Raw genomic sequence first — 55634 nt, 5'->3', positions numbered from 1 at the left:
TCAGGCTGCCAGACAGGCAGGCGGGAAACGATGGAAAGAACGGGGATGACACCAATGGAAAACAGGCGACACCAAAAACATCGTAACCATTGCCCGGGTGAGTGGTGGAGCTCGATACTGCTGGTCATGACGGGAATTTATGCGTTTGCATATTTCATGGCCGGCAACATCTTTCACTATTCATTCATTAATGGATTCAGGGCTATCCTTCCGGCCTGTATATGGGAAGGATCATTCATACTTACAGGGACGCTGCAGCTTGTTTCATTGATGTGCGGAAGTTTCAGGGGAAGGGGTGTGGCCTCTTTTTTTGCCGCATCCCTTTTCATATGGGGGGTGCTGAACATGCTTGTCTACGAGAGGCACTGGCATTTTGGCATTGTTGCCTGGGGAACATTCGCTCTCGTGAACCTTTACACCCTGGCAAGGATACTGGCGGGGGTCATAAGGGATTATGAATACAGTCTATGAGTTTTGCAAATGGTGGTGGCTGAACAATTGTGAGTGGATCAAGATCCATGATCCCTGGGTCATTCCTGTCATAGCGATCTGCATACCGTTAAGCATGGTCATTCACGCCATCTGTGCCATTGTCAGGATTTGGCGGGGTAAGTAGATGGCAAGAAAACATATCAGTAGTTTCCTTGCCTTAGATTATATTTTAATGATAACTAAATACAAATAGTTCCATTTTGAGGATTATAGTATAATACCCCATGATGAATTGTATTGGTTATTCTATCTCTATGGCAGACAAGATTTCTGACGATTTGGGAAAAATGAGAATCATTTCTGTTTTTAAGAATGCGTCGCCAATATTCATTGGGCTGATATGCTTCTGTTAATTGATGAATTAGTTCAGAAGTTTGCATACATCCGCCATTTGCTGTTATGATAAAGATAGCGTAAGGAAGTATTTTTTTTTCCATACTTATATTCCTTATGAAATTGACTACATAATAAATATATTGTATAATCAAAGATTCATACCGTTTTGATAACTAATTATTTTACTATGTAATCTGTTATTAAAAAATCTTTATATAAAGGAACGGGAATTCCTTTATATAAAGTATCAATTTATTAGGAATTTAGTTTTTAACTAAAATTCTAAATGCTCGTTTGCCATAGTTTTTGGCATAACGGACTTCTCCAGTTTTGGTATCTGTTACATATGCGACAAATATGTAATGATATCCTTCTGGAGCAGGAGTATAATTTGACATTAGTCAAATTCCTTTGCTACTGCTCTTAACAAACGTATTTACAAGTTTGTTAAAAAGTTGTAGGTCAACATTTATAAGGTGCTAATAAAGATGTGTATTCTAAACTTACAATCTTTATTAGGCTATCCCCGATCAGGTCGTTAACCTTTAACCTGACGGTTCATTTAGCCTCAATTGATTACCGATTAGTGTTGGCGCACCTGGTAATCTTTTGAGGTTAAAACTCTTTTGAAATATTTATTTGCAATAACATTTTCTTCAACAGTTCTTTTTGTGAGGGCATGAAGCCATGAAGCCATGTTTAGCATAGTTATCTAAAGTAAGTTCTGCAGCCTTGTGCGATATCCCACATTTTTCTACGCAATTATGTGGAAATAAAAGTTTATTAGCATGATCTGGTGGTAGTAATAGAGCAGCAGCAGCTACATTGGCTTGCCATTCAGAGTCACAGTATGTTTTATGGTTTTGTGATGGACGGCTAAAAGCCATTTGTTCATTACTATGTAACAAAGCATGCCCTATTTCATGGGCAATAGTGAAACGTGATCTTGTATCACCATTACAAGCGGCTTCGTATACGTCATTTCTTATTGTTATTTTTATAACCTTGTTGGTATTATACGGAGCAGTTTTTCCATATTCATTAGGCATTTCGTTAATCTCAGCATAATTTACAGAGAATCTTACGGAGCCTTCCCCTAAATCTGCTTCAATATTACCAAGTTCTTCTAGAAAATAGTCAATTTCTAGATATTCGGGATTATTAGGGCACATAAAGTCCCTAAAATTTATAATTTCTTTTATGATTTGTTTAAATGATCTTGGCGCTACTTTATATCCCATTTGGCGTTTTCTCCTTTATTGTCAGATGCTTGTTTAAGTTGGGTTTCTATTTCATTTAATTGCTTATCTGACATGTCAGGTATTAAGCGTGCAAAAGTAGCTACAAATTCTTTTTGCCTTAAGTTTAGGTGGTTTGTAGGAACTTTTTGCATCGTTACAGTATAAGCATTATGAAGTTTGATTTGCTCTTCACTTGATAACTTATATTTTTCAATAATCTTTTCTACTAAGCCATCAGGAATGGGACGATGTCCATTTTCAACAGACGATAAAAAAGCTGAAGAGTAACCTGATGCTTTTGCCATATCATACATACGTATCCTTAACTGTATTCTTAATTGCCTGATGGCAATACCAAATGGGGTTAGATCATTCATGATTACAATCCTTTCCAAACTTATTAATTTATTAATGCATTATTTTTTACAAATCGCAATAGTTTTTTTAAAAAAAATAATCATTTGATTAAATAAATTTTTATAAAGAAAATCCAATTCTTATTTAATGAATATTAATATCTAGTTATTTATCTATTACACTGTGTTTTTATTTAAAAGAAAATGGGATATTTCTATGTAGGCGTTAATGTTTAAGGCTTGGAGTTTAGGAAAAATCACGGATATGATGTTAAAATATTATCAGATTGAAATGTCCAGGCGTGGATATAGAAAAAATGAGCCTGTGGAATTGAATAATTTTAAAGAAATTCCTTCATCCTTAAGTCAATTAATCAAGGTGCATTTGGAACAGCTTGGATACTCAATGGAAGATTTGTGCCAAATAACGAATATAAATGAAGACGAATTAAGAATAATGTATGGATTAACTGAAAAACCAAAAATTAAATTGAAACTGGTTGTAAATAATTAAGCTAATTGTTTATTTTTACATTTGAATCATAAATAGAATAATTTATTTTTAATCAATTTTAAATACAAATAAAGAAAAAAATAAGATAACTTTATTTGTATTTAATCAAATTTATTTATTTTTTTTCGTTGATTTTGTCAACCAAAGGTTTATCAGGAATCAGCTTATCATTTTTATTATTGTTGGGCATGTTGTCGGTTTTTTTTGAGGGGGGAATTTTATCTACTTTAGGTTTTTTATTTTTGGTCATGATTTGAACTTTCCCAACGAATTAATAGATCAAGAGTTTATTTCTGAACTAATGGATGTGTTTTAAAATCAATATCAAAGGACCAGCCATTCTCCTTTTGTGACAATGTAATTGTGGCCTTGCCCAGTCGGTAAACCAATAGAACAAATAAAGTAAATAAAATAAGTTTTTCCAGTTTTCTTAGCATAATTGAATTCCTTATATTATGATGCAGTTACATTATAATGCTATTTCGTTAAATTAATAAGTGTTTTATCATTTATATCAAATGAATTACGGTTTTTAATGTGACCAATCAGATTTCTGGATTTATCAGTTTGTTGAATGAAAAATTAACATATAGCTCAAGAAAAACATAAGCAATGCAATAAATCCCTCAAGCAATTTCCAGGTTAGGGGATTTTGAAAAAAGGGTTGTAAAAACTTTGCGCCATATCCTAGCAATGTAAACCAGGTGACACTTGCCATACAGGCCCCCATGCCAAAGAACCATTTGCCAATACCTGCAAAACGTGTTGAAATGCTGCCGATCAGAATCATTGTATCTAAATAAACATGCGGATTTAAAAAGGTAAACGCCAAACAGGTCAATATTATTTTATTTCTGCTTGCTGTTTTTTCTTTTGTCGGATTTAGGGTTTCAACGGTTGACAGAGCTCTTTTGGCCGCCATTAAACCATAGGCAGCCAAAAACAATGCCCCTCCATAACGGAAGAATTGAAGCAGTTGAGGACAGGTTTGAACAATCTTGCTTATTCCTGCAATGCCTGATGAAATCAGTAAAATATCGGACAGGGAACAGATAATGATGATTAAGCCAATAAAATTCTGTTGTAATCCCTGTCGCAGTATAAAGGCATTTTGCGCACCAATTGCCATAATCAGACTGGCGGTTGTAAGGAAACCAGATATGACAGCTGATAAATTCATGAACGGTCTCTTAAGGATAATAATCAATAGATATAAGATATATAAAATGAGGTTGGATCTGGCCAGGATTATATATATTTGGAAAATTTTATCCATGTGTCTAGGTCAAATGAATGAATAAATTTTCAATATTTAGTCGCTTTGGCAGAGGTTTCAAATAGATCAGATGGATAGGATAAAATGAAATTCAACAGTCAAGCAAAAATAGATAATTTAATAAAAAATATCTATAAATAGTTCTTTAAAAATTTTTACATACAATATATAGTATTAAAGAAAGGTTTCGAAAATATTTATATAAAAGGGTTCAATTGTTTTTTGAGTTATTTTTCAAGTGAATTCGATAGACTTGAATATGCAAAATAAGCCTGTTTGAATTTTTAGTTTCGATCCCACAAAATAGGAATTGATTAACTGTAGAGTAAAATAAATACCAGGGAGTTGTTTGGAATATGTTAACACGTGATGAAGGTGTCAAAATTGCGATGAAGCCTGTTCTAAGCATTCAGAAACCTGATCCGGTGTTCTCAAATGAAACTGGATTGATGGATATTTACAAGAAATTGACTTTTACAGCGGCCCAGGATGAAGATATTAAGCGGGAAAATGCGAATATTGATGGGGATACCGCTATGGGCACAATGTTGAAATACGGTTCCGAAGGATCAAAATTCTTTATAGATCAATACATATTGCCTGAAGAAATTGCACATGCCCATCAGAATGGTGACATTCATATTCATGACAAGGATTTTTACATGTTGACCGAAACATGTTGTCAGATTGATTTGATTAAATTGTTCAAAAAAGGTTTTTCAACGGGGCATGGTTATTTAAGAGAACCTAATTCAATCGAGAGTTATTCAGCGCTTGCCTGTATTGCCATTCAGGCCAATCAAAATGAAATGCATGGAGGGCAAAGTGTTCCCAACTTTGATTATGCAATGGCGGATGGAGTTAAAAAAACATTCAGACAAGAATTTTGGAAGGTTTTTTCAATTTTTTTGCAAATTGAAACACAATTGGGAAGTGTGGAAATTGATGTTTTTCAAGATCAGGTTGAGCATCGGATAGGTGTTATTGGCCTTCAATTTTTAGAATCTTATGGAGAAAAATTATATCAACTTGGGAATTTGGGTGTTGATTTAGAAACAATAAAGAAAGCTTATAACTTTGCATGTAAAAAAGCGCTCGGTACAACAGAGAGACGCACTTATCAGGCGATGGAAGCGTTTATACATAATCTGAACACAATGAATTCACGTGCTGGGGCACAGGTTCCCTTTAGTTCAATTAATTATGGAACGGATACTTCTGAAGAAGGTCGCATGGCTATTCGAAATCTTCTGCTGGCAACAAAAGCGGGGCTCGGTAATGGTGAGACGCCTATTTTCCCTGTCCAGATTTTTAAAGTAAAGGAAGGAATCAATTTTAATCCAATAGATAAAAACTATGATCTATTCAAATTGGCGATGGAAACGTCCGCTTTACGTCTTTTTCCAAATTTCAGTTTTATCGATGCTCCCTTTAATAAAGTGTTTTATAAACAGGGTGATTATAAAACGGAAGTTGCATATATGGGATGTCGTACACGTGTTTTGGGAAATGTTTATGATCCGGACAGACAAACAATATGTGGCCGCGGAAATTTAAGCTTTACGTCAATCAATTTGCCCCGGCTAGCCCTGAAGGCAAAAGGTAATACAGATTTATTTTTTCAGTTGCTCGATGAAATGATTCATCTATCTTTTCGTCAACTTTTACATCGTTTTCAAATTCAGTGTCGTAAGAAAGTGAAAAATTACCCTTTTTTAATGGGACAAGGGATATGGATCGATTCAGAAAATTTATCAGAAAATGATGAAGTTGCTGAAGTTCTAAAGCATGGCACTTTAACGGTTGGTTTTATTGGTTTGGCTGAAACCCTGAAAGCTTTGGTGGGTTTTCATCACGGGGAAAGCGAGGTTGCGCAGGAGTTGGGGCTAAAAATTGTCAGTCATATGCGTAAAAAAACAGATGAGGCGGCAAAAAGAACAAAACTTAATTTTTCATTGATTGCCACGCCTGCCGAGGGTCTAAGTGGCCGTTTTGTCCTTATGGATCGTGAAAAATATGGTGTCATATCTGGAGTGACAGATCGGGATTATTATACAAATTCTTTTCATGTTCCTGTTTATTATCCAGTAAAAGCGCATGAAAAAATTGGACTTGAAGCACCCTATCATGAATTAACCAATGGTGGTCACATAACCTATATCGAACTTGATGGTGATATATGTAAAAATTTGGATGCGTTTGAAATAATTATCCGTTACATGAAACAATCTGGAATTGGTTATGGGGCGATTAATCATCCTTTAGATAGAGATCCTGTCTGTGGGTATGTTGGTGTTATTGATAATGAATGTCCACGTTGCGGGCGTAAAGATGGTGAGGCGGTCAGTATCGCGAAACTGAACGAATTAAGACAGATTTATTCGAATGTTCCAGATTATAATTAGAAAGGGTTAATAATGGGCAAATGCAATATGGTTAAACCTATAGAACATGTTCAAAAAAATTTAAAAATGATGGGAAAAGATATAAGTTTTGCCAGGACACGCCGTATAACGGGATATTTGGTTGGTACATTGGATCGTTTTAATAATGCCAAACGTGCCGAAGAAAAAGATCGTGTCAAGCATGGCTGTAGCTAAACTGCGTATCAGTGGTATAGAAGCAGAATCTATCGTGGATGGGCCTGGGTTGAGGTATGTTGTTTTCACTCAGGGTTGCCCTCATCAATGTTTCGGATGCCATAATCCTGAAACACATGCACTAAACAGTGGTTATGAAATTTCTATTCAAGAAATTATCAATGACTTTTTGAATAATCCACTTTTATCGGGTATGACGTTTTCGGGTGGGGAACCGTTTTTGCAGGCGGAAAGTCTTGTTTTACTTGCCAATATTGTAAAGAAAACAGGAAAAACGCTGGTTACTTATACGGGTTATACGTATGAACGATTATTGGAACTGGGAAAATGCAATCCTTTAATTATCCATCTATTGGAATTGACTGATATTTTGATTGACGGTCCATTTCAGATCAGTCAACGGGATTTGCAATTGTCTTTTCGAGGCAGTACCAATCAAAGAATTCTATATAGAATGGATCGGCAACGAATAAAAGATCAATTAAAATATTGATTAAATTAATGAAAAATGATCCTCGATAGATGGATAAAGGATCATTTATAGAACAATACTGATATTTTTGAAAAATCTAGTATTTTTTATAAGGTAAAAATTTACCGCTAAGTTGAATATTAACACGATCTCCATTGGGATTAGGTTCTCTGGTTATATTCATTGAAAAATCAATGGCGCTCATTATACCATCTCCAAATTCTTCGTGAATAAGTTCCTTGATGGCTGATCCATATACATTAATTAATTCATAAAAACGATATATTGTTGGATCAGAAGGAATGGCAGTTGGAAGACTTCCTCTATTGGGTGGAACGGTCAACCAATTGGTTTCCTCCTCTGTCAGATCAAAAATAGAAGCGATCAGAACGGCCTGTTCTTTATTTAAAGGCATTTGGCCGAGACAAGCGGCTGTAACATATTCCTTACTTAATCCTAAGGTTTCGGCAACAAAAGACCATTTAATGTCTTTACTAATTTTGGTTTGAATTATTTTTTCTGTGATTTGTAGACGGTTCATGATAATTTCCAAATAAAAAATGTTGCATTGAGTTGAATATTCTTAAATTTGATAATCTAATGACATGTGATATTTGGATATTTTATTTTTACTATCAATAGTTTTAAAGTATATATTTTGTTTTTTGTTATAATTATGTGTTATAATTTTCAATCTATAATTATATAATTAATATTATTATTTTATAAAAATTTAATAATATTTAATAATAATAAAATTTTTTTAATTATTGTTCATATTCACTTTCTTGTTCCTTTTCTATTTATCCATTTCATATGATAATCAGTTGAATATTGATTATGAGATCAATTTATATAAGGTAGGATAAATGGCTTGGTCTATTCTTGGTAGTGGTGTTACAGGATTGTGTATTGCAACAGCTTTATGTGAAAAGGGTGAAAAACTAGAGGTTGTTGAAAATCCAAATATTCAGGCCGCATCATATTTTGCTGGCGGTATGTTGGCACCATTTTGTGAAGGGGAAAGTGCGCCAGATATTGTCGTAAAAAATGGACAATTATCTGTTGAGTGGTGGGATAATCATGTCAGTAATGTAAAAAAAACCGGAACCATTGTCATTGCGCCGCCTCGAGATATGTCTGAATTAAGACGGTTTGCCAATATGACCATTTGTCATGAATGGGTTGATCCAGGTAAGATAGAAAAAGATTTGAAGGGTCGTTTTTCTGAGGGACTGTTTTTTCCTTCTGAGGCCTTTATCGATCCTCGCTTGGCCTTGCAGGAACTAAAAGAAAATTTAAAAAATAAGGGTGTTAGTTTTCATACGGGTTCGCCCAAAGGAAAGATCATTGACTGCACTGGTATGGCGGCAACCAGTTCATTAAAAAATTTACGGGCTGTTCGTGGTGAAATGCTGATTTTTGAATGCCACGAAGTTAATTTTTTACGTCCAATTCGTTTATTGCATCCGCGGTTTCCCTGTTATCTTGTACCTCGGGCAAATGGCCGATTTATGGTAGGGGCAACAATGGTGGAAAGCAATGATGATAGTCCCATAAGTGCTAGGGCCCTGATAGAAATGCTGAGTTCAGTATATGCAATTCATCCAGCCTTTGCTGAAGCAAGGATTATAGAAACAGGAACAGGATGCAGACCCTCCTTTCCTGATAATATTCCACAGATTATTGAACAGGATGGTAAATTTTATATTAATGGCATGTATCGACATGGCTTTTTACTTGCTCCGGTTCTGGCATTAGATTTTGTGAAGAAAATTTTGGGATAATGAAAATGAAGTTATATTTAAATGGCGAATTCATTACAACACAGGTAAAGACTTTGGCAGATTTGCTGAAGGAAAAAAATATGGATGTATCTTGTGTTGCCAGTGCGATCGACGGAAATTTTATTCCTCGGGCACGTTATGAGGAGACCCTGCTGCAGGAAAATATGAAAATCGAAGTTGTATCACCAATGCAGGGAGGTTAGTTGTGCAATTTTATAATCAAAATCTTCATTCAAGATTGTTATTGGGTACTGCCGGTTACCCTTCGCCAGATATCTTGATACAAGCCATTCATGCTTCAGAGGCAGAAATTATAACTGTCAGTTTACGCAGGGAAGGGGTGGGAGGTTCTGAATTTCGTCAGTTAATAGCAAAAACAAAAAAAAGGTTTCTGCCAAACACGGCAGGATGCCATACCGTGAAAGAGGCCGTGACAACAGCGCAGATGGCATGTGAAGTTTTTGAAACAAACTGGATTAAGCTGGAAATTATCGGTCATGCGGATACTTTACAACCAGATCCTTTTGCAACAGTTGAAGCTGCCAGGATTTTGTCAAAAGAAGGGTTTGAGGTTTTTCCTTATACGACCGAGGATTTAATTGTTGGTGAAAAGTTATTAGAGGCAGGTTGTCAACTTTTGATGCCATGGGGGGCACCGATTGGATCTGGACAAGGTTTGCGTAATATTGAAGGATTAAAAACAATGCGTCAATATTTTAAAAATATTCCCCTTATTATTGATGCGGGGATTGGAGCGCCAAGTCAAGCAATCCAAGCGATGGAAATAGGTTTTGATGCAATTTTACTAAATACGGCAATTGCGAAGTCAAAAGATCCTATTCTAATGGCGGATGCTTTTAACAAAGCTATTTTAGCGGGACGGATAGCATATAAAGCGGGATTAATGGAAAAGCGTAATATGGCCTACGCCTCAACACCAGCATATGGATTGGCGGATCTATCATTATAATGGAAAAATTTTATTTAGTTACAGAGTCTGTTTCATTAATTAAAAAATTATTGCCTGTTGGGGTTAAATTGATTCAATTGCGAATTAAAAATATGTCTCAACCGGATTTGAGGCAAAATATTATGGAAGCAAAAATCTGTTGTGAACGTTATGGTGCGCAATTGATTTTGAACGATTACTGGGAATTGGCTTTAGAATTGGGTATAAATTTTGTTCATTTAGGACAAGAAGATTTATTAAAAACAGATTTTAACAGAATACGAAATGCAGGAATTCAATATGGGATTTCCACACATGATAGATCAGAGTTGGAAATTGCGTTGAAGCTTTACCCTGACTATATTGCATTGGGACCAATTTATCCGACTGTATTGAAGAAAATGAAATGGCACCCGCAAGGGTTATCAAAACTGAACAGATGGAAACAGAGAATAAGAAATATTCCTTTGGTTGCTATCGGGGGATTAACAGTTGAACGGATTCCTTATGTTTTGAAAGCGGGTGCAGATAGTTTGGCAGTAGTAACAGATATTAAGACTGCGTCAGATCCAATCAATCGTTATAATGCTTGGCAAAGACAGATTAAAAAGGTCATCAATCAATGAAAAAACGGTTTAAAAAACAGATAATGTTATCTGAGGTTGGTATCGAAGGTCAGGAGAGATTAAGAAAAGCCCGTCTATTAGTTGTAGGATGTGGTGGATTGGGTAATACGGTTTTACCATTACTTAGTGCAGCGGGGATAGGTTTTATAAGGGTTTATGACCATGATATTGTAGAGGAATCTAATTTACATCGACAATATATGTACTCTAAATCTGATCTTGGCAAACATAAAGCTTTGGTAATGCAGAATATTTTATATCGTCAAAATCCAGAGTGTCATATTGAGGCTTATGCTCAAAAATTAAGTTTTTCATATATTTCTGATGCAATGCGTGAAATTGATCTGGTTATAGATGCGGCTGATAATTTTATGGTGACGTATCTTCTTTCTGATAAATGTTATGAAATGAATATTCCCTTTATAAGTGCTTCTGTTCTGGAATTTGAGGGATATGTAGGGGCTTTTTGTGGTGGTGGGCCAAGCTATCGCTCGGTTTTTCCAAAACCTTCGTTTTCGAACAATAATTGTAATAATATTGGAGTAATGGGACCTGTTGTTGCGATTATGGGATCAATTCAGGCAGAAATGGCTATAAATATAATATTAAAGCTTTCCAAACCGACATTAGGAAACTTGTTCCATATAGATTGCATTAACTGGAGAGTTGGTCAGATTTGTTTTGATGATGCGGAAGAACCTGAACAAAAAACAATTATTTCATTATTGGATAGGGAAAGTCTCAAAGTTGATGATTATTTGGTTGAATTACGGGATGAAATTGAAGCGCCAATCAGTGTTAATTCCCATGTTATTCGGGTGAAACCTGAAAATATAGAAAATAGTAATTTTCCGACCGATCGACGAATAATATTTATTTGTAAAACCGGGATAAGAGCTATTAAAGCAGCATATCAGTTACAATTTAAGGGTTATACAAATTTGGGCATCATAGCGGATTAACTTTTTTAAAATATTATTTATATTAAATTCTAATAAATTGTAATTTAATAATACAAAAAACGTTATATTTTAATTCAATCAACAAAAAATTTCAGCAAATTTAACGATTATTGTTTTTAAATATAATTGTAATGATATTCTTGAATATATCGAATGTTTTTAATAATAATAATAATAATAATAATAATAATAATAATAATAATAATAATAATATATCATTTTCAGTTAAATATAAGATTTAATTAATTAAATATTAAGATTTAAATATGCGTTTTTAAAATATTTTATTTAAAAATAAAGGGGAAATATTTTACGGTAATGTATTTTTTTATAAGAGATAAAGAAGATGCGTTTAAAATTATATAGTTTAATGTTTAAGGATTAACAGGCATGATATATAGAATAAGGTATAGTTTGAATTTGTTGAATATAATTCTGACCAATTAATGTTGATGAAACGATTACTTTACGTCCATCTTGTGTATCTGGTTTACGTTTAACGAGTTTTAATTCTTCTAAACGGTTAATTGCCTTGGTTACAGCAGGTTTAGAAAGATTTAATGTTTTAGAATAATAATCGACACTCGCTTCAATCGCTTCGTTATAAACCAAGGATAAGATTGCAAGTTGACGAACGGTAAGTGCAAAATGACTACTGGCAGAATTTTTAATAATTTGAAAAGAAAGATTCATTTTAATTAATATCCTTTTTGAAAACAAATAAATAAGGTTTTTCAATTAAGTATTGATATAACAATGATTTTTTGTGTTATGCTTTTATTTTATAGGGAAAAAACCCGTCGTCAACAATTTTTGGTAAAAATCCCGCAAATGCAATGAAACGAATCGTTAACAATAATAAATCTTTTAATTCTGTAATTTTATTCTTCGTATAGTGTTATGATAACAACCAATAACAAGACTTCGAATTGTTACAGATGGTGTAACATTATTTTTTGAGTGAAAAGGATTTGAACGTGGTAAAATTATAGGGTGTGTAAAATTAGGATTGTTACTATAAGGCCATAGGAAAATTTTTCCATTTTCTTTTATTTCAACTATTTTAAGGGTTTGCTCATAACAATTTGTTAATTTATCATAACGAATGATAACAACACATTCACCATCTTTAGGAGCTCTTTCTAAATCAGAAAAGTTGACAGCAATGATTATAGACCCTTTAGGGTATAACAAATTCATTGATTCATCCATGATATTCAGGGCAAAGCTTTTTGTATTTTTAAATTCAGGATTCTCAGGAATGGGAAAAATAATCCATTCGGATCGTGGCCATTCTATTTTCTGAATCCATTGACAGGCTTCTATGTTTCCTTTGATATAGATTATTTTTAGAGAAATAAAAGGGTTTTTTAAAGTTAAAGATGGAGGGAAAGATTGTGGATTCAGGGCGTTCAGAAAATAGTCAATACTGACATTTAATGAATTTGCTAACTTGATTAACTTGTCAACTTTGGGAAAATTACCATTTCTCCGCATATCTCTAATGAAATCTGGACTTATACCAGCATTAATACATGCCTTGCGTTCACTAATATTTTTTTCTTTTATGATGTTTTCAATGTTAAATAACAGTTTTTTTATGTTCATTTTTAAAGAATAATACCATACTAATTAATTAATTATATGTGGTATTTTAACCGGAATATAAATTATAAAGGTTAAAATACCGTACGTTTATTCATTATTGCAATTTAAATTGATGAAGGATAGCAATTTTTTATAGAGAGATTTTAATTATTCAAATTATAGGATATGATCTACATAACTTATTGATATTAAATATTTTTAATGAATGAATCAAATAAAAGCTAAATTATGATCTTTCATGATATTAATATAATTTATTTTATATCTAATATTTTTGAAGTTGAGCAAAAATTTCTATCATAATAAACGAGATTATCGTTTTTATCGTTTTTATTGTTGATATTAATTATATTAATATTCGTGAAAAAAAGTGAATGTGTACCGTATTCTTTAATTTCATTTATTTGACCTTTCAAATAAACCAATGCACTTTTAAGATATGGTGGGTTTTTGTTAGTTTTTTGCCATTCATCTTGTAAAAATCTTTCTTCCATATTAATTTTTGTAATTCCGGCGAAATGTTTTGCTGCATCCAGATGTTTGGAAGAAAGAATATTGATACAAATATTTTGATTATTTTTAAATATTTGATTTACTTTACTTTTTTTATTGATACAGACTAATATTGTTGGAGGGGTGTCGGTTATGGAACAAACTGATGTTGCGGTAATCCCGTGTGGACCAGTATTTCCATTAGTAGTTATAATGCAAACACCTGCAGCTAATTGCGACATAGCATCACGGAAATTTTTCTGTTCTTGATTTAAAATAGATAAGTTCATTTAATATCCTTTATATAAAATAATAATTAATTATTTCATTTATAAAAAATTAATAAAATATCTATTTAAAGGCAAATTAAATTATATATGCATTTAAAATTTTAGTTAGTGTAATGAATATAATTGCATAAAAAATTTTAAAAAATAGATTGTTAATAGATTAAAAAATTAATAATTTATCAAAATATTATTTTTGCTTGATTTTTTTTTTAACAGTGTTAATTGATTGAAAAGATAAGGAAGGTGCTGTTTTAAATAATGAATATTAATAAAAATTTATGAATATGGAAAAGCAGTTATTTCTTAAAAGATGGTTTAGTATTATATATCTAAAATAATTTTAATATATAATAACAATTAACATTTTATTTGAATTAGTTATTATTAGAATAAAGGAACAGTAGTAGAATTAATAAAAGGTTTAATTACAATATATAGCCATTCATTAATTTAAATAAAATTTATGAGAATATGTCATTAATTGCAGAATTAATATGAATAGGAACTGAAATGAGTGGCTTTATAAATAAAGTTGTTTTGATTGGTATTTTAGCCAAAGATCCAGAAATAAAAATGATCCAATCTGGTGATAATATAGCGACTTTAGTCCTAATGGTAAATGATAGCTGGGAAAATCGACGTACAGCTCAACAAATTAACAAAGTTGAGTATTTTAAAGTTGTCGTTTTTAGTAAAAATTTGATTAAACAAATTGAAACTGTCATTAAAAAAGGGGATCAGCTATACATTGAAGGACAATTAAGAGTTCGGAAATGGTACGATGAACAGAAAAATAATCATTATAGCGCAGAAATTGTTCTTTTCTCTCACAACGGAATATTAGTATTGTTGAATGATAATAATATAAAAGAAGAATTATTAATTAATCAAGAGGCTTCATCATAATTAAAGAAGGCCTTTTATGAAAAAAAGTATAAAAAAACGGATTAATAAAAAAAAATTACCCTTTATTGTACGTAAACATCATCTGGAAGCACAATATAATTCAGGAAAACTAATAATTGATGTTGGTATTGATCCTCAAAATATAAATGAAAAAGTTACACGATTACGACGTAAATGTGTTTATGATGAGATGATGAATCGTGGTAGTATAAGTGTTACCCAACGTAATTGTGCTGAACGATATGCCATTTTGTGTGAAAAGGCTTTCGGACAGAGTAGTTCAATTTACGCACGTATAAGTCATTGGTTGAAAGAAGGAAAAATAAGTGGTGGAAATTGGGAACCAATACCTTCCCAACATGATGCATACAGTAAATTATTATCTATATGGCAAGAAATTGGGCGTTATCATCTTGATATTTTGAATATGATTATTTTGGGAAATATGAAATGTAAAGAAATATCCCAATTACTTAAATTGAATTTGAACTATACTATGGGTCAGGTTCTATCAGCTTTTATTTTATTAGAAGAAGCTTTGGAAAAAAAATAATATTACGATAAAATTATAACGTATATAATTAATAGTTTAATCAGATGGAAAAGTTTTAATAATTTTTTATTGGGCAGCCTTTAGGCTGCTTTTTTATGCCCAGGTATAATGATATGTGTCACAAGTTATATAATTATCATACGTGGAATAAGCTCTAATTCAATTTCTTGTCAAGGTGTATTTTTATATATTTTCGAAATGATATTGAGCTCATCTTGATTGTGTAGGAAAAACATCTGGTGTTTATAAATTGTCCAGGATGAATGTAACCTTCATGGAAAGGATGGGCTGAAATAAAATGTTCTTTTCAAATTGATGGCTGGACATCAACTGGATCTGATAGTTAGTAATGATAGTTTGTATCCGGATGGAAGAAATTCTTGTTTAAGTCAGGATATTAATACGGAAGATGCCTTTAATTAAAATTTAAAAAAAACTATTCGTAAAAATTTCATTTTATTTATTTTGTAAAGAAATTTTGAATGAAATTATGATATCATACAAGTAATCTTAAAATTTCTGTTACGGAATTATCGATTTATGGATGGATCTTGTTAGATCGTCTATTTAACTAAATAATATTGGCATTCATATTTTGAATGGAAATCATTATGAGATCTTTAAGTTCAGCTGATAATTTTGTTAAAGAAGCGATGAAGAAAAGGGGTGATAATTATTACCCAAAATTTCATATTGCCGCTCAATATGGTTGGATTAATGATCCAAATGGTTTAATTTATATTAACGGGAAATATCATTTTTTCTTTCAACATTATCCTTATAAACCTATATGGGGGCCTATGCATTGGGGGCACGTTGTCAGTGATAATATGGTTCATTGGGAGCATATGCCAATTGCTCTATATCCTGATCAGGAATATGATCGGGATGGTTGTTATTCAGGTTCAGCTGTAAATAATAATGGTATACTAACCTTATTTTATACAGGTCATAGATTTTTTGAGAAAACCGGTGAAGATTCACGAATTTGTCAAGTCCAATGCATGGCGACCAGTATAGATGGAATTCATTTTACCAAACATGGACCTGTTTTATATCCTCCAGAAGGAATAGTTGATTTTCGGGATCCCAAAGTATGGCGAGCTCGGGAAAAATGGTGGATGGTTGTGGGGGCAAAAGTAAATGATTTGGGTCAAGTGAGGTTATATCAATCGGATAATTTAAAAGAATGGCAATTTAGATGTATCCTACATCAGGCAAAAGATAGCGTAGATGGTTATATGTGGGAATGTCCTGATTTTTTTAGTGTTAATAATAAAGATGTGTTAATTACTTCACCTCAAGGTATGCCTGCTCAGGAATATGATTACCGTAATTTACATCAAAGTGGTTATTGTATAGGTCAATGGGAAAAGAATGGAACTTTTTCTATTGAAACTTCATTTAGAGAAATTGATCATGGTCATGATTTTTATGCCCCCCAGACATTTGAAGCTGCTGATGGGCGTAGAATTATGGTCGGATGGATGGAGATGTGGGATGCGCCTCTTCCTAATCAATCCGAGGGTTGGAACGGCGCGTTAACCTTGCCTAGAGAAGTTTCATGTAATGAGATTGGTAAATTATATTGTAAACCAATTGTAGAATTGGAATTACTTAGAACAGATTACAAAAAATTCGAATTGATTGCTTTAAATAATGAGGTTTATTCATTGGATGAAACATATCAAGAGCTGAAGCTATCGATTGATTTGACTGCTAGTTCAGGTAGGTGTTATGGTTTAAATATTGAAAGTGCTGGAAGAATTAGTGTTGATTCAGCTTTGAAGCGGTTAATATTTGAGCGACATAGTTCTGATTATGAATTACAATCCTGTCGAAGTATTTCTTTAAAGAGAATGTTACGAATAGACTTGCATATTTTTATTGATGCCTCTTCTATAGAAATTTTTGTTAATGAAGGTGAATATAGTTTAACTAGCAAGATTTATCCGATTTCTGACCAAAAAAAGTTAACGTTATTTGCTGAGAAAGGGACCGCAATTTTTAAAAATATAGAAGAATGGAAATTGGATTCAATTTTTAAATAATCTGAAAGTTATGATTTTGATGATGAGAATAATTTTTCAAACTATTTTCTCATCATCATGTTAAATAAAATTTATCAAAAAACTATTATCTAATATTTTAATTTGGGTCCTGCTTGATAGATAGTTTCAGAGACGTTAAATTTCTTGAAATTATCAATAAATTGTTGCGCTAAATTTTGTGCGGCTTGATCATAAGCTTGTGGATCTTTCCAACAGTTGCGTGGATTTAGAATTTTATTTTCAACATTAGGTATTGCAGTGGGAATATCCAGATTCATAATTTCAAGATGCTCTGTTTTTGTTTCGTTAATAAGGCCATTTTGTATCGCATGGATAATTGCTCTCGTTGTTGGAATTTTGAACCTTTTACCTACACCATAACCACCTCCTGTCCATCCTGTATTAACCAAATAAACATGCGAATGAAAATTCTTAATTCGTTTGATTAAAAGTTCTGCATAGACTTGTGGTGGACGTGGAAAAAAAGGTGCACCAAAACATGTTGAGAATGTGGATTTGATTCCTGAACCGGATCCTATTTCCGTTGATCCAATCAATGCGGTGTATCCAGAAAGAAAATGGTATGCAGCTTGTTCATGATTTAGAATGGCAACAGGTGGCAAGACGCCTGTTAAATCACAAGTCAAAAAGATAATTGCATTAGGTTCGCCCCCTTTGTTATTTTTTGCCCGTTTCACAATGAAATCACGAGGATAGCAAGCTCTTGTATTCTGAGTGAATTGTTCATCATTGTAATCAGGCTCACGTGTCACTTTATCTAATACGACATTTTCAAGAACACTTCCAAAACGGATAGCTCGCCAGATAACGGGCTCATTTTTTTCACTAAGATGAATACATTTTGCATAGCATCCTCCTTCAATATTAAAAACTGTTCCTGCACCCCAACCATGTTCATCATCTCCAATCAGGTAACGGTGTTCATCGGCTGAAAGTGTTGTTTTACCTGTTCCTGACAATCCAAAAAACAAGGTTACATCACCTTTTTCGCCAATATTTGCTGCACAATGCATGGGTAAAACGTCTTGCTCAGGCAAAAGAAAATTTTGCACAGAGAACATGGCTTTTTTCATTTCCCCGGCATAAGGCATTCCTGCAAGTAAAACTTTTTTTTGAGAAATGTTAATGATGACAGTTCCCTCAGAATTGGTACCGTCTCGTTCAGGATTGCACTTGAAACCGGGAGCGTTGATAATTTGCCATTCAGATAGTTGTTTTGGATTATAAATATCAGGATTGATGAAAAGACATCTTCCAAACACGTTATGCCAGGCGGTTTCGGTAATCATTTTGACGGGTAGATAATAATTTTGGTCAGATCCGACATGAACATGAGAAATGAAACATGCTTGTCGATTGATATAATCCTCGACATGTTTCCATAAGGTGTCAAATTTATTTTCGGAATAAGGTTGGTTAATTTTACCCCAATTAATCGCATTTTCTGTTATGGCTTCTTTAACGATAAAACGATCAGTCGGGGACCGTCCGGTTCGTTTGCCCGTTTTTACTGTTAACGCACCATTAGCGGCCAATTTTCCCTCATTGCGTTGAATGGCTAACTCAACAAGTTCTGCGATGCTAATATCTGTATAATGTTTAACGTGATTCATTCAATAATTTCCAACGGCATTATCAGGTTTAAAGATAAAATTATGAATTATATGCAGTCGGTTGTTTAATCACATATATGCTATTATTTATCTATTTAAATTATCAAAAAGGGTTTGTCATGATTATAATTGTTAAAATTCTTGATCAGGATCGTTATTTTTGGAAAAAGCATATGAATGTATTCAAGGGTTATTGAAGAACGATACAAATAGATCCTTTTATCTGTTTAAATCAATTTTTATTTAAAAAAATATTATTCTGATTTTACTATCACTTAAATTTGAATATAATTACGAAATTATATCGATTTTTTTTAAAAAAATTTTCGATTATTCGATTCGATATTTAATAATGATTGTTGATATTTTTGAATTGTATTACATTTATTTCGTAATTTTCGATAAATAGATAATTTAACGAAAAACAAATCATCATAAATGATGATTTGGCATCATTTTTCATTTTTATATCGGATCATAAATAATGAGTAAAAACACCAATTTTGAAACCTTGGCTATTCATGCGGGGGCAACACCTGATCCAGTAACAGGGGCAAGAATAACACCGATTTATCAGACTACAGCTTATGTTTTTAAAGATGTTGATCAGGCAGCCAATCGCTTTGCCTTGACAGATGCGGGAAATATTTATGGTCGGATTACGAACCCAACCCAGTCTGTATTGGAAGAACGGGTGACAGCACTGGAGGGAGGAAGTGCAGCATTGGCAACTGCTTCTGGACATGCTGCAGAGTTTTTAACCTTTCATACCCTGATGGAGGCAGGGGACAATTTCATCGCCGCTCGTCAATTATATGGTGGTTCAATTAACCAGTTTGCCCAGTCTTTCAAATCATTTGACTGGCATGTTCGTTTTGCCGATATTGACGATTTATCCACTTTTGAAAAAGCAATTGATGGTCGGACAAAGGCGATTTTTATTGAAAGCTTTGCAAACCCTGGTGGTATAATTGTTGATATAGAGGCCATTGCAAAAATTGCTTATGCCAATCATATCCCTTTGATTGTGGATAACACCATGGCGACGCCTTATCTGGTTCGCCCTTTTGCACATGGTGCTGATATCGTGATTCATTCCCTGACTAAATTTATGGGGGGACATGGAAATTCGATGGGCGGCATTATTGTTGATGGTGGTAAATTTGATTGGAAAAAAGATAACAAATATAAAAAAATTACAGAGCCACGACATGATTATGCAGAGTTGGTTATTGCGGATGCGGCAGGTTCATCGGCTTTTGCAATTGCTGCGCGTGTATTGGGTATGCGTGATTTTGGTCCAACAATTTCTCCTTTTAATGCATTTTTGATCTTAACGGGAATTGAAACCTTACCTTTGCGTATGCAGCGTCATTGTGACAATGCAAATGTGGTAGCTCATTATCTGGCTAATCATGAAAAGGTTGCGTGGGTTTCGTATGCTGGATTGCCTGATAATAAATATAATGATTTGCAGAAGAAATATGCGCCTAAAGGGGCTGGATCAGTATTTACCTTTGGAATAAAAGGAGGATATGATTCAGCTGTCCGGTTTGTCTCTTCGTTAAAAATGTTTTCTTTATTGGCTAATATTGGAGACACGCGTTCCTTAGTCATTCATCCTGCATCGACTACACATCGTCAATTAAGTTATGAACAAAAAATTGCTGCAGGAGCGGGACCCGATGTGATTCGTCTATCGATTGGTATCGAAAATGTAAATGATATTATTCAGGATCTTGAACAGGCCTTGGCACTAAGTTAAGATAAAATATAGAATAAGAGTTATTGATTTTTAAAAATACCCCTTGTTTGATTCAGGGGTTTTCAATATATCGTGCAATCTCGATTAAATTCAGATCAGGGTCACGTAGATAAATGGATTCAATGGATCCCTGTGCCCCTGTTCGGTTGACAGGACCCTCAAGCGGTTTAATTCCATATTTTTGTAAATGAGCTAGAATTGTTGCTGGTTTTTCTTGAGTAACAAAACAGATATCTAAAGAGCCTGGTACGGGTAAATGTGCTTTTGGTTCAATTTCCTTACCATATTCATGAACATTGATTTTTTGATTGCCGAATTTAAAAGCTATTCGATCTTGTCCAAAATGTTGCAGGGAAAATTGTAAAACCTGAGTGTAAAAATGGATACACGCATCAAGCCTGTATGTTGTCAACACAATATGATCAATGGAATTAATCATAATTTACATTGCTTTCTAAATATAATGAAAATGAAACAAAGATTATTTAGATATGGATTGTTTTGCAAGTAAAAATTGTTTTTCATTACGGTTTTGCAAACGCTTATTATTATTTTTTGTTTTTTGGTGGATTAATTTTATAAAACTACAAAAAAGATTTAACGATGAATTGATTTTTTTGAAATAAATAAAAGATGAGAATTCAATTATTTAATGTGGTGGAGGGGGTTGGATTCGAACCAACGTAGACGCACGTCAGCGGATTTACAGTCCGCCCCCTTTAGCCACTCGGGCACCCCTCCATCGGAAGATGGAAAACAAATAACAGGTTCTTTTGATAGATGTCAACAGAGTTTTTAACTTTTCTTTGTAGATTTTTTTGATTTTCTCTATAATCATTTGATTTTTAAATATATAGAAAAGATTGAATTATATATGAGTAAAAAACCTGTTTCTAATTCTCATCAAAAAGAGGGTGGATATTGGTTGTATGGTTTGCATGCTGTGCAAGCGGCTTTGAAAAATCCATTACGTCAAAAAAATCGTTTGTTGGCAACACAAGAGATATTTGACACTTTAATGACCAAATTGGAACGGCCTTTAAATATATCTTATGAAATTGCTGATCGTATGATGTTGGATAGGTTTTGTGGTCGGGATGCTGTACATCAGGGCGTTGCATTACAGGTTATGCCACTTCCCGACCCAGATTTAGAGGATATAGTGAAACGGCATGGACCCGTGCTCATCCTTGATCAAGTTACAGATCCTCGTAATGTTGGTGCTATTTTACGTTCGGCAATGGCATTTGGGGCATCTGGAATTATTATGCAGGATCGTCATTCCCCAGAAGAAAGCGGGGTTTTGGCCAAGGCGGCATCGGGTGCTCTTGATTCTGTATTGGTAATGAAAGTGGTTAATCTTTCACGTATCATGAAGCAGTTAAAGGAAAAAGGTTTTTGGGTTCTTGGAATGGATGCGCAGGGTGAGCTTCTAAATGGTCAAAATTATAAGCAAAGAAAAGTGGCATTGGTGTTGGGTGCCGAAGGTAAGGGACTGCGACAGCTTGTCCGTCAAAATTGTGATGAAATTGTTTCATTATATATGGCCGGGGATATTGACAGTTTAAACGTATCAGTTGCGGGTGCCATTGCCTTGTACGAAATAATCCATTCTAATTTAATCTAGAAATTTTATGTTAGTTTATTTAAAATTGTTCTTTTTATGCAATATTAAAGGTAAAGATCAGCTTGTTTAGATTGTCTGTATCAACGCGTGAAAAAATAAAAGATTTAGTTTTTCATCAGCAAAATCGTATAAATCACCATTCTATTGAAACTGTTAAGATTGAAAAAACGATTGGATGTTATGGCAGCCCGCGATGGAAGAATATTCAGGAATTTGCAAACAATCAATCATATCCTTTTTTGCACTGGAAACATCCAGCCGAGACAATTTACCGTTATCATCTGAAAGATATAACCCTCGATGTTTATCATATGGTATATTTCAAACAAAACCGGGTTATCACCAACAGCAATTATTACTTATCGGAAAATTTGCTCAATTCAATCCACATTCAATCGGATAAACTGATTGATGCGCGAGATCAGGGAGCTGTATTCTGTTGTTCTGATCATTGGGAAAACAATTATTTTCATTGGATGATGCATGCCATTCCAGCTTATTATGCGGCAATGCAATCAGGAATAAAAGCCAAATTTCTTTTGCCTTACCCATTGATGTTATGGCGTAAACGCAGTTTGGAATTGCTGGGACTTGACTTATCCATGTGTTATCCCATTGAAAAGGAAAAACAATATAGATTTTCAGAATTTTATTATTTTGATTATCTCTCACAAAAATTTGGCTATTCCTGTTCAAAGCTTTCTGAGCAGGCATATGTCAAAATGAAACAGAATGCTGTTGTATCTATTCAGTCAATAGCGAAATATGACAAGATATATATTAGTCGCGTAAATAAGAATAATCGGCATTTACCTAATGAGGAAAAGCTTGTTGAAGCATTGGAGAAAAGAGGATATTTTATTTTAAATCCTGAATTATACAGTCTAGATGAACAAATCATGCTTTTTCATTATGCAAAAATTGTGGTTGGTTTGTTGGGTGCAGGTTTATCAAATATCGTTTTCTGTCAAAAAGACACATTGATTTATGAATTGATTCCAAGTCATCATATCAATCCATGTTTTCTGGTCTTGTCTTTACAAAGCGGATTGCGTTATTGGGCCGATCAATTTGACAGTGGTGTTGATCATGGGGCGCCAGATCATCTTAGTGCCTGGGAAAAACCAATTGATGTAGCATTTGTCATGAAGAGACTTGATGAACTAGAATTTTATATGCGTTCTGTTGATAATGCAGTTGTTAAATAACGTAATCAATAGGGGGAAGACTTAAATCCATTGATACTCCAGGTAAATCTTTATGACGTACCCCGATTTGTCGGGCAGGATTGCCAACTACGGTTGTGTAAGGTTTGACTGCTTCTAAAACAATTGACCCTGCACCAATCTTGGCTCCCTCTCCAATTTCCACATTTCCCAATACTTTTGCACCTGCACCGATTAAGACTCCCCGACGGATTTTGGGATGACGGTCTTTTTCATCTTTGCCCGTTCCCCCAAGGGTAACTTCTTGTAAAATTGAAACGTCATCTTCTACAACAGCGGTTTCCCCAATAATAACAGAAGTGGCGTGATCTATCATGATTCGCTGTCCCAGACGGGCGGCAGGATGTATATCAACCCCAAACACTTCCGAAATACGGCTTTGTAAATGAAGTGCCAGATAGCGTCTTTGATTATGCCATAGCCAATGGGAAATGCGATGGGCCTGAATGGAGTGGAATCCCTTGAAAAATAGAAATGGTGTAATTAAATCGGAGCATGCTGCGTCTCTCATCATAACCGCGATCAAATCGGCTGCAGCTATGGAAATGAGAGGCGGATTGGTTCTGTACACCTGTTTGATTAAATCAGTTAATGCCTGATAGGGGATGGAGGCATCCTCTAATTTGCGTCCTATCATACAAGTCAGGGCGGTTTTGAAATCATGATGGCTGTGAATGCATGTATCAAAAAAACTGGATAACAAAGGATCACAACATCCATTGCTTTCTTGAACCATTTTTTCCCACAAGGCTTGAAGGTTTATTTCGTGGCTGTCTGGACCGCTCGCTAATAGGTTATTCGGATCATTCATTGCGTTTTGAGCAGGTGCAATTGGATGAAGAGATTGACCGGATTTTTTTTTCATCATGCCCTCATGCAAATTTATAAATATCCTTAGGGAGAAATGTGACTTAGGTTAACATGACATATAAGGAAACTATATTTTTATTCAAATGACCAGATTTTTTTTACATGTGGAAAAATTTACATAATTTTTTTGCAAAGGATTGTGCTTTGTCTAACAATGTTTAATAGTTGAATAAGGACTAATACAATAATATTTCATTCTATGTATCATAAGTACAAATTATTGATTTGATAGAATAAAGTGGGTTTTATTTGGATTGTACGGGAACAGTTTCCAATGAAATGTAAAAATAAAAATTTTCTGAATATTCAAAAAATTTTTCTGTATCTGATGTGTATAGTTGGATTAATTCCGGGCTCCGCATTAGGGGCTTTGCCAGTGATGCCTGTTTTGGATAGTGGTGATACGGCATGGATGTTAATCAGCAGTGCGTTGGTTTTATTAATGACAATCCCAGGATTGGCCTTATTTTATGCAGGGATGGTTCGCAAGAAAAATGTTCTTGCAACAATGATGCAATCTTTTGCTATATGTTGTCTTGTTACTTTAATATGGATAACAGTGGGATACAGTCTTGTATTTACGACAGGGAATTCTTTCATTGGTAATTTATCACAATTTATGTTGAATGGAATTCTTGGTAACTATCACATGGGTGTTGATAAGGGGTTCATATTAGGAGCCAATGGAAACAATCCTGTTATTATGACTATCCCTCAAAGTGTTTATGTTATGTTTCAAATGACATTTATCATTATTTCTGTGGCAATTTTGGTTGGATCGGTTGCAGAACGTATAAAATTTTCTGCCCTATGTATATTTTGTATATTATGGGCGTTATTTTCCTATGTTCCTGTTGCATATTGGGTTTGGAATCCGACGGGCTGGTTGGCCAATCTAGGAGCAATTGATTTTGCAGGTGGAGCAGTTGTTCATATTAATGCCGGTATTGCTGGTTTAATATGTGCTCTGGTTGCAGGAAAACGGTTAGGGTATGGTCGAAGTGATTTGGCACCGCATAATGTAGGTTATGCTGTTATGGGCGCTTCCCTATTATGGATTGGGTGGTTTGGTTTTAATGGAGGATCAGCCTTGGGAGCAAATGGTCGTGCAGCCATGGCGGTACTTGTAACACAGATTGCTGCCGCTTCTGGTGGTATTGGCTGGATGTTGATTGAATGGACTATTCGAAAAAAACCAACAGTACTTGGTATTGTATCTGGAGCAGTGGCTGGCTTGGTAGTCATTACCCCAGCAGCTGGTTTTGTAATGCCTGGCCCGGCCTTATTGATGGGATTTCTAGGCGGGTTGATTTGTTTTTGGAGTTGTTCTTATTTAAAACGAAAATTGGGATATGATGATTCTCTTGATGCTTTTGGTATTCATGGAATGGGGGGAATTATCGGGGCAATTTTAACCGGTGTTTTTGCCTTTGGTCCATTGTCTGCTACAGAGACAGATCCAGTAGGTATTAGTGCATCTTTGCATCTTGTTATTGCCCAGATTGAGGCAGTTGCTGTCACAATAATCTGGAGCAGTCTTGTTTCATTTGTTTTATTGAAAATTATTGATTGTTTGATTGGATTGCGTGTGGATACAGATTCAGAAAGGCAAGGATTGGATATGGTTTTACATAATGAACAGATAAATTGAATATTAGCAATTATTTTTGTTTACAATTTTTAACAAAAAGCGCTTTAATACTATTGGTTTAAGAATATTAAACCTTTTATTTATGTAAGGGTATTATAAATGATAAAATCCATAGTTGCGCGCTTTCCTGTTATAGGTGCCGGTTTAGCTATTACCTCTTTTGTCGGAACCTCTTTGCTGGTAAATAATGCTGTCCATGCTGTTACATCCAAAGAATGTCATCAGCAGTTTACGGCAGCTAAAAAAGCTGGAACCGTCAAAGAAAAAACGTTTAGAGAATTCAAGGCAGCTAATTGTAAAGATGAAAGATCTGTCAAAGATGAAATGCATCAGCAAAATGCGAAAAAATCTGATACATCCCAGAATAAAGCTTCTTCTAAATTTCCAGATAAACAAGATGCTACAGCATCAAGTATAGCAGCAGGTGATGCAGTTTTTCCAAACGCGGTTGATAGTAAATATTCAAATGAGAAAGAAGGTACTGCTCGGATGCATACCTGTTTGGATCAATATAAAGCGAACAAAGCCGATAATAAGAATGGCAATTTGAAATGGATTCAAAAAGGCGGCGGTTATTATAGTGATTGTATGAAACATTTTAAATCTGGTTCAGCACAATAATTTTTCCACAGTTTATAAAAGCCTGTTTTTTTAATTAGAACAGGCTTTTTATATTTAAATAAAAAATATTCCTACTGATAAATTGAAACTTTGGGTTATCTGGTAATATTTAAATTATTGAAATAAATTGTAACAGGGTCAATTTCCTGGTTTTCTGATTATATTATAACCAAACTGATTAATATATAAAATTATGATCTTTTAAAAAACCGTATCCGGAATTATCTTTTGAATTGAGGGTTTATGATGTTTTATGCTGTTGGTGTCTGTGGATAAGCTCTTGTCTTTCAATAATTTCAATTTTTCCAGATTGTGCATTTTCAACATCCATTACAATAACATAATCACAATGCGCAACTGTTGCAGGCCGGTGTGCCACAATAATGCGTGTTATATTCATTTCATCTAGTATTGTCGCAATATGGGCTTCTGTTGGTTCATCCAGACTGCTGGTTGCTTCATCTAAAAATAGGATTGCTGGTTGGCGATATAAAGCTCTGGCTAAAATAACCCTTTGTTTTTGTCCTCCTGACAAGGAACTTCCCATATCACCAACAAATGTTTCAAATTTCATGGGCATTGCCATTATATCTTGTAAAATTGCAGCTTTCTGGGCACATTCAATAATTTTTTCCTGATCAGGTTTATCATCAAACCCGCAAATATTATCTGCAATTGAACCAGAAAACAGTCCATCATCCTGTAAAACACCAGCAATTTCTTGTCGGTAATTGTCTAGAGATTCTTTTAATATATTTCGACCGTTAAAGTAGATATCACCTTCCTCTGGATGGGTTAAACCCATCATTGTTTTTAAAATTGTTGACTTTCCACATCCTGATGCGCCTACAATAGCAATACTTTTACCCTTTGGAATTTTCAGGTTTATATTACGAAATACCCAAGGTTCAGCAGGAGAGTATCTAAAACCCAAATTTTTACACACAAGATGGTTTTGATCATTAATATGAAGTTGTTCCGTCAATCTGTTATTATTCGATATAGATATTATAGCATTTTCTTCACTTTCTGTGGGTGTTAAGACTATATCTGAAATACGATCACTCTGGATAGAAAGCATTTTTAGTTTGAAGGCGGCACCGATAAGATTGCCTATGCGTCCGGTGAATTGGTCTTTGTAGGATAGAAAGGCAACCAGCATTCCAACTGTCATTTTATTATCCATGACGTAATGTGCCCCGATTACCAACATTATTAACCTGTCAATAGCGAAGATGGAATCATTTATACGTCCAAAAATAAGGTCATAACGTTGTGTTTTTAATCCGACATTGATTGCATCAACCAATAAATTTAACCAGCGTGCACGTCTTCGCTCCCGCAATCCAAGTAACTTGATACTTGCCATACCTCTCAAAGTTTCAATAAGATGTGAATCCTTTTTAGCATTATAGACAATACCCTCTTCAGAGGCTTGCTTGTAAGGGTGATAAGCCATAAGACGGCTTATACCGTCAAGGATTACAGCAATTAATGTTACAAGTGCCAGCCATTTACCATAGATGATTAGCATTACAAACATACCAATTGCCATTAAACCATCCATGACTGCTTGTACCATATCAGTTGTAATGGTTTGTTGAATAATACCTAATGAACCGAAACGGGATAATATATCTCCAACATGTCTTTTCAAGAAATAATCCAGCGGTAATTTGGATAAATGTTCAAAAAGGCTGGCATTCCATTGAACAGATACACGGGTGCTGAAAAGCATGACCATCCATGTTCGGGCTGTGGAAATAAGCATTTGTAGCAAAATAAGGATGGCAATTCCAACTGTGATTGTTGTTAGCAAGCCGTTATCCAAAGTTACAATGACTTCATCAATAATGACTTGCGAGGCCATAGGCATGACAATTGAAATAGCTTCCAACCCAAGGGATGTTAATAAAAGATAAAACAGGGTTGTTTTAAGACCGTCTGTTTTTCTGAAAAGATCACGTAAATGAAGATTGTTGCGCTCATCTTTTCGGGTAAAATTTTGGTCGGGAGCAATCTCAAGCGCCACTCCTGTAAATTCATTATTGATTTCACCCCAAAGTACCTTACGTTTTCCACGGGCGGGATCATTAATCATAATTCCATTGGTTTTTACATCTGTTAGCACGACAAAATGGTTTAAACTCCAATGAAGAATGCAAGGTAAGTGTAATTTGTTTAGTTCTTCCATTTCCAAACGCAAAGGACGTGTTGTCAAGTTATTCCGTTGCGCAATATCAACAATATTCTGTAGGGTAATTCCCTTGATAGAGATAGATTCTCTTTGTCTAAATGTTGTTAGATCAATATAATTTCCATAATAACTCATAATCATGGCAAGGCATGCCAGGCCACATTCGGAAGCTTCCACTTGCAAAATTACGGGAACAGTTTGGCGAAAACCAAAATTTAGTCTTTTCAAGGTATTAATCATGAGTTCGGTTTCGTTAATCTTGTTTTAATAGTATCGTTAACCTCAATAATGGGTTGGAACATCCATTGATAAAGGCGACGATAATCAACGGCAATATCAGCTTCAACTTGCATTCCGGGCTGCAAAAAATATTTTTTATTGGGATAAGCCGCAATGAAGTTTTTTTCAGGTTTTACCCGAATTCTATAAAAGTTACGATCAATTTTACTGTTTGGACCAATTATTTCATTTTTTAAATTGGGATTGCTGTCTTTACCCATTATATCCGATGTAACTGGTGTATAAGTAATTTCGGTAACAGTCCCGTTGTATAGACCAAATTTTTGATATGGAAATGCTGCATAACGTAAGATAACATTGCTATTTTTCTTTAAAAGTCCCACGGCTGAACTGGGAACATAAAGTTCAGCTTCGATTGCTTGACCTTCTGGAACTATACTAGTTAAGGCGGAATCTTGTGAAACTTGCTGACCGATATATCCCCGAAGCGCTGTTATGGTTCCATTTATGGGGGCTGTAACAAAAATAGTTTGATTACGTTCTCCCAGTATGATTTTCTGATCAATATCATTTATGCTTTTTTTAATTTCATTGAGATCATGTTGGTAATTGGTATCGTATAGTTGATATTTTGATGCATTTTCTAATATTTGGCCTTCAATCGATGTTTGATTTTGTAAGAACTGTGCATGAGTACCTAGAATTTGGGCATATGTATATAATTGATTCTGATATTCCTGATTTGTTGCCAAAGACATTTTCTTGGCTTTTTCAATCATCAGTAACGATTGTTGGACCAAGGGGATTATTTGATTGTCATTTTCGATTTGCTGGGAAACTTTGTCATGCTGTTTGTAAAGATTAGAGAGTGTTTCCTTAATATTGTTTTTTTCAATGGGAGCGGCTTTTTCTTTGAGTGCAAGCTGTTTTTCAAGAATATTTTTTTGTTTTTTCAACAAGTTATTAGTTAATTGTTGTGTGGGTCCATTGATAGAGGTGTTTTCGAGGCTTATCGTGAATAATTTATCGCCTTTATGAACAAATTGGCCCTCTATAACGTTTTTTTCAATAACAATGCCATTTGTTCTTGATCCTATAGTGATTAACCCTTCTGTAGGCATAATGCTGCCGGAAGCATGTATACGACGCGTATAACCACCAAAAATAGTGTATAATATGATAATAAAGACACAAATGAATGAGATAACCGCGATGATTTTTATAGGAATAGGTTGTACATCCTGTACGCGACCTAGCCATGTATCTCGTTTTGCTTCTAAAACTTCATGCCTGAAAAGAGAATTCATGGATAATAATTTTGATAGATTAAATAAATTTTATAAGAAAATTGAAATATTATATATTCTCTAAAGATTTTTTATATTTATATTAATTTTAGGTGAATCAATTTACACGATAAAAACAACTTATTTTAAATATTATAATGATTAGTTGCAGGAAAATATCATTATGTATGTTGATGTATGTTGAAACTAATGGAAGAGATTAGCAATTCCCTGCGATATTCCATTAATAATTCCAACTGTACCCAATCCTATCCCAGAAATTGCATTGTTAACATTGCTACTTATATCGGCGGCATTTTTTGATTTGGCTGCGTCAACAATAGATCCAATACCACTGCCAAGTTTACTTCCGGCATTTGCTTCATTGTTGGTTTTAATTCCTGTTAAGCTACCATAAAGATTATCGACAATTCCTCCAATTGAAGCGCCTATGAAAGAGCCTATTAAAGCGGAAGAAACGGGAAGTGTAATATTGCCCCCAATAATATCACCCAAAAAAGATCCACCTGATACGCTATTGATTTCATGTGATGTAATTTCTCGCATTTTAATATTCCTGAATAGAAGGGGTTATAATTTATTTCAATAACCTATCATTAAATTATTAACACATCAAATCAAAAATACAATTGTGATTTATTAATAGTAATTAATCATTGAAAATGTTAAACGATAATTGCATTTTTATTAGAAGTTTGTTAATTTTTATTAAAATGGATTTCCCGTGACTTTTTGAGGAGTTCCTGTTTAACTTTTTTAAGTTTTTTTCTGAATTCTTGATTTGCATGTAAACGAGCGACGACTTCAGCTCCGATCAATCGGCCTGCGTCTACATCGCTTTGCCAGTGCGCACCACAAATAACGCGACTTTGTCCGAATTCATAACCTTCTTTCAATATCTGGTCTTGTTTATCTGGAAAAATTTCGGATAGAAATAAGGCGGCGGACCATCCAAAAGCTGCGTGACCTGAGGGGTATGAACCATCTTTGCTAAGTAGCTCCTCATCCTCTGGAGTGCAGCTGTGCGTGTGATAATACATAAAGGGACGAATTCTTTGATAGTGTTTTTTCGCTTTATCAGTTCCAAAATTACCGCTCATGATTAACAGATCTTCTAAAAAATCTTGAGTGATAGGGGTATTTTTCTTGGATATTTCAATACCGATGGTTTTAGAAAAGTTCTTTCCGATTGTTCCGTTAAAAATAGCGGCTTCTTCAATGGCTTGGTTCCATCGAGATGTGTTTATAAGTTTGCGTGTATTGAGATATATTTCTTTATCAATTGTGAATAGTTGACTATTTCTATCTGGTGGAGACGGTAAAAGTTTCAAACTATTTGCGAATTGATCAGTATGCAAGGGTAATTTTTTTGATTTAGTAAATAGTCTTTTAATTTCATCTTTTTGTAAATTGCTGGATTGTCCAGTTAAGGGGGATATTAGGATATTTATTAATAATGTAAAAATAATTGGTTTTTTATAATTCATTGGTCTCTATTTATTTGTTATAAAAAAATTAAAGGTAATAGATTAAGTAAATTTATCACATGTTTTATGTTTTTATTATATTTATTATTCATGATAGTTTTGATGAATATGTATGGTATTTAAAATTATGAATTGCTTTGTTATAAAAATTAAATATTATTAATATTTTTGTTTTGAAATGATTATAAAGGAAACGTTTTTTTAAAATAAATATTCGTAGAGTTGAATATCGTTACTTATTTTTATAAATAATATATTTTTATTTTAGTTAGTATATTTTTTAAGGAATAGTTAATATAAAAAATTTTCAAAGCTCACCATAATCAATTAGTTTATGATGTTTAATTTAAATTAATAAATTTAAGACTTTAAATACATTTTACGTAAAAAATTTTAAACAGTTTTTATCGCTTGCTTATGTAATAAAAACAGTATGGATAATGATATATGAAAAAAATAGATCTTATTAATATTGGTCTTTTAATGTACCCTAATGTTCAACAAGGAGCCATTTTCGGTTTAATTGATTTTTTTTCTGTAGCAAATCAGTTGGTCAAGGAGAAATGGAATACTAACCTTCCCATACCTCAAATTAAAATTGTAAAAATTGATAAGCCAACAGTGAATTTTGACCTGCCTTCATTTATTGTTAAAAAAAATGACTTGAATTTTTCTGTTATTATTGTCCCTCCTTGTACAGATGAATTCCCATCTGGAAGTAAATATAATATGCATATTAATTTTTTAAAACATTCCTTGAAACAACCTTGTACAATTGCCTCTATTGGCAATGGCATTTTTTTATTGGCAGAGACTGGACTATTGGATGGTTATACAGTAACGACTCATTGGCAGTTAAAACATCGATTTAAAAACCAGTTTCCAAATATCTATACTGATTTTGATTCTATGGTCATTGAGGAAAGAAATATTATTACGACGGCAGGTTCATTATCTTGGATAGATCTTGGGTTGGAATTGGTGAAAAAATTTTTCGGTTCCATAGTTATGGCTGAAGTTGCACGATTTTTTTTGGTCCAACCGGCAAGACGTGCACAAAGTTATTTTAATATTTTTTCACCTAATTTAACGCATGGAGATATTCCAATAATTAAGGGACAAAAATGGATATCTAATCAAAAGAATATGAATATTACATTGAAACAGTTATCGAAAGTAACAGGATTGGAAATACGGACATTGCAGAGGCGTTTTATTAAAGCTACGGGAATGACTGTTACAGAATATATTCAACATCATCGAATTTGCCGTGCTCAATTTTTATTACAATTTTCAAAAAAATTGATTGATGAGATAGGAATTGAATGTGGCTATAAAGATTTAAATGCGTTTCGTAAGATATTTACAAAAATAGTAGGATTATCTCCCAGTCTTTATCGTCGGAATTTTACTGTTTAAAAATTTTTAATATTATGTTGAAAGTAAAATTGTTTTAAGTACAACAACAATTAATTTTATTAAATATAAATAAAAGTCAAGTAGATGTATAGCAATAGGTAACATTTTAATGAGGTGACGAAATAATCATTGAAATAACTTAAAAAAAATTATAAATATATTTTATTAGAAAATTAATAAGCACATTCTTTTTTTAGTTAATATATTTTTACAATAATTTTTAATAATACTTTTAATTACTGGTTTTCCCTTAATTATGTGAACTCATAATTAAGGGAATATAAAAAGAATTAATAATATTAAATTAATATTAATTTAATGGTTAATTTGAAAAAAAACTATTTCATAATTTTGTAATATTTTACTTCTATTACATGGTTTAATATTACTAATCATTATTTTAAAATAATGATTTTTTTTATTCTATAAAAATTTAATTGATATTATTAGATAATATTTTAAGCAAATAATTATGGAAAATCCTCGAGCTAGAAAAATTAAATTTTTAAAAAAACATAAGTTGCCATTGGAAATAATGATTTTAATAATGAACAAAGCTTTGGAGGAAAAAAAATATGAAACAGCTTTGGAAATTGCCTATAAGACAGCACCGTATTGCCATCCAAAATTGAATGATGCAAAAGTAGAAATGACACAAATCAAAACATTAGAAGATATGTCTGAAGAAGAACTAAAAAACTTTATTGGCGAGGTCGCGTTAAAATAGTTTTATTATAAAATTAATAATGATGTAACCTTGATGAAGCAATTCTATCAAGGTTACATAAAGGCTCTTATCTGCCAAAATGATCAACAAAACTATATTTTTCAGCAAAATAGTTGTGAATATTTTTTCCGATTGTGGCCCAATTATCACCGTTTTCTAGTCCGGTTTTAATGATATTGAGTTTTGCCAAGCCATCAGCTTTACCATTATGAGGAGGATTAATAACTCTATCATGATGATTATTATGCTGTTGATTATTGTTATGATGTTGATGATTATTATTGTGACCATGACCACCAGCAACTTTTGACAATTCGTTTGTTTGTAAAATTTTCATTTGTCTATACCTTTATAAAAAATTAATAACTTCAAAACCTTAAGGTGTTTTTTAATATAATACTTTTTTCATGATGAATCAAATTTCGGTTAAATAATAATTACGATTATATGATAAAATTTTTGTTAGGTGTAAAAATATAATTTATGATTTTGCTACAAAAAGCAAAAAAATTAGCCATTGAAGAACTAAAAAAACGTCATGATGCGCGTCATTATCTTTCGGCATTTACAATTTATACAAAACCGGATTATCGTGCCGGTCTTCATCTGAATTTATTATGTAAAAAACTTGAAGCAGTTGAACGTGGTGAAGTTAAAAGACTGATGGTTTTTATGCCACCGCGCCATGGAAAAAGTGAATTAATTTCAAAACGTTTTCCTGCCTGGTTTTTAGGACGCAATCCTACAAAACAAGTCATTACAGCCAGCTATTCAGCTAAATTAGCAGATAAATTTGGTCGTGATGTTCGTAATTTAGTGACATCAAAATATTATCGAAATATTTTTTCTGATGTTGCTCTTTCAATTGATAGCAAAGCAAAGGATTTATGGGAAACCAATCATGGGGGTGTGTTTTTAACAGCCGGTATTGGTGGAAGCATGACAGGTTATGGAGGACATCTTGCTATCATTGATGATCCTGTAAAAGATAGACATGAAGCTGAAAGTCAAATAATGCGTGATAATGTCTGGGATTGGTATAAGTCTGTATTGAGAACACGAATTATGCCCGGTGGGGCCATTATTATTGTTCAGACTCGTTGGCATGTTGATGATTTGGCGGGAAGGTTATTATCACAGATGAAAAATGATACAGGTGAAAAATGGGAGGTTATTAATTTACCAGCTATTGCAAATGAAAATGATGTTTTAGGACGGAAAAAAGGTGAGCCTTTATGGCCTGAAGCGTATGATAGAAATGAGCTTGAACAGATTCGAAAGGCTGTGGGTGAACGAGACTGGTTTGCTTTGTATCAAGGTGAACCAACGCTATCAACTGGATCAATTTTCAAAGTCAATATGCTAAATATTATTGATGCAGCACCAAAACCAGTCCAGGTTGTCAGACGTTGGGATTTTGCTGCTTCCAGAGATATTGGCAAATATGATCCTGATTGGACCGTGGGTGTAAAGATGCAACGGAATGTAGATAGTGGATATACAGTGCTTGATGTTGTGCGACTTCGTGGTTTGCCAGATGAAGTTATTAAAACTGTCAAGGCTGTCGCCAGTCAGGATGGTTTTGATGTTAAAATTGTAATTCCACAGGATCCTGGACAGGCGGGTGTGGCTCAGGTGCAATATTACCTCAAAATGCTTGCCGGGTATAAAATAAAAGCAATACGGGAAACGGGGAATAAAATTGCCAGAGCTGACCCATTTGCATCACAGGTTAACATAGGAAATGTATCTTTATTGAGAGCTAATTGGAACAGATCATATTTAGATGAACTTTCTGACTTTCCTAATGGTTCACATGATGATCAGATTGATGCTTCTTCTGGCGCTTTTGAAGCTATTTCATTACAAAGAAAATTACCGAAAATGCCAAATTGGCAAGGAATTATGAATATTTAATTAAATTTCGTATTGATAATTAAATAAAACAGCGGAATAGCCTATAAAGCTATTCCGCTTTAACTAAAATATTTAAATGATTTAAATAACTATGATTAATAAAATTATAAAATAATCTTAATTGAAATAGTCAATGATTTTAATAAGATATAATTAAACATTACTGATTGCAATTATTTTAAGATCTTAAAAAATCACAATTTTGTTATAAGCGGTAATATAATGTTAAATTTTTAAAACCAATTTAGCGTAGTCACATTTTAAATAAATTAGATTTAAATTTTTAAAAACAACAAAACCGATAGTTGAACAGCGTATTAAACTTTCAATCGAGATATTTAATAATGAAAGATAAATTCGGTTATGGTGAAAAAAACCAAATTAAGGAATATTAATATTCCTAGACAAAATCCAGAATTTTTTGGAAACAAACAGGATATATACATACCATATCAAGCTCCAGAGGGAGTGGTTGGCGATTCTTATAATTCTGTAACTGTTAGCGACAGCTTGTTTTTTAATCAATTTCATAATTTCAATGTTGGAAATTGTCCGACGACGACATTATTTGAAGAGGGAATTGGATTTCCCGGATATCCATATCTGGCACAATTATCCTTACGTGGTGAATATAGAATAATTATTGAAACGAGAGCAGAAGAGGCTACAAGAGAATGGATAAGGTTTAAACATATCAAAAAGGAAGGGTATGATTCATCCATTATAAATAAAATAAAAGCGGAATTTAAGCGTTTAAATATTCAAGATTTAATTAAAAAATCATTATGTACGGAAGGTTATTTTGGGCTGGTACATCTTTATATTGATTTAGAAACGGCTAATCATGATGATGAGGAAAAACAGGTTCCTTTATACTTAACTTCAAAAAAAATTAGAAAAGGTGAGCTGCGTGGGTTCAAGCTTATTGACCCGACTTGGGTAACCCCTGTTTCATATGATACAACAGATCCTTTTACAGAAGATTTTTATAAGCCTTCGATGTGGTGGGTATTGGGAAAACAAATTCATGCCAGCAGGTTGATTACAATCATTTCTCAACCAGTTCCTGATATTTTGAAACCAGCTTATAATTTTGGTGGGGTTCCATTTGCTTTTATGGCCAAACCTTATGTTGATAACTGGTTAAGGACGCGACAATCAGTATCGGATTTAATCAAGTCTTTTTCAACTATGGTTTTGAAAACGGATTTATCTCAGTTATTAAGTCCTGGTTGCGAAGAATTGACGCAAAGAGCTGCCTTAATGGCGGCTTACCGTGACAATCGTGGTTTGCAGATTGTAGATAAAGAAACAGAAGAACTCACAAATGTTGCTACACCCTTGACTGGATTGGCACAATTACAAGCTCAGGCTCAGGAACACATGGCCGCAATTTCAGGTATTCCTTTGGTAAAATTATTAGGTATAACACCATCAGGTTTGAATGCATCTTCCGATGGAGAAATACGTTGTTTTTACGATAGAATTGCCGCTTTTCAGGAAACGGTTTTACGTCAACCATTGCAGAAAATTCTTGAAATTGTTCAACTGCATTTATTTGGAAAAATAGATCCAGATATCACTTTTGATTTTAATTCCTTGTGGCAATTGGACGAATTGCAGCAATCACAAGTTAATATGAACATAGCAAAAACGATGTGTGATTATGTTTCCAATAATATTTTAAGCCTTTCTCAAATAAAAGACTTATTAGAAAATGAAGATCAATCTGCTTTGTTTTCATTTATAAATTTAAAAAAATAGGTTTTATACAAAAAATATTAGGTGCAGTAAAATGTTCATGAATATCAAAATTTGTATAAATCTACATTTTTTATTTTATAAGTTTTTAACCAAAAAACCCTTTTGATATCAAATATATAGGTAAAATTATGGGTAATTTATGGAACCGAACCTTGACTTTTGATGCAAAAACAATGCGTTTTGAGGACTGGAACGGACATTTACGTGTAAAAAAAACAAATTTAACCAAGGCTAATATATGTGAGTATTATGGATTCGAGATAAAAAATCATATGAAATATGGTTTGGAACCAGAACGTAAATATCGTTTTCTTCGATCACCAGATGCTTTAAAAAAAGCAGTCTTTTCTTTTAAAGAACGTCCCATTCTTTACGTGCATAAAGCCGCAGATGCGGATCAGCTTGATAATTCAAAAGTCATTGGAACGACGGGTTCAGACCCGTCTTTTTCTTATCCTTATATTCAGGCTTCAATTACGATTTGGGACGGGGATTATATACAGGCAATTAAAAACAATACACAGGCTGAATTATCTGCTTCTTACGCTTTTACACCTGTAATGGAGACCGGAATGTTTGAAAATGAGCCTTATGACGGAATAATGACGGATATTAATGTGGATCATATTGCTTTGGTTGAACAAGGTCGTGCAGGACATGATGTTAGGGTTGCAGATGAAAGGTTGAACATACAAATGTCAAAACTTAATAATTTAGGGCAGAAATTAGCTTTAGTCCTTGCTGATTTTTTAAATCAGTCAAAATCTGAAAGAGCCAATTATACACAAATTACAGATGCGGTTGCTTCTGTTAGTGGTGCACGTCGTAAATATATTGGAAAGTTATTGAGAGCGGTCCTTTCTGATTGTTCTATGGCAAAAGATTGTAAAGATGGGCAACAGGTAGAAAAAATTGTTGCTCTTGTTCATAAGGTATTATCTGAAAATGATCAGAATGCACCGGTAAATGATGATGATTCAATTGATACTATATCGACCTCAGATGATGATATGAATGCATCAGGTGGTTTTGATGTTGAGGATGGCTTAATTAAAAAAACAGGATTTAAAACCCAAGCTTATGATGCAGTTTCCCTAGAACGATTAATAGAACGTCGGATCATGACAAAAGCTAAACAGGCCCAAGAAGCCAGAATTCTGGTAAAACCTCTGGTTGGTGAATGGGCTGGTACAGAAGATAGCGGGGAGGTAATTCTACGAACGGTGTTGAGTGAAGTTACAGGAAAAAATCCTCCAGAAAACATGGGATACGACCAGTTAAAATATACTGTTGATATGATGCTTGCACATAAACAACAAATCAGGGCCAATGATGCTGGATATATTCGTTCCAAAGAACAGCATCGTTTTGGTGTTACACGATTACGGAGTATTTAATTATGTCTTTTCAAAATAAAGTTAACTTGAACCCTGCCCAAGGTTGGCATGGTGATTTTTCGTCTGTAAATCCACGGATCAGTTTATTGGGTAAAGACGGGGCGTTTCAGGTTGGAGAAACAGCAATTGAGGCTGGTTCCTTTGTATGGACTGATGAACGGGAAGGATTGATTGGCAATAAAGGAAATGCAAGTCCAATTGGTTTTGTCGGGCGCGAATGGGCAGGAATTAATCTTCCAGATGCACGAGAGGGGAATATGGAAATTTCTCCGGGAACAATGGTGACTGTTTTCAGTAAGGGGGAATTTATTATTGAATTACCTGAAATGATGTCCCAGGTTCAACAAGGTGAAATGGTTTATGCGTCGAAGGAAACAGGTAAAGTTGTTGTATCAGATGACAAAAATGCTGTCGCAACAAATTATAAATATGCTGAAAATGCAAAAGGCGGGGATATTGTCAAAATCTCTGCATGGATTTAAGAGGAACAATTATGACCATTCAAACGAAATCATGGGTACGTGATCGAGCAATTTTGGAAAACCAATTTGGAATTCACTTACCCAATGTTGTTGATTATACAGACAATATAAGGGTAGGGGATAGTTCGACTTCACCTGTAACAAAGGCAAATAATTCCATTCCTGGTCAATTTACGACTTATATAGATCCAAATATTATTGATGTCTTAACGGCCCCATGTAAGGCAGCTTCTATATATGGGGAAGCGAAAAAGGGGGATTGGCTACATGATACAATGATGTTTACAGTCGTTGAACCAGCTGGTGATGTTGCAGCTTATGGAGATTTTAACCAAGCAGGATATAGTGTTCTTAATACCTCATTTCCCCAGCGTCAACAATTTCTGGTCCAAACTTTTGCAGAATGGGGAGATCGTGAAGAGGGTCGGGCTGCTTTATCTAATATTGATATTGCATCACGCAAAAGAATGGCGGCCGCTTTATTATTAAATCATTGGCAGAACCAGTCTTATTTTTTTGGAGTTTCCAACCTGCAAAATTATGGTGCCTTGAATGATCCCGCTTTACTATCTCCGATTGCGCCCACAATAAAAGGTTCTGGCGGTACGGTTTGGGAGAAGGCTTCAGCTAATGAAATTTATGAAGATATTCAGAAGCTGTACAGACAATTACAGGCGCAAACAAAAGGGATGATTAATCTGGACAATGCCGTTAATATGGATAGTCCATTAAAATTGGTCGTATCTAATGAGATTCAACCCTATCTGTTAAAAACAAATGAACATGGGGTAGGGGTTATGGATTTGTTGAAGAAAAATTTTCCTAATCTTACACAAGTTAGTGCACCTCAATTATCGTTAGAAGGTGGTGAATTGATTCAGCTTTTTGTAGAGAATTATCAAGGTATTGACACTATAACCTGTGCTTTTTCTGAAAAATTAAGAAGTCATGGTATAGTTCGTAAAACTTCTTCTATGGAAGAAAAATTGACACAGGGATCATGGGGGGCAATCATAACACGTCCTATCCTGATTGCGCAAATGATTGGGGTTTAAAATGGCGGAAACAGTCATAGTAGCCTGTAAATTACCTCATGGGATTATTTTAGAAGTAGGAAAAGAAAAAGTTGAGTTAAAAGGCAGCATGCACTTGGGGCGTCCACAGACTCCTTTTTATATAGCATCCCAAATTGTAGGGTTAACAAAAGTTTCAAGAAATTTCTGGGAGGCATGGGTCAAACAACATGAAAATTTTGCGCCCTACCAAAAAGGCTTCATATTTGCTGCAGATAAAAAGAAAAAAGTTTTAGATGAAGCTAAAGAAAAAGAAACATTGATGCATGGTCTTGAACCGATTGATTCTGCTAAAATGCCAAAGTCGCTGGAACAGGTTAAAGCAGGACAGGCAATATGAATTTACAATCTGATCTGAAACATCAGGAATGTGTGTTTGATTGGTCAGATTGGGCGGCAAGCTTTCCGGAATTGGAGAGTTTTTTTCGTCCTGAAACCATTTATAAAATCGCTGAACGAGCTGCCATTTATTTCAATCCAGGAAAATATAGCGTGGTTTGTTGTTTAAAGGAAAAGCGTATTTTAATGAATTTGCTGGTTTCTCATCTGGTTTGTTTGCAAAAAAAAACTGAAAATGGGGATCAGCTTATAGGATCAATTTCATCGGTGACAGAAGGAAGTGTTTCTCTTCATGTAGATACCAAATCTCATGCAAAAAATAAAATTGATCCTTGGTTGGCACAAACACGTTATGGATATGAATTTTGGGCTTTAACAAAAAAATATCGTAGTACTTTTTATACTAAACCCATTCCTGATCCTCGTCTGCGTATCTTTCCATAAGAGGGAATTATGACAAGGGCTAAAAATAACAATTTTGATAACAAGGAAATAAAATCCAATTTAAAATATTATTTGCCATTATTAGACTTTAATCATTCAGAATATGAAAAGGAAAATCTTCAATTTTATTCTCTAGATCAAGACAATGCTGAAATTGATGAATCGATAGATTTAAGCAAATTTAAATTCAATGATTGCAATGCTGCTGATGATTATATAGATAAATTCTTGAACGATGCCATAGATATTAATGCTCAATCTATAATCGCTTATGATAATACTAAAGAACATAATCTAGATTATATTATTATTGGCTGTAGAATACCCAACGGTTTAGTTATTAAGGTTGATGGTCAAAACATCCTGTTACGAGGTATTCGGGATATGCCAGGTAAAGATAGCAGACGTTTTTTTGGAAATATTGGCTTTACACGTTTGCCAAGGGATTTATGGAATGAATTTTTAAAATGTCATTCTAAATGGTCTCCATTAGTAAATGGGTCTGTTTTTATTGCCAGTTGTCAGGATGATTGTTCAGATGCATAGTTTCTAAGTAATTTTAATTGTATTTTGCAATAAAATGAAGATTGATTATCAATTTTACATAAAAATATAATTATTTATAGATAAAATCTATAATTTAATTAAGTATATAATTTTTAAATCATAAACATTAGTCTATATAAATTTAAAGGAATAAGATTCTATGAAGCTTCATGATATGGTGCGAAGTATGATTGGAATTGTAAATCCTTCTATTACAGGATCATTATTTCGTTCAAAAGGTTATATTCTAAAAGGAACTCGACAAGAGGCTGTTTATGAAGATCCTGAATCTATTGAATTGCAAGTTCAATCTTTAAAAGGCGATAAGCTGATTCATGGTCATTATGCCAGTGAACAAAATGAAAAACGTGTGGTTTATGCTAATGGACAACTTTACGGCATAGATCGTATAAGAGGTGTCGGTGGTGATCTTTTGGAATTTCTTGGGCGACGCTGGTTGGTTGTTCAAAGATTAGAAGAGTGGGAAATGTCTGGCTGGTGTAAGGTTTTGGTCGTAGCTCAACTTGATCAACCTGAAAACGATCAAGGAGAACTGGTTATCTATGCTGATGAATAAAATTTAATACATTTTATTGTTATCATGTCATGAATTATTTGTAATAAAAAAGTTTGTTTAGGGTAATTTATTGGAAATTAAATTGACTTTAATTGTAAGATATATTTGTTCTACTAAAATTTATAAGAAGTATTTGCCCTTGTATCATCAATAATATTTTATTCTGAATAAAATTTATTTTTTCAATATCATATACTTATAATTGCTTTCTAAAATAAAGTTTAATAACCTTGATTATAAAACAATTTAAGCAAGGGGCAATAACATGGATGTAATTGCATTATTTAAAGCGGTTATGGTCGGTTTTTTTAGTTTTATGATAGCTGTCGGTGCTGTTTTATCTGTGGTCTCGGCGATTACGAAACAATCTATTACAATGCCTAAGCATGTAAGAAAATTACCGGCTTTTTTAATGTTTGCTGTTATTTTATTGGGAGGTTGGATATTTATTTATATGGGATTTATCTCCCTGCCGGCAGATAATAGTGTAACGACACAACAAATGATGATGATTTATGCCTATTTGTTTGCCTTAATTCCTTCTGTTGCCTTGATGCTTGCATCTTTCGTTTATTATCTTGATGTAAGAAGTGCGGCAAAAAAAGAAGGAAAATCTTAAAATAATAACAAGTTTTCCAATCTTCATGCAAACAATTGAACCACCTTTTTGGGTGGTTTTTTATTCTTAAACACATTCCAAATTAAAAATTAATTATTTCTTATAAATCATTCAAACATTCGAAATCCAGGCATGCTTGAACCAAGACTAAATTGCCTGAAACAGGGAATACTAAAATTGGTGTTCGATAATTTTATAAACCAATCCACTATGATAAGGATTACAAATTAATGTCTATACCATTAAATAATATTGTAAGAATTAATCCAAAGGTTTTATCCGTAGGGAACAAGGGAAATGACCTATTTGGTTTAATGCTTACAAGAAAAGAGAATGTTATTCCTGCGGGGATTACATCCATATTTGAAAATGCTGAAGAAATTGGAAAATTATTTGGTTATGATTCAATGGAATATAAACTGGCAACAGTTTATTTTGCTGGATTTACAGATTCTGATCGTGTTGCAACTCAGCTTTATATGGCTTTATACGCTGAAAACAATACAAGCGCTGGTTTGATTGGCGCAACAATGTCGGCTGTCACTTTGGAAGAGTTAAGATCTTTTAAGGGTGATTTACAGATTGTGGTTGATAATAATGAAAAAAATATAGCTGATCCAGATTTTAGCTTTATCAATAGCTTTAGTGAAGCGGCAACAATTTTGGAAAATTTGTTGGGAGTTTCTGTTGTTTATTCATCTGGAAATCAATCCTTTATTATTACATCCGGATTAACCGGATACAATTCTTATGTAAGTTTTGCAACAGGGCAATTGGCTGATCTATTGAGACTTTCAGAAAATCAAGGGGCTAGTTTATCACCCGCAATTGAATCTCCTACACCATCAAGTGTTATTAATACTTTGAGGAAAGAAAACCTAACTTTTTGTTCCGTTTTTCTGACTTGGGAACCTGATGAGGCAGAAGCTCTAACTTTTGCAAAATGGGCGGATTCTATGAAGGATGATGTATGTGTCATTCTTTCTGATAGTTCAAATAAAGCGATAACGGCCAATACCGGAACTTCATTTGCCGAAAAGGTATACTCAGCAAATTACGAGGGTGTTGTATGTGTTTATAACAGTCTTGAACTTTGTGCTTTTATCGCAGGTTATCCTGCGGCATGGGATCTTGAAAAAACCGATGGACGATATAATGCCGCTTTTCGTCGTAGCAGCTTATTAAAAGCCAATGTAACGAATGAAGACATTGCCTTGGCACTTAAAGCGAATGGTTATAATTTCTATGGCGTGTGGGCATCAGCGTCAAATGATTTTGTCTTTATGATGGAAGGTAAAATTTCAGGACAGTATTTATGGTTGGATAGCTGGTATTGTCAGGTATGGATGCGTCGTTATTTTCAAAATTGTTTTATAAAAACCCTATTAGCCAAAGGACAGATTCCATATAATAATGAAGGTAAGGGAATTTTAAGTGCGGCAATTAAACCCGCAATTGATGATTTTATTAAGTTTGGTGCAATACGTTCTGGTATTTATTTATCTGAAGATCAAACACAAAGTCTTAAACAGGCTGGTCTTAATTTATCTCAAATCAATAATATAACGGCTGTGGGTTATTATCTGAAAATTGATATGGGTAATGTAACACCACAAACCCGCGTTCGTCGTGGTTCGCCCCCCATTAATTTTTGGTATACCGATGGTCAATCCGTTCAACAAATCAACATGAACAGCATAGAGTTACAATAAAATGGCAATAAATAGAACAATTACATCAATCAATACAAAATTAACGCTCATTGCAAGTAATCCATGGGTAAATAATAATATAGCGGATAAAGTTGGTTTGGGATCAACAGCATCAGGTTTTGTTTCACCCTTGATAGGCGTACCATTAAGCTTGGAGGGGTTGACGTCAGATTCACCGTTCAAATTTTCCTCGAAAAGTTTAGTTGAAACAGTAACATCTTTTGAAGGTACTGTTTATGGAGGTTATTTGCCTGATGCGCATCAAGTTGAGCTGGAAATTAATTTTGTCGCAGCTTCCAGTTCTTTGGCAATTTTGCAATCATTGGCAAAAGTAATGCAGGTTCAAAGGGAAGCCTTGAAATTTAATGGAACAATGATTATTCCATCTTTAGGTAAAAATTATAATTTGAATAATGGCTATCTGACTCAATGGCAGGCTATTCCCAACCATCAAAAAACATTAAGTGCCGTTCCTTGTAAATTTATTTTTGAATCTGTTGATGAAACTGTAGAGGTCTAAGTTTATGGCACGTCGCTCAGTTGAATTAAAAATCCAAGAACCTGGTCGTGATCAAGGTAAATTATTTAAAATCACCGAAATGTCTGCTTTTGATACAGAAGAATGGGCTGAACGCTCGATTAATGCGATTTTAAGAAATGCTAATAAAGAGGATATATCGTTTTTAATACCTTTAGTTTACACTTATGTGCAAGAAGCAACAATAGAATCAAGTTATGAAGAGTTAATGGAGAAAAATGATGAAGGAATGGTAAAAATTCAACAAGCTACTGAAAAATTAGCTGTATATTTGTCTTCATTGTTTTTCAGTTTGCCTTATGATGATTTAAAAATTGTAGTTAAACCCTTGTTTGATTGCTGTAGTATTTATTTGAATCCTGGTCAAAATGATTTGGTAGAGCCAATTTTGAATAATCCTAATCATTATATTGAAGAAGTTTCTACTATTATCGCTTTAAAACGGGAGGCATTTAAGTTACATACGGATTTTTTTACGAGAGACGCCAAGCGGTACTTAGACCTTTTCATAGTTTCGATGGAGCAATTACAGAGCAAAAAGGATATCGATACTACCCAAACATCCCTCAATCAATCGGAGAGGTGATTACTTCAGGTTTTGCTACGCTAAAAGAATTACAATCTGTTTATAGCGTGCGAGATTTGTACCAATTTTTAGAAATAATTTTAATTAATCAATATAATGAAATGATAGCTTCCGAATATATTAAACGGAAGAGTGAACTTGATGAAGTTCTATAGCCATTGCTATAATTTAAGGAAAAATAGGTATGGATAATTCTAATCAACCAGATAATCAGATACAACAATCCTTGTTGGATTCAGTTGCAAAGATGGATCAGGCATTAGATAAATTTTCTTTAGCTTTTTCTACACATTCATCAGATAATCCGGAATCTTCATCAATCCTTTCAACAAATTTACAAATCATAATTGATAATCAAAATTCTGCGAATGAAAAACTTGATAACTTAAATCAGTTGAATAATTTGTCTAAATTAGGAAAGCTAGATAAACTTGATGATTTAGATATTTTGAAAAATTCATTATATGAAAAGTCCGATCATGATGGAAAGGGAGAATCATTTCTTGCTGCGGTAAGCAAATTAGAAAATTCTTTTGATAGTTTTAAGGGGGCAATTTCCGAACTGGCAGATCGTTTCTTAACGATAAGGGACATAAGTAATATTACAGATGATAATAGTGCAATGCAACAAATGGCTAGCATGACAAATTCATCTGTATCGGATGTTTATCAAGCTGTAAATGTTGGTAATCGTTATGGGGCGAATAAATCTGAAAGTTTGATGTTTTATAAAGAAATGGCGAATATAAATTCTGCCATTTCCACCAATAAAACAAATAGTTTACTTAATTATCCAGAATTACAAGAATTAGATAAGGTAGCTCCCAGTCAGCGAGTTTTACAAAGGGGTGATGACAAGGGGCATAATTTTACTGCACTTGAGCGCTTGGAAAATATTCGTAAGGCTTTAGCCACTTTACAAAAAGTTAATCCGGATCGTGCAAATATTATTGCTAGAAAATTGGCTCATGACAATGTTCATATTTATGATCAATTGACTGCGCCTGAACATGATATTATTGATGCCAAATCAAAAAGAGTTCAAACCCATGGATATCAAAATATATTTTTAGAAGAACAAAAAAATTCTAATTTAGAAGGAAATAACGAAACCAATCAAATTTTATCAGAAGCGTCAAACGCTAGTGCAAAATTAGATAATATTAAAAATCAAAATAACTTATTAGCAGCTGAAAAATCCGCCGGTTACGTTATAAATAAATCGAATTTGGAAAGTGATTTATTAAAAAGGCATGGAGATACAATCGCTTCTGCAAAATCAAAGATGGCTAACACAAATGATGTTAATGATAAGATTGATCTATTAAAAACTGTTTTTACCGCGGTTATAAGTTTTGTAGCAACAATTGCGACATTTAAAGGAGTTTTAGGAAAGGGTGGTTCAGGATTGGCAAATATTGCCAAATCCTTACTGAAGAATGGTAGTAAAGCTGATAAATTTATTTCTAAAATACCTGAAATTGGTGCTATAGGTAAAAAAGCTAGTGGATTAGGTAAAATATGGAATAAAGTTTCTGGTATAAGTGCTTTCAAAAAGGGAACTGGTTCCGTTATAGGGAGTATTGGTCATACAGCTTTGAAAATTCCGGGAATATTCGGATTAACTGGAGGAGTAAAGGCTGTTGGGGATGAGTTAGAGCATGTTGTAACTAAGATTCCTCATTTTGGTAATGCTGGTCGCATGATGGGAAAAGTTGCAGCTTTTGGTGCACGTCATATATTACCTAAAATAGCAGGTTTATTTGCTGGGCCTGCTGGGTGGGCTTTTGATGCGGTGTCATTAGGTTATGATTTGTATAGTTTGTATAACTACATGACAAGTAAAAATAGTAAGGCTGCATCTCCTTCTTTGAAAAAACCAATACTCGCTTCTTCTAAGGTTAATCAGTCAGGCAATACCATCGCGGTGGGTGTGGGTGGTACAGCTGTTGGAATCGAAGCATATAAAGCCTATCAAGGTACGATTGGTAATTCACAAAAACATTCTTTATCATCAGGTAATGATAATGTTCAAATGAGTAAACTACTGGCAAATGATGGACAAATAAATAAGGTTAATCCTTCTTTTAATAAGATAATGAATTGCATGACTAATAATAATCAGCAATATCGAATTAATATTATTGTACAACCCTCAAGTGCTGATCCCATGATGATAGCACAACAGGTAAAACAGCAATTGAGCCTAAGTTTTCCATTTTCTAACGCGGTACAATCTTACAAAGCTATCAATTGTTGAAAATTTACTTATTAAAAAACGAAAAAATATAATCTTAATTTTTATTTATTCAAGATAATTTTATAATATTTATAAATATTCTTTTAAATTTAAATAATTTATTTGTTGGTTCTAATTTAAAAGGGCCTCGATATTGGAGGATGTTATGGCTATAAAAATAGGGGCTGATAATATTTTGTCCTCTTATGCCCAGAGTGCTGGGTGGAAGCTATTAAATCAATTGGTTAATACAGATTCCAAATTCGGTTTTTTCGATAAAAATGGAAATCCATTTTATGAAACTGGATTAAAAAAAAATGAAATAAAAATCTTAAATAAAACATTAAGTTTTTCTATGGGCAATAATGTAGCCGAGGCAGGGGTTATTTATTTAAAGTATAAAAAAGAATATAAAACTTCAACTGCACCTGTCGAAGGTGGAAAAGTTGTCGCATATAATCTGGTAGAGCAACCCAGAACGGGACAAGTCACTTATGTTTCAACAGGAACTCAAAAACAACGGAAATTATTTGAGGATGCTTTGGAACATGCTGAAAATTCCACAAATGTATATATTTTGCATACAGCGGAACGTTTGATTAACAATGTTAAAATAACTGCTCATTCTGTTGAACGAAATTCATCAAAAGGTTTTCAACTTGTACGATACTTAATTGATTTTCAGGAAATTATATCCACACCAAAGAATATTACCATTAAAAATGCGTTAGCCTATTCTAACGACAGTGTAAGTCAGGGAACAACTCAACCTCATGCTTTAAATGGTAATCAGAAACAAGCGGCTAACAAAAGCCAAAAACCTTATTAGTAAGATTGATAGGTAATAATACGAAATGCAACTTATACAGATTTCACCTATTGAGGCTCAGCAGTTTATTCTTACTCTTGAGGGAATGGATTATCGTTTTCGCCTGTTGGATAGAGGAAATGTTGGTGTGTTCCTTGATGTTTATTATGGTGCAGTACCATTATTAACAGGAATTTTATGTCTGGATCGGGTTCGATTAATCCGTTCTGCTTATCTTGAATTTCCTGGAGATTTAATGTTTGTTGATCAGCAAGGATTTAATCATCCATCTTATAAAGATTTTGGTAATCGTTATTTGCTTTATTATCTCGAAAGTGGAATTGATGATGGGATAGGTATATAATGCTATCATCCTATGAAGAGAAAATTACTGTTATTGGTCATCGTCCTACTTTTACTACCTTTCATAAACGTTATTTAAAATTTGAATTTGTAATGGGAGTGGATGAAAATAAACGACAAAAAACGTTTGCAGATGGAAAATTAATTCTTTCGGTCGAACATCTTAAAGCGCAAGTTTCTATTAATTATCAGGGAGGGGAGAGTCTTCCAGAATGTCAATGCACGATTTATAATATGGATGAGCATTGGATCAATCAATTATCAACATTGGGTCAATATAAAAAAGAGTCAAATGGGTTTGGCAATTATTTGATCATATATGCAAGTCTGGAAAACAGTTCCGATAAAAAAATTATATATAATAAAATATTTGAAGGCGGTATAACAGTTGCTTATGCAGATTATGGCAGTGCACCTGATCTTGCTTTCCATGTGAATGCAATGGTTGCAGCAGGATTAAATCTGACTCCAGCTAAATCCATTTCATTCAAAAATAAAACACCTGTCGCAACTGTTGTGCAAACAATTATTGATAAATATAATGCATCTCTACCCTATTCTAATGGGATAGGAAGATTGAGTTTTAAAAATTATGGTGTTAATGCCGTTTTAAACAATCCCAATTATCATGATGATTTAATTGAACAAATTCGATTATGTACAAGAGATACGAAAACCCGTTTTACATTTCAGGATCAGATTTGCAAAATCTTTCCTGAAAATATGACATTAAATGATTATGAACGTAGACTAGAAACTAATGATAGTAATAATGATAAGATAGAAGCTGTAGAAATTTCTTCCAGGAATATTTCTGTCTATAATGGAATGATCGGTTATCCTGCCTATTCAGATAGAGGTATCACTGTTCGAAGTATTTTTAATCATTCAATTCGATTTGGAGAGGAAATAGCTCTTAAATCAGAATATATTAAAAATGTTAATGGAGTATGGCGATATATGGTTTCATTAAAACATGAATTATCCTGTTATACACCTGATGGGCCATGGTTTACAAATATTGAATTGCAAAAAGACTTTTCTAAAAAAGATAAAAAAGGACATATTGGCTAATGATGAATCCTAACAAAGGAAATAGCATTCTTAATACGTTATGGACTATGATGGATAATGCAATCAGTCGTGTTTTTACTGCTATGCCGGTACAAGTATTATCTGTTGATACCGAAAAACGGCTTCTTGATGTAATTCCGATGCTCGCAATGTTGGATAATGAAGGAAAGGCAGTAGATCATGCGCAAATCAGTAATATTCCCTATGCAAGACAACAGGCTGGAGATTATGGAATCATTATTGATCCTCAAATAGGTGATAAGGGCATTGTTGTTTTTGCTGCTAGGGATATTTCAAATGTTGTTTCTAGTCGTAAAAAACATATCCCGGCAAGTTATCGTAAACATTCTATATCAGATGCCATTTATATAGGATCCCTTTTAAATGAAGAACCAAGAACATGGTTAAAAATCACTGATGGTAATCTGGAGATGGCCATTGCACCTGCGTCAAAACAATCCCCCACTACTTTCGTGAATATAAGGGATCAGGACGTAGAAATATTTTTATCTAATGGTACCGATGTAAAAATAAAAGATGATAAACTTCATATCAAAGCTTCGGATATTAATATAGAAGGTAATGTCAATATAAATGGTCAGGTCAATATTTTGGGAGAAACATCCATTATTGGTGAGACTTCAATTATAGGGAACACTTTAATTACAGGTGCCGCTCAAACGACAGGAGATACTGTTATTGATGGAATTTCTTTTCTTGAACATGTTCATGGAAATGGTAATAAGGGCCAGGATACTACCCAACCTAAAAATTAGATTTAAGATTTTTAAAATATTCAAAAGACTATTTTTTATTATTAATTATCATAAATCATATTCTATTAAAAAATTAATTTGAAATATCAATAATTTTATTAACCACTCTTTTGAGTGGTTTTTTTGAAGGTGAAAATGGAATTATTATTAACTGAGGATTGGGATTTGCTGGTTGATAGAAATGGAAATATAGCAACTGTAAATGATGGGTTTGCCATTGCTCAACAGGTTGCTAACGAAATAAAATTGGAAGAGGGTGAGGGATGGTATGATGTGAACCAGGGAACACCATATTTTGCTAAAATATTGGGAGTTAATCCAAATTGGGGATTAATTAAGAATATTTTATTGGATCGTGCTGAAAATGTTGATGGTGTTATCCGTGCTGACATGGATTTGTATGTTGATAAACAAAGGGCCTTGCACGGAAACATTTATTTAATCATTGATACAAAGAGCGGGGAACAATTAAATGTCGTTTTCTGACGATGACAATATTAATGCAAGAAATATCTCACCAGTTCAGCTGAGAAATTTACCGGTTGTTAAAGATGTCGACACGAACATCCCTTCATTAAAATGGGGGGGACAATCCACATCAGACCATGACAAAGAATGGGGTAATACAGGTATCATATTGCCTGAAGAGCAGGATATTCTTGCAGGCGTTATTGAAGATTTTCAGAATGCCTTTAATAATCAATTAAAGTTTTTCAATAATCAAAATGAATTTTTATTATCAACCCCACAGGGCCAACTTGCAACCTCTATGGCCGCGATAATTTCAGATCGTAACCGTTTATTGGCATATTATGTAAATCAGGTTGATCCATCTTATGCTACGGGTCGAATGCAAGATGGTATTGGTCGGATTTATTTTATTGAACGTATAAAAGCCAAAGCGACTACTGTTACCGGGATCTGTCGAGGTCAAAAAGATGTCATGATTTCGGCAGGAACTAAAGTGCAGGATGGTGATGGAAATTTATATGAAGCGGATCAAAATTATATAATTGGTGAAGATGGCACAGTAGCTGTAAATTTTGTTTGTTTGCAAAAAGGTCCAATCAATTGTCCAGCGCATAGTTTACAAATGTATCAGCTTATTCCTGGGTGGGATAATGTTGATAATCCTACAGAAGGTATCATTGGTAATAATGTTGAAAGCCAAGCACAGTTTGAACAAAGGCGGCGACAGTCCGTCGCCTTAAATTCTGTAAATAGTGTGGATAGTATTATGGCAGCTTTACTGAATTTAAAAGATGGCAATGGTAGCAGTGTTTGTGAAGATGTTTACGTTGTTGATAATGATTCGGGAGGAGGTGTGAATAAAAACGGTGTTTTTTTAAAACCGCATAGTCTTTTTGTTTGTGTCTCTGCACCAGATGATGATTGGAGTAAACAATTAATTGCACAAACTATATGGAAGAAAAAACCACCGGGTTGTGATATGAATGGTGATCAAATAGTCGTCATTCAGGACCAGAGTGGGTTATATTCAACACCTCCGACATATACTATTTGTTACGCTAATGCAAAAAGAATTCCGATCAGGTTAAAAATTACTTTAGCAAGACCACAGTTCTTACCAAAAAATGCGGTTGATCAAATAAAAACGGCAATTATAAAAGCTTTTACTGGTAATGATGGATCGAAAAAACCTAGAATTGGAAGTGAAATTCTAGCATCCAGTTTTTATGCACCTGTGCAGAGATTGGGGAGTTGGATCAGCATCATAACCTTATTTATTGGACGAGAAATTGCCAGTTTTTCGTTGGTTCAAATGAATATTGATGAAATGCCTACATTGAATAAAGATGATGTAGAGGTAGTGTTTAATGGATGAATCGGTATTTTTTGATGAAAATAAACCACCTTTATGTCTTGATTATCATGAAACAGTTATTGCGCAATATGCCAATTCACCCCGTTTACTTGCGTTAATAAGATCCTTTAGTGAGGCGATGAAAATCTGTGTTTTTTTTAGGGATTTTTATGAATATATTTGGGATTTGAATACTGCCACAGGTAAAGGACTAGATATTTGGGGTCAGGTGGTTGGTGTTAATCGCACTGTAAAAACCCTTACGGGTTTCTTTTGGGGATTTAATGAGGAAACTTTATTATTGGCACGTCCGTATCACGATTTAACAGGTTTTAATGACTCCTTATCTTCAACAGAAGATCGTCGTACGGCTTGGGGTATGTTTCGTGATTACCAAGAGCTGGAGGGTGAAATCACATTTACAGATAAAAACTTTAAAAAGTTAATTTTCGCAAAGGCTCATGCGAACGTGAGTAATTACAATACGTCAGATCTCAATTTTATTTTGATGTATATTTTTGGATATAATGAAAATGGGAAAAAAAATAATCATGAAATATATGTTCGAGATAATTTTGATATGTCGATAACTCTTATTTTAAATTGGCTGCCTAGTACTGATGAAGTGGCTATTATCATGAATGCAGGTTTATTGTTCAAACCGGCTGGGGTCTCGTTGAAGGTTGATATTCAGTCTAAATAATTAACAAATAAATATTAAAGGACAAAAAATGTCTATTCAAAGACCTAGAAAGCTTTTCTCCTCTAAATGGGCAGAATATGGTGATCGTTTTAATATCGAAGATACTGGGGCTGATTATCAAAATGGACGTGCGGATATTGAAAAAGGTTTCCCACCACAAACAATGAAATCAGTCTTACAGGGAGGAGTTCCGCCTTGGGGACAGGATCATAATGGAATTTTATATAAAATTACAGAAGCTATACAATGGACACAAGGAGGGGGATTAGCCTTTTTCAATCAGGAATGGTCAAATAAAGTAGGAGGATATGCCCTTGGATCAGTTTTGAGATCGCAACGTTTTATTTATGTATTTTATATAAATATGATGGATGGTAATTCAATTGATCCAGACACAGGAAAGATAACTAGTGATTACTGGGTTAACTATGATAAACCTGGAAATAATTGGGCTGTTTTATCCATACTTTCTGATAATTCCGATAATATTTCTTTCTTGGATAGCGATACTTTTAGAATTACTACTAAAGTTGCAGGGCCATTAGCTAATGTTTATGTAAGACCTTCGACAAATGAGGTTAAATTCTTAGGTACACCAGATTTTCCATTCAGAACGGTGCAAGATGCTATTAATGCTGTGCCTAATGGTGGGACAGCAACTATCTATTTGTGGTATCAAGATGAATATACGTTAATGCAGGATAATACCATGAATTTGCCTGGATTGTTGGCAAATGGATGGGATATTGGTCATCGAAATTTAAACTTTGTTCCATGGGGACAAGATGAAAGGGATAAATTTGGTAATTATAATGATGAAACAGGAGCCTTGATTGAACAATTAAAGCATGATCTAGTCTCTTCTCACAGTGAAGAGGGGATTTGGCATTTTTCCATAATGAAAAAACCTATTATTCATATTCCTGTTGGAGTTGATAATGTTAGTAATATGACTATTCATGGTTATATTAGAGGAGATCTTGGAGCTTCTGTAGTTTTTGAACATTTTGAATTTGTCGTTCAAAGAGGTACACAATTAGGTAATCATCAGGATGGATCTCCTTTTCATCCTTTTTTAAGTTACGTTTTTAATGGTTGTAGTTTTGTTAATTTAGATGTTTTAAATCAATTATATGGGGGTTGGGAAGGTGCAAGTAATACGATTAAATTTACTAGATGTCATACAGCTGATGAAAATGGTAATCTTGTAACAGAAGGAAAATTTATTTGTTTAGGTCCAGCTACGACCACTTTAACCGTTGATTTTACTAGATTATCATCTGATACTGAAACATTAAATGGGCATTCATATGAACGCTATGAAGCAAATGCTGAAGCATTTTTTAAACGTATACGTAATTATCAATCTGCACAAATGCGTCCTGTAGCTTACCGGATGAAAGGTTCTCAACCTGTGGAAACTTTTTATTATCCCCAAGGTTTGAAAACAAGCTTAGATTTGGACTTTTCTTAAATATTTTATATATTTTCAAATAGACATGGATGGTTAGCGATGTATTTAATGCGAACGTTTTTTTTGAACAGCTATTGTGTATACCAGGCATTGAGA

The 55634-nt window shown here is 33.7% G+C and carries 63 protein-coding genes, 1 tRNA gene and 1 pseudogene (1 of these 65 running past the window's edge); 44 read left to right on the top strand and 21 right to left on the bottom strand.

Annotation, left to right across the window (positions count from 1 at the left end; all coding sequences use genetic code 11):
- Positions 1 to 86, top strand: partial view of a hypothetical protein gene (locus H3R33_RS07815; protein ID WP_198185758.1) — the final stretch only. It extends 187 nt beyond the left edge of the window; the window shows 86 of its 273 coding nt (coding positions 188-273); its start codon lies off the left edge, out of view; the stop codon is at positions 84 to 86.
- A 90-nt stretch (positions 87 to 176) separates the two neighbouring features.
- On the opposite strand, the gene H3R33_RS07810 is transcribed toward H3R33_RS07815, so the two are convergent.
- The gene (locus H3R33_RS07810) at positions 177 to 329 is read right to left on the bottom strand and encodes a hypothetical protein (protein WP_198198896.1); all 153 of its coding nucleotides are present in this window, start codon (positions 327 to 329) and stop codon (positions 177 to 179) included.
- Between H3R33_RS07810 and H3R33_RS09160 the strand changes: the two genes are divergently transcribed.
- Together H3R33_RS09160 and H3R33_RS07805 are read left to right on the top strand one after the other, a co-directional pair.
- Positions 330 to 458: a hypothetical protein gene (locus tag H3R33_RS09160; protein WP_255519596.1), complete on the top strand. Its 129-nt coding sequence runs from the start codon at positions 330 to 332 to the stop codon at positions 456 to 458. It abuts the gene before it with no gap.
- Entirely contained in the window at positions 455 to 616 is a 162-nt protein-coding gene (locus tag H3R33_RS07805; RefSeq protein WP_198198047.1) for a hypothetical protein, read from the top strand. Before H3R33_RS09160 ends, H3R33_RS07805 begins: the two co-directional genes overlap by 4 nt.
- A gap of 55 nt (positions 617 to 671) precedes the next feature.
- Here the strand turns inward: H3R33_RS07805 and H3R33_RS07800 are convergent, their stop codons facing one another.
- The 4 genes from H3R33_RS07800 to H3R33_RS07790 all read right to left on the bottom strand — a co-directional run bounded on the left by H3R33_RS07800 (position 672) and on the right by H3R33_RS07790 (position 2446).
- Complete coding sequence (locus H3R33_RS07800) at positions 672 to 929, bottom strand: hypothetical protein (protein WP_198198894.1); 258 nt, start codon at positions 927 to 929, stop codon at positions 672 to 674.
- Between the two features lie 162 nt (positions 930 to 1091).
- Positions 1092 to 1226 (bottom strand): hypothetical protein, encoded by a 135-nt coding sequence (locus H3R33_RS09155; RefSeq protein WP_255519595.1) that lies wholly within the window; start codon positions 1224 to 1226, stop codon positions 1092 to 1094.
- Between the two features lie 258 nt (positions 1227 to 1484).
- Entirely contained in the window at positions 1485 to 2069 is a 585-nt protein-coding gene (locus H3R33_RS07795; protein ID WP_198198892.1) for an ImmA/IrrE family metallo-endopeptidase, read from the bottom strand.
- A complete protein-coding gene (locus tag H3R33_RS07790) occupies positions 2054 to 2446 on the bottom strand; it encodes a helix-turn-helix transcriptional regulator (RefSeq protein WP_198185486.1) in 393 nt (130 codons plus the stop codon). The genes H3R33_RS07795 and H3R33_RS07790 overlap by 16 nt, the downstream gene beginning before the upstream one ends.
- 208 nt (positions 2447 to 2654) lie before the next feature.
- On the opposite strand from H3R33_RS07790, the gene H3R33_RS07785 reads away from it, so the two are divergent.
- Entirely contained in the window at positions 2655 to 2939 is a 285-nt protein-coding gene (locus H3R33_RS07785) for a hypothetical protein (protein WP_198185487.1), read from the top strand.
- A gap of 115 nt (positions 2940 to 3054) precedes the next feature.
- On the opposite strand, the gene H3R33_RS09150 is transcribed toward H3R33_RS07785, so the two are convergent.
- From H3R33_RS09150 to H3R33_RS07775, 3 genes are all read right to left on the bottom strand, one after another.
- Positions 3055 to 3189 carry a hypothetical protein gene (locus H3R33_RS09150; RefSeq protein WP_255519594.1) on the bottom strand — a complete coding sequence of 45 codons (135 nt, stop codon included), beginning with the start codon at positions 3187 to 3189 and terminating at the stop codon, positions 3055 to 3057.
- Between the two features lie 37 nt (positions 3190 to 3226).
- On the bottom strand, positions 3227 to 3376 hold the full coding sequence (locus tag H3R33_RS07780; RefSeq protein WP_155566442.1) for a hypothetical protein: 150 nt from the start codon (positions 3374 to 3376) through the stop codon (positions 3227 to 3229).
- Between the two features lie 125 nt (positions 3377 to 3501).
- Positions 3502 to 4119 (bottom strand): LysE/ArgO family amino acid transporter, encoded by a 618-nt coding sequence (locus H3R33_RS07775; RefSeq protein WP_198185488.1) that lies wholly within the window; start codon positions 4117 to 4119, stop codon positions 3502 to 3504.
- A gap of 446 nt (positions 4120 to 4565) precedes the next feature.
- On the opposite strand from H3R33_RS07775, the pseudogene H3R33_RS07770 reads away from it, so the two are divergent.
- The 3 genes and pseudogenes from H3R33_RS07770 to nrdG form a co-directional block, all read left to right on the top strand.
- A pseudogene (locus H3R33_RS07770) lies at positions 4566 to 6620 on the top strand (anaerobic ribonucleoside triphosphate reductase); the annotation flags it as partial.
- A 27-nt stretch (positions 6621 to 6647) separates the two neighbouring features.
- Positions 6648 to 6815: an anaerobic ribonucleoside-triphosphate reductase gene (gene nrdD / locus H3R33_RS07765; RefSeq protein WP_198185489.1), complete on the top strand. Its 168-nt coding sequence runs from the start codon at positions 6648 to 6650 to the stop codon at positions 6813 to 6815.
- Positions 6802 to 7308 carry an anaerobic ribonucleoside-triphosphate reductase activating protein gene (nrdG, locus tag H3R33_RS07760; protein WP_198185490.1) on the top strand — a complete coding sequence of 169 codons (507 nt, stop codon included), beginning with the start codon at positions 6802 to 6804 and terminating at the stop codon, positions 7306 to 7308. The genes nrdD and nrdG overlap by 14 nt, the downstream gene beginning before the upstream one ends.
- A 76-nt stretch (positions 7309 to 7384) precedes the next feature.
- On the opposite strand, the gene cynS is transcribed toward nrdG, so the two are convergent.
- Positions 7385 to 7828: a cyanase gene (gene cynS / locus H3R33_RS07755; protein ID WP_110439450.1), complete on the bottom strand. Its 444-nt coding sequence runs from the start codon at positions 7826 to 7828 to the stop codon at positions 7385 to 7387.
- Between the two features lie 328 nt (positions 7829 to 8156).
- Here cynS and H3R33_RS07750 point away from each other — a divergent pair, with 328 nt between their 5' ends.
- The 5 genes from H3R33_RS07750 to H3R33_RS07730 are packed head-to-tail and all read left to right on the top strand — an operon-like array spanning position 8157 to position 11611.
- A complete protein-coding gene (locus H3R33_RS07750) occupies positions 8157 to 9074 on the top strand; it encodes an FAD-dependent oxidoreductase (RefSeq protein ID WP_155565034.1) in 918 nt (305 codons plus the stop codon).
- 5 nt (positions 9075 to 9079) lie between these two features.
- Positions 9080 to 9277 carry a sulfur carrier protein ThiS gene (gene thiS, locus H3R33_RS07745; protein ID WP_198185491.1) on the top strand — a complete coding sequence of 66 codons (198 nt, stop codon included), beginning with the start codon at positions 9080 to 9082 and terminating at the stop codon, positions 9275 to 9277.
- A gap of 2 nt (positions 9278 to 9279) precedes the next feature.
- A complete protein-coding gene (locus H3R33_RS07740; protein ID WP_198185492.1) occupies positions 9280 to 10044 on the top strand; it encodes a thiazole synthase in 765 nt (254 codons plus the stop codon).
- Complete coding sequence (locus H3R33_RS07735; protein WP_232342216.1) at positions 10044 to 10649, top strand: thiamine phosphate synthase; 606 nt, start codon at positions 10044 to 10046, stop codon at positions 10647 to 10649. The genes H3R33_RS07740 and H3R33_RS07735 overlap by 1 nt, the downstream gene beginning before the upstream one ends.
- Positions 10646 to 11611 (top strand): HesA/MoeB/ThiF family protein, encoded by a 966-nt coding sequence (locus tag H3R33_RS07730; RefSeq protein ID WP_198185493.1) that lies wholly within the window; start codon positions 10646 to 10648, stop codon positions 11609 to 11611. Before H3R33_RS07735 ends, H3R33_RS07730 begins: the two co-directional genes overlap by 4 nt.
- Positions 11612 to 11992: 381 nt before the next feature.
- On the opposite strand, the gene H3R33_RS07725 is transcribed toward H3R33_RS07730, so the two are convergent.
- The 3 genes from H3R33_RS07725 to H3R33_RS07715 form a co-directional block, all read right to left on the bottom strand.
- Positions 11993 to 12304 carry a MarR family winged helix-turn-helix transcriptional regulator gene (locus tag H3R33_RS07725; protein ID WP_198185494.1) on the bottom strand — a complete coding sequence of 104 codons (312 nt, stop codon included), beginning with the start codon at positions 12302 to 12304 and terminating at the stop codon, positions 11993 to 11995.
- Positions 12305 to 12478: 174 nt separating this feature from the next.
- Positions 12479 to 13219, bottom strand: coding sequence for a LexA family transcriptional regulator (locus H3R33_RS07720; RefSeq protein ID WP_198185495.1), 741 nt, complete (start codon positions 13217 to 13219; stop codon positions 12479 to 12481).
- 254 nt (positions 13220 to 13473) lie between these two features.
- Positions 13474 to 14001, bottom strand: a complete 528-nt coding sequence (locus tag H3R33_RS07715) for a flavin reductase (RefSeq protein ID WP_198185496.1) — start codon at positions 13999 to 14001, stop codon at positions 13474 to 13476.
- A gap of 510 nt (positions 14002 to 14511) precedes the next feature.
- On the opposite strand from H3R33_RS07715, the gene ssb reads away from it, so the two are divergent.
- The 3 genes from ssb (at position 14512) to H3R33_RS07700 (ending at position 17511) form a co-directional block, all read left to right on the top strand.
- Positions 14512 to 14907 (top strand): single-stranded DNA-binding protein, encoded by a 396-nt coding sequence (gene ssb, locus H3R33_RS07710; RefSeq protein WP_110439458.1) that lies wholly within the window; start codon positions 14512 to 14514, stop codon positions 14905 to 14907.
- 16 nt (positions 14908 to 14923) lie between these two features.
- Complete coding sequence (locus H3R33_RS07705; RefSeq protein ID WP_155567767.1) at positions 14924 to 15460, top strand: hypothetical protein; 537 nt, start codon at positions 14924 to 14926, stop codon at positions 15458 to 15460.
- A 611-nt stretch (positions 15461 to 16071) separates the two neighbouring features.
- Positions 16072 to 17511 (top strand): glycoside hydrolase family 32 protein, encoded by a 1440-nt coding sequence (locus tag H3R33_RS07700; protein ID WP_198185497.1) that lies wholly within the window; start codon positions 16072 to 16074, stop codon positions 17509 to 17511.
- Positions 17512 to 17600: 89 nt separating this feature from the next.
- On the opposite strand, the gene H3R33_RS07695 is transcribed toward H3R33_RS07700, so the two are convergent.
- The gene (locus H3R33_RS07695) at positions 17601 to 19145 is read right to left on the bottom strand and encodes a phosphoenolpyruvate carboxykinase (protein WP_198185498.1); all 1545 of its coding nucleotides are present in this window, start codon (positions 19143 to 19145) and stop codon (positions 17601 to 17603) included.
- Positions 19146 to 19629: 484 nt separating this feature from the next.
- Here H3R33_RS07695 and H3R33_RS07690 point away from each other — a divergent pair, with 484 nt between their 5' ends.
- Positions 19630 to 20910 (top strand): O-acetylhomoserine aminocarboxypropyltransferase, encoded by a 1281-nt coding sequence (locus H3R33_RS07690; protein WP_198185499.1) that lies wholly within the window; start codon positions 19630 to 19632, stop codon positions 20908 to 20910.
- A 52-nt stretch (positions 20911 to 20962) separates the two neighbouring features.
- On the opposite strand, the gene H3R33_RS07685 is transcribed toward H3R33_RS07690, so the two are convergent.
- Together H3R33_RS07685 and H3R33_RS07680 are read right to left on the bottom strand one after the other, a co-directional pair.
- Complete coding sequence (locus H3R33_RS07685) at positions 20963 to 21349, bottom strand: VOC family protein (protein ID WP_110439462.1); 387 nt, start codon at positions 21347 to 21349, stop codon at positions 20963 to 20965.
- A 216-nt stretch (positions 21350 to 21565) separates the two neighbouring features.
- Positions 21566 to 21651 (bottom strand) — tRNA-Tyr (locus H3R33_RS07680).
- A gap of 133 nt (positions 21652 to 21784) precedes the next feature.
- Between H3R33_RS07680 and rlmB the strand changes: the two genes are divergently transcribed.
- Together rlmB and H3R33_RS07670 are read left to right on the top strand one after the other, a co-directional pair.
- Positions 21785 to 22537, top strand: a complete 753-nt coding sequence (gene rlmB / locus H3R33_RS07675) for a 23S rRNA (guanosine(2251)-2'-O)-methyltransferase RlmB (protein WP_198185500.1) — start codon at positions 21785 to 21787, stop codon at positions 22535 to 22537.
- A gap of 71 nt (positions 22538 to 22608) precedes the next feature.
- Complete coding sequence (locus H3R33_RS07670; protein WP_198195130.1) at positions 22609 to 23745, top strand: DUF563 domain-containing protein; 1137 nt, start codon at positions 22609 to 22611, stop codon at positions 23743 to 23745.
- On the opposite strand, the gene cysE is transcribed toward H3R33_RS07670, so the two are convergent.
- Positions 23738 to 24574, bottom strand: a complete 837-nt coding sequence (gene cysE / locus H3R33_RS07665) for a serine O-acetyltransferase (protein ID WP_110439502.1) — start codon at positions 24572 to 24574, stop codon at positions 23738 to 23740. The genes H3R33_RS07670 and cysE overlap by 8 nt on opposite strands.
- A gap of 387 nt (positions 24575 to 24961) precedes the next feature.
- Here cysE and H3R33_RS07660 point away from each other — a divergent pair, with 387 nt between their 5' ends.
- Positions 24962 to 26284 carry an ammonium transporter gene (locus H3R33_RS07660; protein ID WP_198185526.1) on the top strand — a complete coding sequence of 441 codons (1323 nt, stop codon included), beginning with the start codon at positions 24962 to 24964 and terminating at the stop codon, positions 26282 to 26284.
- Positions 26285 to 26383: 99 nt separating this feature from the next.
- The gene (locus H3R33_RS07655; RefSeq protein ID WP_198185502.1) at positions 26384 to 26905 is read left to right on the top strand and encodes a hypothetical protein; all 522 of its coding nucleotides are present in this window, start codon (positions 26384 to 26386) and stop codon (positions 26903 to 26905) included.
- A gap of 241 nt (positions 26906 to 27146) precedes the next feature.
- On the opposite strand, the gene H3R33_RS07650 is transcribed toward H3R33_RS07655, so the two are convergent.
- From H3R33_RS07650 to H3R33_RS07635, 4 genes are all read right to left on the bottom strand, one after another.
- Entirely contained in the window at positions 27147 to 29342 is a 2196-nt protein-coding gene (locus tag H3R33_RS07650; RefSeq protein ID WP_198185503.1) for a peptidase domain-containing ABC transporter, read from the bottom strand.
- On the bottom strand, positions 29339 to 30649 hold the full coding sequence (locus tag H3R33_RS07645) for an HlyD family efflux transporter periplasmic adaptor subunit (RefSeq protein ID WP_198185504.1): 1311 nt from the start codon (positions 30647 to 30649) through the stop codon (positions 29339 to 29341). Before H3R33_RS07645 ends, H3R33_RS07650 begins: the two co-directional genes overlap by 4 nt.
- A gap of 186 nt (positions 30650 to 30835) precedes the next feature.
- Entirely contained in the window at positions 30836 to 31195 is a 360-nt protein-coding gene (locus tag H3R33_RS07640) for a hypothetical protein (RefSeq protein ID WP_122123148.1), read from the bottom strand.
- 152 nt (positions 31196 to 31347) lie between these two features.
- Complete coding sequence (locus H3R33_RS07635) at positions 31348 to 32136, bottom strand: phosphatase PAP2 family protein (RefSeq protein WP_198185505.1); 789 nt, start codon at positions 32134 to 32136, stop codon at positions 31348 to 31350.
- Between the two features lie 447 nt (positions 32137 to 32583).
- Here H3R33_RS07635 and H3R33_RS07630 point away from each other — a divergent pair, with 447 nt between their 5' ends.
- Both H3R33_RS07630 and H3R33_RS07625 read left to right on the top strand, forming a co-directional pair.
- Positions 32584 to 33555: a GlxA family transcriptional regulator gene (locus H3R33_RS07630; protein ID WP_198185506.1), complete on the top strand. Its 972-nt coding sequence runs from the start codon at positions 32584 to 32586 to the stop codon at positions 33553 to 33555.
- Between the two features lie 472 nt (positions 33556 to 34027).
- Positions 34028 to 34282: a hypothetical protein gene (locus tag H3R33_RS07625; protein WP_122123154.1), complete on the top strand. Its 255-nt coding sequence runs from the start codon at positions 34028 to 34030 to the stop codon at positions 34280 to 34282.
- Positions 34283 to 34349: 67 nt separating this feature from the next.
- On the opposite strand, the gene H3R33_RS07620 is transcribed toward H3R33_RS07625, so the two are convergent.
- Complete coding sequence (locus tag H3R33_RS07620; RefSeq protein ID WP_155568931.1) at positions 34350 to 34619, bottom strand: hypothetical protein; 270 nt, start codon at positions 34617 to 34619, stop codon at positions 34350 to 34352.
- Positions 34620 to 34765: 146 nt separating this feature from the next.
- On the opposite strand from H3R33_RS07620, the gene terL reads away from it, so the two are divergent.
- From terL to H3R33_RS07510, 22 genes are all read left to right on the top strand, one after another.
- Positions 34766 to 36199, top strand: coding sequence for a phage terminase large subunit (gene terL / locus H3R33_RS07615; RefSeq protein ID WP_155568932.1), 1434 nt, complete (start codon positions 34766 to 34768; stop codon positions 36197 to 36199).
- A gap of 363 nt (positions 36200 to 36562) precedes the next feature.
- The gene (locus tag H3R33_RS07610; RefSeq protein ID WP_198185507.1) at positions 36563 to 37963 is read left to right on the top strand and encodes a DUF1073 domain-containing protein; all 1401 of its coding nucleotides are present in this window, start codon (positions 36563 to 36565) and stop codon (positions 37961 to 37963) included.
- A 128-nt stretch (positions 37964 to 38091) separates the two neighbouring features.
- On the top strand, positions 38092 to 39360 hold the full coding sequence (locus H3R33_RS07605; protein ID WP_198185508.1) for a DUF2213 domain-containing protein: 1269 nt from the start codon (positions 38092 to 38094) through the stop codon (positions 39358 to 39360).
- Between the two features lie 2 nt (positions 39361 to 39362).
- Positions 39363 to 39842 (top strand): hypothetical protein, encoded by a 480-nt coding sequence (locus H3R33_RS07600; RefSeq protein ID WP_198185509.1) that lies wholly within the window; start codon positions 39363 to 39365, stop codon positions 39840 to 39842.
- 11 nt (positions 39843 to 39853) lie between these two features.
- Positions 39854 to 40897 (top strand): major capsid family protein, encoded by a 1044-nt coding sequence (locus H3R33_RS07595; RefSeq protein ID WP_198185510.1) that lies wholly within the window; start codon positions 39854 to 39856, stop codon positions 40895 to 40897.
- A 1-nt stretch (position 40898) separates the two neighbouring features.
- Positions 40899 to 41255, top strand: coding sequence for a hypothetical protein (locus H3R33_RS07590; RefSeq protein WP_198185511.1), 357 nt, complete (start codon positions 40899 to 40901; stop codon positions 41253 to 41255).
- On the top strand, positions 41252 to 41698 hold the full coding sequence (locus H3R33_RS07585; protein WP_110439478.1) for a DUF4054 domain-containing protein: 447 nt from the start codon (positions 41252 to 41254) through the stop codon (positions 41696 to 41698). Before H3R33_RS07590 ends, H3R33_RS07585 begins: the two co-directional genes overlap by 4 nt.
- 9 nt (positions 41699 to 41707) lie before the next feature.
- On the top strand, positions 41708 to 42244 hold the full coding sequence (locus H3R33_RS07580) for a hypothetical protein (RefSeq protein ID WP_198185512.1): 537 nt from the start codon (positions 41708 to 41710) through the stop codon (positions 42242 to 42244).
- Positions 42245 to 42404: 160 nt separating this feature from the next.
- Positions 42405 to 42821, top strand: a complete 417-nt coding sequence (locus H3R33_RS07575; protein ID WP_198185513.1) for a hypothetical protein — start codon at positions 42405 to 42407, stop codon at positions 42819 to 42821.
- Between the two features lie 265 nt (positions 42822 to 43086).
- Positions 43087 to 43440: a hypothetical protein gene (locus H3R33_RS07570; protein WP_198185514.1), complete on the top strand. Its 354-nt coding sequence runs from the start codon at positions 43087 to 43089 to the stop codon at positions 43438 to 43440.
- Positions 43441 to 43670: 230 nt separating this feature from the next.
- Positions 43671 to 45152 carry a DUF3383 family protein gene (locus H3R33_RS07565; protein WP_198185515.1) on the top strand — a complete coding sequence of 494 codons (1482 nt, stop codon included), beginning with the start codon at positions 43671 to 43673 and terminating at the stop codon, positions 45150 to 45152.
- A gap of 1 nt (position 45153) precedes the next feature.
- Positions 45154 to 45672 (top strand): phage tail fiber protein, encoded by a 519-nt coding sequence (locus H3R33_RS07560; RefSeq protein ID WP_110439483.1) that lies wholly within the window; start codon positions 45154 to 45156, stop codon positions 45670 to 45672.
- 4 nt (positions 45673 to 45676) lie between these two features.
- Positions 45677 to 46276: a hypothetical protein gene (locus H3R33_RS07555; protein WP_122123179.1), complete on the top strand. Its 600-nt coding sequence runs from the start codon at positions 45677 to 45679 to the stop codon at positions 46274 to 46276.
- A gap of 184 nt (positions 46277 to 46460) precedes the next feature.
- Positions 46461 to 48536, top strand: coding sequence for a hypothetical protein (locus tag H3R33_RS07550; RefSeq protein ID WP_198185516.1), 2076 nt, complete (start codon positions 46461 to 46463; stop codon positions 48534 to 48536).
- 145 nt (positions 48537 to 48681) lie between these two features.
- Complete coding sequence (locus tag H3R33_RS07545; RefSeq protein ID WP_122123183.1) at positions 48682 to 49344, top strand: phage baseplate protein; 663 nt, start codon at positions 48682 to 48684, stop codon at positions 49342 to 49344.
- A 25-nt stretch (positions 49345 to 49369) separates the two neighbouring features.
- Entirely contained in the window at positions 49370 to 49687 is a 318-nt protein-coding gene (locus tag H3R33_RS07540; RefSeq protein ID WP_110439487.1) for a phage baseplate plug protein, read from the top strand.
- On the top strand, positions 49687 to 50760 hold the full coding sequence (locus H3R33_RS07535; protein WP_198185517.1) for a hypothetical protein: 1074 nt from the start codon (positions 49687 to 49689) through the stop codon (positions 50758 to 50760). Before H3R33_RS07540 ends, H3R33_RS07535 begins: the two co-directional genes overlap by 1 nt.
- Positions 50760 to 51536: a Gp138 family membrane-puncturing spike protein gene (locus tag H3R33_RS07530; RefSeq protein ID WP_198185518.1), complete on the top strand. Its 777-nt coding sequence runs from the start codon at positions 50760 to 50762 to the stop codon at positions 51534 to 51536. Before H3R33_RS07535 ends, H3R33_RS07530 begins: the two co-directional genes overlap by 1 nt.
- 135 nt (positions 51537 to 51671) lie before the next feature.
- Positions 51672 to 52022, top strand: coding sequence for a hypothetical protein (locus tag H3R33_RS07525; RefSeq protein WP_110439490.1), 351 nt, complete (start codon positions 51672 to 51674; stop codon positions 52020 to 52022).
- A complete protein-coding gene (locus tag H3R33_RS07520) occupies positions 52009 to 53382 on the top strand; it encodes a baseplate J/gp47 family protein (RefSeq protein WP_198185519.1) in 1374 nt (457 codons plus the stop codon). Before H3R33_RS07525 ends, H3R33_RS07520 begins: the two co-directional genes overlap by 14 nt.
- Positions 53375 to 54064 (top strand): DUF2612 domain-containing protein, encoded by a 690-nt coding sequence (locus H3R33_RS07515; RefSeq protein ID WP_198185520.1) that lies wholly within the window; start codon positions 53375 to 53377, stop codon positions 54062 to 54064. The genes H3R33_RS07520 and H3R33_RS07515 overlap by 8 nt, the downstream gene beginning before the upstream one ends.
- A 28-nt stretch (positions 54065 to 54092) precedes the next feature.
- Positions 54093 to 55538 carry a hypothetical protein gene (locus tag H3R33_RS07510; protein WP_198185522.1) on the top strand — a complete coding sequence of 482 codons (1446 nt, stop codon included), beginning with the start codon at positions 54093 to 54095 and terminating at the stop codon, positions 55536 to 55538.
- Positions 55539 to 55634 lie beyond the last annotated feature (96 nt).

The sequence above is a fragment of the Commensalibacter sp. B14384M2 genome, assembly GCF_016101865.1.
GTDB classification, from domain to species: domain Bacteria; phylum Pseudomonadota; class Alphaproteobacteria; order Acetobacterales; family Acetobacteraceae; genus Commensalibacter; species Commensalibacter melissae.
This window is presented reverse-complemented; position numbering and strand designations above follow the sequence as displayed.

What these genes read in the sequence shown, in the direction of transcription:
- H3R33_RS07570 (WP_198185514.1), top strand. Translation starts at nt 43,087, where the DNA reads ATGGATGTAATTGCATTATTTAAAGCGGTTATGGTCGGTTTTTTTAGT.
- H3R33_RS09160 (WP_255519596.1), top strand. Translation starts at nt 330, where the DNA reads ATGGGGGGTGCTGAACATGCTTGTCTACGAGAGGCACTGGCATTTTGG.
- H3R33_RS07735 (WP_232342216.1), top strand. Translation starts at nt 10,044, where the DNA reads ATGGAAAAATTTTATTTAGTTACAGAGTCTGTTTCATTAATTAAAAAA.
- cynS (WP_110439450.1), bottom strand. Translation starts at nt 7,828, where the DNA reads ATGAACCGTCTACAAATCACAGAAAAAATAATTCAAACCAAAATTAGT.
- ssb (WP_110439458.1), top strand. Translation starts at nt 14,512, where the DNA reads ATGAGTGGCTTTATAAATAAAGTTGTTTTGATTGGTATTTTAGCCAAA.
- terL (WP_155568932.1), top strand. Translation starts at nt 34,766, where the DNA reads ATGATTTTGCTACAAAAAGCAAAAAAATTAGCCATTGAAGAACTAAAA.
- H3R33_RS07510 (WP_198185522.1), top strand. Translation starts at nt 54,093, where the DNA reads ATGTCTATTCAAAGACCTAGAAAGCTTTTCTCCTCTAAATGGGCAGAA.
- H3R33_RS07550 (WP_198185516.1), top strand. Translation starts at nt 46,461, where the DNA reads ATGGATAATTCTAATCAACCAGATAATCAGATACAACAATCCTTGTTG.
- nrdG (WP_198185490.1), top strand. Translation starts at nt 6,802, where the DNA reads ATGGCTGTAGCTAAACTGCGTATCAGTGGTATAGAAGCAGAATCTATC.
- H3R33_RS07605 (WP_198185508.1), top strand. Translation starts at nt 38,092, where the DNA reads ATGGGTAATTTATGGAACCGAACCTTGACTTTTGATGCAAAAACAATG.
- thiS (WP_198185491.1), top strand. Translation starts at nt 9,080, where the DNA reads ATGAAGTTATATTTAAATGGCGAATTCATTACAACACAGGTAAAGACT.
- H3R33_RS07795 (WP_198198892.1), bottom strand. Translation starts at nt 2,069, where the DNA reads ATGGGATATAAAGTAGCGCCAAGATCATTTAAACAAATCATAAAAGAA.
- H3R33_RS07555 (WP_122123179.1), top strand. Translation starts at nt 45,677, where the DNA reads ATGGCACGTCGCTCAGTTGAATTAAAAATCCAAGAACCTGGTCGTGAT.
- H3R33_RS07705 (WP_155567767.1), top strand. Translation starts at nt 14,924, where the DNA reads ATGAAAAAAAGTATAAAAAAACGGATTAATAAAAAAAAATTACCCTTT.
- H3R33_RS07590 (WP_198185511.1), top strand. Translation starts at nt 40,899, where the DNA reads ATGGCGGAAACAGTCATAGTAGCCTGTAAATTACCTCATGGGATTATT.
- H3R33_RS07595 (WP_198185510.1), top strand. Translation starts at nt 39,854, where the DNA reads ATGACCATTCAAACGAAATCATGGGTACGTGATCGAGCAATTTTGGAA.
- H3R33_RS07660 (WP_198185526.1), top strand. Translation starts at nt 24,962, where the DNA reads ATGTGTATAGTTGGATTAATTCCGGGCTCCGCATTAGGGGCTTTGCCA.
- H3R33_RS07730 (WP_198185493.1), top strand. Translation starts at nt 10,646, where the DNA reads ATGAAAAAACGGTTTAAAAAACAGATAATGTTATCTGAGGTTGGTATC.
- H3R33_RS07575 (WP_198185513.1), top strand. Translation starts at nt 42,405, where the DNA reads ATGAAGCTTCATGATATGGTGCGAAGTATGATTGGAATTGTAAATCCT.
- H3R33_RS07530 (WP_198185518.1), top strand. Translation starts at nt 50,760, where the DNA reads ATGATGAATCCTAACAAAGGAAATAGCATTCTTAATACGTTATGGACT.
- H3R33_RS07790 (WP_198185486.1), bottom strand. Translation starts at nt 2,446, where the DNA reads ATGAATGATCTAACCCCATTTGGTATTGCCATCAGGCAATTAAGAATA.
- rlmB (WP_198185500.1), top strand. Translation starts at nt 21,785, where the DNA reads ATGAGTAAAAAACCTGTTTCTAATTCTCATCAAAAAGAGGGTGGATAT.
- cysE (WP_110439502.1), bottom strand. Translation starts at nt 24,574, where the DNA reads ATGAATGATCCGAATAACCTATTAGCGAGCGGTCCAGACAGCCACGAA.
- H3R33_RS07650 (WP_198185503.1), bottom strand. Translation starts at nt 29,342, where the DNA reads ATGATTAATACCTTGAAAAGACTAAATTTTGGTTTTCGCCAAACTGTT.
- H3R33_RS07640 (WP_122123148.1), bottom strand. Translation starts at nt 31,195, where the DNA reads ATGCGAGAAATTACATCACATGAAATCAATAGCGTATCAGGTGGATCT.
- H3R33_RS07610 (WP_198185507.1), top strand. Translation starts at nt 36,563, where the DNA reads ATGGTGAAAAAAACCAAATTAAGGAATATTAATATTCCTAGACAAAAT.
- H3R33_RS07810 (WP_198198896.1), bottom strand. Translation starts at nt 329, where the DNA reads ATGAAAAGGGATGCGGCAAAAAAAGAGGCCACACCCCTTCCCCTGAAA.
- H3R33_RS07685 (WP_110439462.1), bottom strand. Translation starts at nt 21,349, where the DNA reads ATGATTAATTCCATTGATCATATTGTGTTGACAACATACAGGCTTGAT.
- H3R33_RS07775 (WP_198185488.1), bottom strand. Translation starts at nt 4,119, where the DNA reads ATGAATTTATCAGCTGTCATATCTGGTTTCCTTACAACCGCCAGTCTG.
- H3R33_RS07720 (WP_198185495.1), bottom strand. Translation starts at nt 13,219, where the DNA reads ATGAACATAAAAAAACTGTTATTTAACATTGAAAACATCATAAAAGAA.
- H3R33_RS07695 (WP_198185498.1), bottom strand. Translation starts at nt 19,145, where the DNA reads ATGAATCACGTTAAACATTATACAGATATTAGCATCGCAGAACTTGTT.
- H3R33_RS07715 (WP_198185496.1), bottom strand. Translation starts at nt 14,001, where the DNA reads ATGAACTTATCTATTTTAAATCAAGAACAGAAAAATTTCCGTGATGCT.
- H3R33_RS07515 (WP_198185520.1), top strand. Translation starts at nt 53,375, where the DNA reads ATGGATGAATCGGTATTTTTTGATGAAAATAAACCACCTTTATGTCTT.
- H3R33_RS07525 (WP_110439490.1), top strand. Translation starts at nt 51,672, where the DNA reads ATGGAATTATTATTAACTGAGGATTGGGATTTGCTGGTTGATAGAAAT.
- H3R33_RS07700 (WP_198185497.1), top strand. Translation starts at nt 16,072, where the DNA reads ATGAGATCTTTAAGTTCAGCTGATAATTTTGTTAAAGAAGCGATGAAG.
- H3R33_RS07655 (WP_198185502.1), top strand. Translation starts at nt 26,384, where the DNA reads ATGATAAAATCCATAGTTGCGCGCTTTCCTGTTATAGGTGCCGGTTTA.
- H3R33_RS07785 (WP_198185487.1), top strand. Translation starts at nt 2,655, where the DNA reads ATGTTTAAGGCTTGGAGTTTAGGAAAAATCACGGATATGATGTTAAAA.
- H3R33_RS07545 (WP_122123183.1), top strand. Translation starts at nt 48,682, where the DNA reads ATGGCTATAAAAATAGGGGCTGATAATATTTTGTCCTCTTATGCCCAG.
- nrdD (WP_198185489.1), top strand. Translation starts at nt 6,648, where the DNA reads ATGGTTAAACCTATAGAACATGTTCAAAAAAATTTAAAAATGATGGGA.
- H3R33_RS07585 (WP_110439478.1), top strand. Translation starts at nt 41,252, where the DNA reads ATGAATTTACAATCTGATCTGAAACATCAGGAATGTGTGTTTGATTGG.
- H3R33_RS07780 (WP_155566442.1), bottom strand. Translation starts at nt 3,376, where the DNA reads ATGCTAAGAAAACTGGAAAAACTTATTTTATTTACTTTATTTGTTCTA.
- H3R33_RS07600 (WP_198185509.1), top strand. Translation starts at nt 39,363, where the DNA reads ATGTCTTTTCAAAATAAAGTTAACTTGAACCCTGCCCAAGGTTGGCAT.
- H3R33_RS07535 (WP_198185517.1), top strand. Translation starts at nt 49,687, where the DNA reads ATGCTATCATCCTATGAAGAGAAAATTACTGTTATTGGTCATCGTCCT.
- H3R33_RS07560 (WP_110439483.1), top strand. Translation starts at nt 45,154, where the DNA reads ATGGCAATAAATAGAACAATTACATCAATCAATACAAAATTAACGCTC.
- H3R33_RS07805 (WP_198198047.1), top strand. Translation starts at nt 455, where the DNA reads ATGAATACAGTCTATGAGTTTTGCAAATGGTGGTGGCTGAACAATTGT.
- H3R33_RS07725 (WP_198185494.1), bottom strand. Translation starts at nt 12,304, where the DNA reads ATGAATCTTTCTTTTCAAATTATTAAAAATTCTGCCAGTAGTCATTTT.
- H3R33_RS07635 (WP_198185505.1), bottom strand. Translation starts at nt 32,136, where the DNA reads ATGAATTATAAAAAACCAATTATTTTTACATTATTAATAAATATCCTA.
- H3R33_RS09150 (WP_255519594.1), bottom strand. Translation starts at nt 3,189, where the DNA reads ATGACCAAAAATAAAAAACCTAAAGTAGATAAAATTCCCCCCTCAAAA.
- H3R33_RS07520 (WP_198185519.1), top strand. Translation starts at nt 52,009, where the DNA reads ATGTCGTTTTCTGACGATGACAATATTAATGCAAGAAATATCTCACCA.
- H3R33_RS07540 (WP_110439487.1), top strand. Translation starts at nt 49,370, where the DNA reads ATGCAACTTATACAGATTTCACCTATTGAGGCTCAGCAGTTTATTCTT.
- H3R33_RS07800 (WP_198198894.1), bottom strand. Translation starts at nt 929, where the DNA reads ATGGAAAAAAAAATACTTCCTTACGCTATCTTTATCATAACAGCAAAT.
- H3R33_RS09155 (WP_255519595.1), bottom strand. Translation starts at nt 1,226, where the DNA reads ATGTCAAATTATACTCCTGCTCCAGAAGGATATCATTACATATTTGTC.
- H3R33_RS07750 (WP_155565034.1), top strand. Translation starts at nt 8,157, where the DNA reads ATGGCTTGGTCTATTCTTGGTAGTGGTGTTACAGGATTGTGTATTGCA.
- H3R33_RS07625 (WP_122123154.1), top strand. Translation starts at nt 34,028, where the DNA reads ATGGAAAATCCTCGAGCTAGAAAAATTAAATTTTTAAAAAAACATAAG.
- H3R33_RS07630 (WP_198185506.1), top strand. Translation starts at nt 32,584, where the DNA reads ATGAAAAAAATAGATCTTATTAATATTGGTCTTTTAATGTACCCTAAT.
- H3R33_RS07620 (WP_155568931.1), bottom strand. Translation starts at nt 34,619, where the DNA reads ATGAAAATTTTACAAACAAACGAATTGTCAAAAGTTGCTGGTGGTCAT.
- H3R33_RS07690 (WP_198185499.1), top strand. Translation starts at nt 19,630, where the DNA reads ATGAGTAAAAACACCAATTTTGAAACCTTGGCTATTCATGCGGGGGCA.
- H3R33_RS07645 (WP_198185504.1), bottom strand. Translation starts at nt 30,649, where the DNA reads ATGAATTCTCTTTTCAGGCATGAAGTTTTAGAAGCAAAACGAGATACA.
- H3R33_RS07565 (WP_198185515.1), top strand. Translation starts at nt 43,671, where the DNA reads ATGTCTATACCATTAAATAATATTGTAAGAATTAATCCAAAGGTTTTA.
- H3R33_RS07580 (WP_198185512.1), top strand. Translation starts at nt 41,708, where the DNA reads ATGACAAGGGCTAAAAATAACAATTTTGATAACAAGGAAATAAAATCC.